The organism is uncultured Pseudophaeobacter sp. (genome assembly GCA_905479575.1).
Lineage (GTDB): Bacteria > Pseudomonadota > Alphaproteobacteria > Rhodobacterales > Rhodobacteraceae > Pseudophaeobacter.
The window spans coordinates 1-50,831 of the sequence record CAJQNB010000046.1 but is presented as its reverse complement, the minus strand read 5'-3'; the positions used below and the strand labels follow the sequence as shown (position 1 = coordinate 50,831).

Here is a 50,831-nt window from a genome sequence, read left to right as displayed (position 1 = left end):
ATCTGGTGGACAGTGGCAAAACTCTGGAACTGGTGCGGGCCATGTACCCCAAGGCGCATGTTGCCACCGTCTATGCCAAACCCAAAGGCCGCCCCATGGTGGATACCTTTATCACCGAGGTCAGCCAGGACACCTGGATCTTTTTCCCCTGGGATATGGCGCTGCAATATGTCGAGCCCTATCGCGGCACCTAAATAGACGGCGCGGATTAGACGCAAACGCCTCTCTTGAAATCATAAAACCAGCGCGCCCCTTGGGGCGCGTTTTTCTGTGCACCTCTTTTTCTGGCAAAAGGATTTTGCCCAAAACAGAGTGATTGCCATCGCCCGCCCAAGCCCCTACCAATTCTGAACCAGAAAATCCCTTGAACAGGAGCGGGCATGACCAAGTCGCGCACAGAGGCCACCTTTCTTTCGCCAATTGTCGAATCCCGTCGCTGGGTCGAAGGTGTCTCTTTCCCCAGCCAGCGCCCTTTGCTCAACGTCAGCCAGGCCGCCCCGGCGGATCCGCCGCCACTGGGTCTGCGCCAGGCGCTGGCAGAGGCGGCGCTGAACCAGGATGACGCGCATCTTTATGGGGCGGTGCTGGGGCGCGACGGGTTGCGTCAGGCGCTCGCAGACCAGATGAGCAGCCATTACGCGGCTGACATCTCCCCCGCTCAGGTTGGGATCACCTCGGGCTGCAACCAGGCCTTTGCCGCCACGATTGCATCGCTTTGCGGCGAAGGGGATGAGGTGATCATTCCGGTGCCCTGGTACTTTAACCACAAAATGTGGCTCGATCTCAGCGGCGTCACCGCCCGCCCGCTGCAGGTTGGCGATGATATGCTGCCAAATCTCGACGCCGCGCAGGCGCTGATCACAGCGCGGACCAAGGCCATCGTGCTGGTGACCCCCAACAATCCCACCGGCGTGGAATATCCCGCCGGCCTGCTGCGCGCCTATTTTGATCTGGCCAAATCCCACGGGCTTACCCTGATCGTGGACGAAACCTACCGTGACTTTGACAGCCGCTCGGGGCCACCGCACGCGCTGTTTCAGGATCCGGATTGGGAGCAGACCTTGATCCATCTGTATTCCTTCTCCAAAGCCTACCGTCTGACCGGCCACCGGGTTGGCGCCATCGCCGCAGCGCCGCAGCGCCTGTTTGAGATGGAGAAGTTTCTCGACACCGTTACCATCTGCCCGTCGCAGCTGGGACAGATCGGCGCGCAATGGGGTATTCACAACTTACAAGACTGGCTGGCTGGGGAACAGGCTGAAATCCTGGCCCGCAAACAGGCCATCATCGACCACTTCCCCAGCCTGCAAGCCCAGGGGTGGAAGCTGTTGGGATGCGGCGCCTATTTTGCCTATGTTGAACATCCCTTTGAAGCCCCCGCCGAAGAGATTGCCAAAAAACTGGTCACCGATGCCTCGGTGCTGATGTTGCCCGGCACCATGTTTATGCCGGAAGGCAGCAAACCTGCCGCGCGTCAGTTCCGCATAGCCTTTGCCAATGTGGATGCCGATGGAATAGCCGAGCTGTTCTCGCGATTGTGCAACTTCACCCCCTAGGAGGCCAAAGCAACCAGATCTGGCGGCATTTCTCCCAGCCATAGGCCCAGATCCCCGTCAAAGCGCCTTATTCAAGTGGTTGGGAGGCCGCTGGATCTTGCTCCCCTTGGGGTGGCAGCGTATGCAAGGTGCGAATTCTTTTGAAGAGGCAGCCCCCAGGCGAAAATCTCGCGGCGCCTTTCTGAACCGAAAACAACGAGGGCAGCATGGCCACAAGCATAAAAAAACTATCCAATACCTTTGTTTGGATCCTTATGGGCTTGCTGATTGTGGGCCTTGCCGGCTTTGGCGCGGTCAACTTTAGCAGCTCGATGTCCGCCATTGCCCTTGTTGGCGAGGAAGAGGTCACCGTTGACGAATACCTACGCGAGATGCAGCGCGAACAGCGTGCGCTGCAGGCCCAGGGCGGTCAGAGCCTGACCTTTGCCCAAATGGCGGCCTTTGGTCTGGACCAGGCGGTTCTGAGCCGTCTGATCTCCATCGCCTCCATTGATAACGAAGTCAAAAGCCTCGGCATTTCTGTTGGCGATGACAATCTGCGCCAAGAGCTGGCCGAAATCCCGGCCTTTCAGGACGCCAGCGGCAAATTCGACAGGCAGGCGTATAAATTTGCGCTGCAGAACGTCAACCTGACCGAAAGCGATTTTGAGGCCGATCTGCGCCGCGAATCCGCCCGGACCCTGGTGCAAGGCGCCATCGTGGTCGGTGCCAAAATGCCGAACACCATGACCAAAACCATGACCGATTACATCGGTGCGCGCCGCAGTTTCTCTTATGTGCCGTTTAGCCCGGATCAGATCGCCCTGATCCAGGTGGTGCCAGACGACGCGGAGCTCAAGGAATTTTATGACGCCAACACGGCGCAGTTCACCCTGCCCGAAACCAAACGCATCACCTATGCGCACCTCAGCCCTGATATGATCCTGGACACCGTCGAGGTCTCAGAAGAGGCCCTGCGCGCACTTTATGCCGAACGCAGCGACCAGTATCAGGTGGCCGAGCGTCGCCTGGTGGAACGTCTGGTTTTTGCCGATGAGGCCAGCGCCACCGCTGCCAAGGCACAGCTGGATGCCGCTGAGACAACCTTTGAAGCTCTGGTCGAGGCGCGCGGTCTGTCGCTGCAGGATATCGACCTTGGCGATGTAACACAGCCCGCCCTGGGCGCGGCAGGCGAAGCGGTGTTTGCCGCTGCGGTGCATGATGTCACTGGTCCGCTGCCTTCCGATCTTGGCCCTGCCCTGTACCGGATCAATGGTCGCCTTGAGGCCCAGCTCACCACCTTTGAGCAGGCCCTGCCTGATCTGCGCGACGAGCTGGCAGCGGATCGCGCCCGCCGCCTGATCGAGCAGCAGGCCGAAGACATCAACGATCTGCTTGCCGGCGGTGCAACGCTGGAAGACCTGGCAAATGAAAGCGAAATGGAAGTCGCCAGCCTGGGCTGGAGCGGCGACACCGGCGAAGGCATCACCGCCTATGAGGGATTCCGTACCGCTGCCAGTGTGGTGACCCTGGAAGATTTCCCCTCGGCCGAATTCCTCGAGGATGGCAGCCTGTTCGCGCTGCGCCTTGATGAGATCCTGCCGGAACGTCCCGAAGCCTTTGAAGAGGCCAAACCAAAGGTACTGGCCGCGTGGGAAGCCGATCGCGTTGCGACAGCGCTGCAGGCACAGGCTGATGCCCTGCTGGCGGCCACCTCTGCAACCGGCGATTTCCCCGAAGGCACCCAGGTCCAGACCGAAACCGGCCTTACCCGGACCGCTTACCTCGACAATACCCCAGCCGATATGATGAACCAGATCTTCACCATGGCACCAGGGGATCTGAAAGTGATCAAGGGCGAGGCCATCACCGTTGTGGTCCGTCTGGATGAGATCCTTGCCGCCGAGAACAACGAGGAGACGCAGCTCCTGGCCGAGGCGCTGGGCACCCAATTGGACCAGGCCGTCTCCGAGGCGCTGTTCTCTGCCTTTATCAGCGCCGCACAACTGCGTGCAGCACCGCGCGTTGATCAACAGGCGCTCAACGCCGTTATGACGAACTATCAGTAAACAAGTGAGACCCGCCCAATGGCTTTGACCCCAGATTTTGCGCGCTTTGCCACGGCCTATGAGAGCGGTGAAAACCAGGTTGTCTATACGCGGCTTGCCGCAGACCTGGACACTCCCGTTTCTTTGATGCTCAAGCTCACAGGCGCCCAGAAGGACGCCTTTATGCTGGAATCCGTAACCGGTGGTGAGGTGCGCGGACGCTACTCCATCATCGGCATGAAGCCGGATCTGGTCTGGCGCAGCCATGGGGAGGCCTCGGCGCTCAACCGCTCGGCCCGGTTTGACCCGGATGCGTTTGAGCCGCAGGAGGGTAATCCGCTCGACAATCTGCGCGCGCTGCTGGCCGAAAGCAAAATCGACCTGCCCGAGGATATGCCCCAGGCCGCTGCCGGCCTGTTTGGCTATCTGGGCTATGACATGGTGCGCCATGTGGAACATCTGCCGGATGTAAACCCCGATCCGCTAGGCCTGCCGGATGCGGTGATGATGCGCCCCTCGGTGATCGCCGTTCTGGATGGTGTCAAAGGTGAGGTCACCGTGGTGTCGCCAGCCTGGGTGAGCGAGGGCCAGACCGCCCGCGCTGCCTATGCCCAGGCAGCTGAACGGGTCATGGATGCGGTGCGCGATCTGGAACGGGCGATGCCCGCAGAAACCCGCGATCTGGGCGAGGCCCGCGAGATCGCGCCGCCGGTATCGAATTTCACCAAATCCGGCTATATGGAAGCGGTGGAAAAGGCCAAGGACTACATCCGGGCCGGCGATATCTTTCAGGTGGTTCCAGCGCAGCGCTGGAGCCAAGACTTCCCGCTGCCCCCCTTTGCGCTCTATCGCTCATTGCGGCGCACCAACCCGTCGCCTTTCATGTTCTATTTCAACTTTGGCGGCTTCCAGGTGATCGGTGCCAGCCCGGAAATCCTGGTTCGGGTGTTTGGCAATGAGGTCACCATTCGCCCCATCGCAGGCACCCGCCCCCGCGGCGAGACCGCCGAACAGGACAAGGCCAACGAGCTGGATCTATTGGCCGACAAAAAGGAGCTGGCCGAGCATCTGATGCTGCTGGATCTGGGGCGCAATGACACCGGCCGGGTTGCCAAGATCGGCACGGTCAAGCCCACTGAGCAGTTCATCATCGAACGCTACAGCCATGTGATGCATATCGTCTCCAACGTGGTGGGCGAGCTGCACGAAGACAAAGACGCCCTGGATGCGTTTTTTGCCGGCATGCCTGCGGGCACAGTTTCTGGCGCGCCCAAAGTGCGGGCGATGGAGATCATCGATGAGCTGGAACCGGAAAAACGGGGTGTCTACGGCGGCGGTGTTGGCTATTTTTCAGCCGGGGGAGACATGGATATGTGCATCGCCCTGCGGACCGCCATCGTCAAGGACCAGACCCTCTATGTGCAGGCCGGTGGTGGCGTTGTCTATGACAGCGACCCTGAGGCCGAATATATGGAAACCGTGCATAAATCCAACGCCATCCGCCGGGCTGCAGCCGATGCGGCGCGCTTTGTCGGCAATGGAAACAGCTGACCGGGACAGGCGATCCTCAGTACGGACACCATAAAAGGGCCTCCCTGTGGAGGCCCTTTTATGTTTTAGCGCCCCTGGAGTTGGCGCACTGCGCGCCTGGCCTTATGTTAGGTTCCCGCTCAGTCTGCCGCGGGAAGAGCGGCCTTGAGCCCGGCTGAAATGGGCGCCAGGCCCACCTGGCTGGCACGATCCTGCAAGCCCCACAGCAACAGCGCCGAAATGGTATCCGGGCGCAACCGGCCCAGCATGATCACAGCGCCTTCCTGACGGGCGCGAAAGGCCGCCTGGTCCAGGAACCGGCGAATGGCGCGCGGGTTTTGTCCGGCTCCGTCAAAATCACGAAACACCACGCCCGCTGGCATACCATCGCGCAGGGCCAGCTTTTGCACCGTGTTCAGCCCGCTGTTCTGGGTCACCATGCCATAGCCCGTGGCCTTCATCACCGCCACCATCTGGTCCGCAAGCGGCCGGTTGCCCTGAAACCCGGTGTCGACTCCTTCCAGGATACCAACCGCCTGGGGCAATTGCTGCATCCAGACCCCCATGGCGGTTTCAGCGTCCTGCGGGCTGGCCTCACGCGGCAGGTCGGCAAGGATAAGCACCTCAAACCCGGCGGCGCGGCGCGCCTTCATCTTTTCTGCAGCCTTTGGATCCTGAGGAGAAATTGCAAAGGTCAGCGGATAGGGGAAATCCTGCAATGCTTCGGCGCCAATTGCGGCCGCGTCATCTATCAATACGATGGACATCAAGGGTCGGTTATCCAGCGCGACAAAAGCCTCGGCGTTAATCTCAAAGGGTTGACCCTCGGCCAGAACCGCCTCTGAGGGGGCCGCGTCATCGCCGGCAATCAAAGTCGGTGTGCTGCTGCGTTCGGTCAGCGGAACCACACGGGTGCCGAGGCGTGCCCCCAGCTCCCCGCCAGAGGTTGCGCCCTCGGCAGAGGCCAATTGCTGTTCATCAGCCTCTTCGTCAGCCACCAAAGCAGCTGCGCTCTCTTGCTGGTTTGGATCCACCTCTGCTTGCGCTTCGCCGCCTTCTGGCTGCGACGGTGTCACAGCTGTAGCAGATATGCTGGGCAGGGCAGTGGCCACCGGCGCTGTCCCGATTTCTGGCCCCAGAGAACCCGACACAGAAGGAGACGCCACTACAGGAGCAGTGATACCCGGGCGCGGTTGGCTGGCATCTGCTTGGGTGGCGGCTGGTTGGGTGGCGGCTGGTTGGGTGGCGTCTGCTGTTTCCGTATCGGCGGTTTCCACTGCGGGGCTGTCTGCCCCCATGCCGGGTGCTTCCGTAATTTTTGTGCCCACCCTGACAGTCGTGGTATCGCCAGTACCGCTGGCCCCTTGCGAGGGAGCTGCTTGTTCGGACAGGGGCAATGATTCCATTGGCGCCGATTCTGTGGTCGTTTCTGTCGAGACCGGCGGTGCTGGCACTGCCGCTGTCTCGGTGGAAACAACCGGCCCCTGTTCCTGGGCCGGGGCATTGGGGGCTACGCCGCTCTCGGTCTCCGCTGTGACGGTGCTTGGCACCTGTGGCAGGCTCTGCACCCCTGCCCCTTGGCTCATATCGCCGGGGCTGGCCCCCTCCGCGGTGGCCACCACGGGCCGTGATCCGGGGTTGGTGTCAAGAACGGCAACTGGACTGGCGTCCTCGGTGCCGGAGTTTGTGGGGATGCTGGGGGCTGCTTCCACCAGATCGGCATCGCGACGTTCACTGGCCTCAGGCGCCTGTGTCGCGGCGGCTTTGGGCGGGTTGGATTGATCCGGCAGTGTTGCATCAACCTGCACACGGCTCGGCAAAGGAGACGACAGCGACACCATTGCTGCCCCGCCAACGGCCACCAGTGCACCGATACTCACGCCTCCGAGAAACCCTTTCATCGCAGTCTTGCCTCTCATCACCTGTTTCCACCCTGTCACCGGGCTGGTTTATCCTCAAAGCCACAGACAACAAACTGTGCATCTGCACCGGTTTTGCTACCTGTTTGGTCCCTTGTCAGGTCAGGCACTGCGCCAATTGACCGTCCTGCTCTTGACGCTGCCGCGCAAGCCTGAACAAGTATACCGAAACCACTATACTGCGGCGCCCCCCTCGCCCGCCACCCATAAAAGAGCCCACCAAGATGCTGCTGCTAATCGACAACTACGACTCCTTTACCTACAACCTTGTGCACTATCTGGGAGAGCTCGGCGCCGAGATGGAGGTCCATCGCAATGATGCCCTCAGCGTGCAGGAGGCCATGGCGTTAAATCCGGCAGGCATCCTGCTGTCGCCTGGCCCCAAGGCCCCGGAACAGGCCGGTATTTGCCTGGCGCTGACCCTGGCCGCCGCAGAAACCAGAACGCCGCTGCTTGGGGTTTGCCTGGGGCATCAAACCATCGGCCAGGCCTTTGGTGGCAATGTCGTCCGCTGTCACGAGATCGTGCATGGCAAGATGGGCAAGGTACAGCACAACAACTCCGGGCTATTTGCCGGGCTGCCCAGCCCGTTTGAGGCAACCCGCTATCATTCTCTGGTGGTGGATCGCGAAACCCTGCCCGAATGTCTGGACATCACCGCCGAGCTGGAAGATGGCACCATCATGGGGCTGCAGCACAAAGAGCTGCCAATGCACGGGGTTCAGTTCCACCCCGAATCCATCGCCTCCGAGCACGGCCATGCCCTGCTCAAGAACTTCCTCGATGACATGAAGGTGCCCGCATGAGCGATCTGATCAAACCGCTGATTGGTGCCGCCGCCGACCGCCCCCTGAGCCGCGATGAGGCGACCCAGGCCTTTACCCTGTTGTTTGAAGGCGAAGCCACTCCCAGCCAGATTGGCGGCATCCTGATGGCGCTGCGCACCCGTGGCGAAACCGTTGATGAATATGCCGCTGCGGCCTCGGTCATGCGGTCCAAATGTAATCCTGTGAAAGCCCCCGCCGGGGCCATGGATATTGTCGGCACCGGCGGCGACGGCAAACATACCTTGAATATCTCCACCGCCACCGCCTTTGTCACCGCAGGCGCCGGGGTTGTGGTCGCCAAACATGGCAACCGCAACCTGTCGTCACGCTCTGGCACGGCGGATGTGCAGGCGCAGATGGGCATCAATGTCATGGTACCGCCAAAGGTGGTCGAAGAGGCGCTGGACCATTGCGGCATCGCCTTCATGATGGCGCCAATGCACCACCCGGCCGTTGCACATGTGATGCCAACCCGCCAGGAGCTGGGCACAAGAACGATCTTTAACATATTGGGACCATTGACCAATCCTGCTGGTGTCAAACGTCAGCTCACCGGTGCATTTAGCCGCGAACTGATCCGCCCCATGGCGGAAACCCTGGGCCAGCTCGGGTCCGAGCGCGCCTGGCTGGTGCATGGATCCGACGGCACTGATGAGCTGACCATCACTGGGATCAGCTGGGTCTCCGCGCTGGAAGAAGACGGGTCGATCAATGATTTCGAACTGCACCCGGAACAGGCCGGCCTGCCCGTACATCCCTTTGAGGCCATCCTTGGTGGCAGCCCCGCAGACAATGCAGCGGCCTTCCGCGCCTTGTTGGACGGTGAAAAAGGCGCCTACCGTGATGCAGTTCTGTTGAACGCAGCCTCGGCACTGGTGGTGGCGAATGCGGCCAACTCTTTGAAAGAAGGTGTTGAAAAGGCTATCGAAAGCATAGATTCCGGTGCGGCCAAGAATAAGCTAGAAGCCTTGGCAAAAATCACCACGGCCGCCGCCGTATGAGTACAGCTGCTGGCTCAGCCCCAAGCGCACCCCAGTTAGGTGACTGGGGCGATCTGGCGTTTTTCTCCCAGGACTGGCCGGCAATCAAAGCGCAGCTGGATGCGGAACCTCGGGCCATTTTGCCGCCAAACTCGGTGCGCTTTGCGGCGCTTGAACTGACGCCGCTGAACAACACCCATGTGGTCATCCTGGGCCAGGATCCCTATCCTACGCCGGGTCACGCCAATGGGCTGGCCTTTTCCGTCGCGCCTGACGTGCGGCCTCTGCCACGGTCCCTTTCTAACATTTACAAAGAGTTGCATAAGGATATTGGCGCACATCCAGCCACTGGGGATTTGCAAAACTGGGCACGACAGGGCGTTTTGCTGCTCAACACCGCACTCTCGGTGCCGAGCGGAGAAGCCAATGGGCACAAAGATCTGGGCTGGGAGAAGCTGGTTCAACAGGTGCTCGCCAGGACCTCGCAAAGACCCACTGCCTATGTATTCTGGGGAAAACAGGCGCAGAGACTTGAAAAACACCTCCATCCGGGCGATCACCTTATCCTGAGGACTGCCCACCCATCTCCGCTATCTGCCCATCGCGGTTTCTTTGGGTCAGGGGTGTTTTCAAAGATCAATAGCTGGCTTGCTGCACGCGGATCACAGCCAATCGACTGGACGATCTAAGGGTAGACATGACACAACACAATGACAGGAGGCAGGACCATGGCTGAAAATGTGCTGGATAAGATCAAGGCCTATAAGCTGGAAGAAATCGCCGCTGACAAAGCCGCCAAGCCATTAGCCGAAGTCGAAGCCGAAGCCCGCGACGCCTCAGCCCCCAGGGGGTTTGCGGAAGCGCTCTCCAGTGCTGCCCGCGACGGCTATGGGCTGATTGCAGAAATCAAAAAGGCCAGCCCTTCCAAGGGGTTGATCCGGGAGGATTTTAATCCTGCCGCGTTAGCCCAGGCCTATGAACAGGGCGGCGCTGCCTGCCTGTCGGTCCTGACGGATACGCCAAGCTTTCAAGGCGCCAAATCCTTCTTGGTGGAGGCGCGCGCTGCCTGTTCCCTGCCCGCCCTGCGCAAAGATTTTATGTATGATACCTATCAGGTTGCCGAGGCCCGCGCCCTGGGTGCCGATTGCATCCTGATCATTCTCGCCTCGGTTACCGATGAACAGGCCGCCGAGCTGGAAGACTGTGCCGTGGAATGGGGCATGGATGTGCTGCTTGAGGTCCATGACGAGGCCGAACTGGAGCGTGCCAGCCTGCTGAAATCCCCGCTAATGGGGATCAACAACCGCAATCTAAAAACCTTTGAGACAACATTGGACACCACTCGCCATTTGTCGCGGTTGGTGCCCGCCGGGCGCAGTATCGTCTGCGAAAGCGGCCTTTCTACGCCGCAGGATCTGGCGGATATGGCCCGCTATGGCGCCCGCACGTTCCTGATTGGGGAATCCTTGATGCGTCAAGACGATGTGGCACTGGCCACCCGCACCCTACTGGCTGACCCTCTGACCCCCGGGGCACTGTGACATGGCGCTGACCCATTTTGACACCAAGGGCGACGCCCATATGGTAGATGTCTCCGACAAGGCGGTCACCGCGCGCGTGGCCGTGGCCGAGGGTCACATCACCATGGCCCGGGAAACCTTTGAAATCATTTCCCAAGGTAAGGCCAAAAAGGGCGATGTACTGAGCGTTGCGCGGCTGGCAGGCATCATGGGGGCGAAAAAGACGCCCGACCTGATCCCCCTGTGCCATCCGCTCGCTATTTCCAAAGTCGCTGTTGATCTGACCTTGGATCCCGACCTGCCCGGTGTCCGGGTAGAGGCCACAGTCAAAACCACCGGGCAAACCGGTGTTGAAATGGAGGCCCTGACGGCTGTATCAGTTGCCTGTCTCACCGTCTATGACATGGCCAAGGCCGTGGATAAGGAAATGCAGATCGGCGGCACCAGAGTTGTGCTAAAAGATGGCGGAAAATCAGGGCGGTACGAGGCTTAGATGATTTCAGTTTCCGAGGCCCGCGCGGCTCTTTTACAGCTCAGCTCGGTGACCGAAATAGAACAGGTTCCACTGGCCGAGGCCAATGGACGGGTCTTGGCTCAGCCGGTCAGCGCTGTGCGCGACCAGCCTCCCTTTTCCGCCTCGGCGATGGATGGCTATGCGGTCAAACGGGACGAAGTTGAGCTGCACGCCATGTTTCAGGTCATCGGTGAGGCCGCAGCCGGGCATCGCTTTGAGGGCCGCCTAAAGGCTGGTCAAGCGGTACGGATTTTCACCGGCGCGCCGGTGCCGGATGGTGCTGATTTTGTGGTTATCCAAGAGGATGTCGACCGCAAGAAAGACCTGATCACCATTCTCGATCACCCCGGTGCTTCGGACAATATCCGCCCCCGTGGCGGTGATTTCACCATCGGCCAAACCGTCAATGCGCCGCGTCTGCTGCGCCCTTCTGATGTGGCGCTTTTGGCAGCGATGAATATCCCCAAGGTACCCGTCTACCGCCGCCCGGTTGTCGCATTGATCTCTACCGGTGATGAGTTGGTGATGCCCGGCGGCACCCCTGGCCCGGATCAGATCATCGCCTCAAATACCTTTGGTCTCAAGGCGATGCTGGAAGAGTTTGGCGCAGAAGTGCGGATATTGCCCATCGCCAAAGACAGTGACACGTCGTTGAAAATGGCTTTCTCTCTGGCCCGTGACGTTGATCTGGTTGTCACCATCGGCGGCGCCTCGGTTGGCGATCACGATCTGGTCGCCAAGGTCTCCGCTGATCTTGGGATGGAGCGTAGCTTTTACAAGGTTGCCATGCGTCCTGGCAAGCCGTTGATGGCCGGGCGCATGGGCAAGGCTACCATGGTCGGATTGCCTGGAAACCCCGTTTCTGCAATGGTTTGCGGGCATATCTTCTTGCGCCCCATGATCCAAAGCATGTTAGGTTTTGAGGCTCAAGAAGAGAGCCTGCAAACCGCAACCCTTACCCATGACTTGGCTGCCAACGGGCCCAGGGAACACTACATGCGTGCGACAGTTGCCGCCGGTGAAATCACCGTTTCGCCCAGACAGGACAGCGCACTTTTGACCATTCTGGCCGATGCCAACGCCTTGCTCGTCCTGCCGCCCCATGCGCCGGCGCAGCGCTGTGGTGACACTCTGCACTACCTGCCAATTTAACCGCTCCCAAGCGTCAGGCGTAGCGGAACCCTCAGCAGTGAAAACCTCACAAAAGAGACTGCGGCGTTCTTGCGTTGTTGACACAAAACGGGAACATGACTAGAACAAAACGAAACGGATGTAATCGGAGGGACAGCAATGCTAACCAAGAAGCAATTGGATTTATTGAACTTCATACATCAGCGACTGCAAAAAGACGGCGTTCCCCCGAGCTTTGATGAAATGAAGGTTGCCCTTGATCTGCGCTCCAAATCGGGGATTCATCGGCTCATTACGGCGCTTGAAGAACGTGGTTTCATCCGCCGACTTGCGCACCGGGCACGTGCCATCGAAATTCTGCGCCTGCCAGAAAATATGACTGGCGCCGCCACAGGCGAGGACGCGCCCCGACCTGCAATCAACATCGACACGCGCCGAACGCCGCCTGCATCCGCCCCTCGGACCGCACCGTCAGAGGAAGCCGTTATTGCTTCCCTGCAAATTCCCGTGATGGGCCGCATTGCTGCCGGTGTCCCGATTGAGGCGATCAACCAGATCACCCATCAGATCGCGATCCCTCAGACCATGTTGTCCTCCAATGGTAAACACTACGCCCTCGAGGTGCGCGGCGACTCGATGATCAATGCAGGGATCAACGATGGCGACATCGTCGTGATCCGCGAATGCGACACGGCGGATGATGGCGATATCGTGGTTGCCCTTGTCGCCGATGAAGAAGCCACGCTGAAACGGCTGTTCCGCCGCAACGGCGCCATTGCGCTTGAGGCTGAAAACCCCGCCTATGAAACTCGGATCTTTTCGCAAGACCAGGTTAAGGTTCAAGGACGGCTGGTAGGTCTGATCCGCAGCTACTAAGCTTTTGGGGGCACCAGGATCGTGACGGAGCACTGAAAAAGTCAGTGCCGCGACCAGGGGCGATCTCCCGCCAGTTCGTTTGCGCTTATCAATATGCCATTCTGTGTCATTGCAATGCTGCCACTGCTCCGCAGGCGATCTGGTCCCAGAATCGCGCAGGGTCCCGTATGCTGAAGCACCGCGTTGGCGACCACCAGATCCGATGCATGGCAGCCCACAAACGCTTCAGCCCGCCGTTTGCCGGTGATATGTATAATGCGGCGTCCAGAAACCCAGATACCTCTGTCTTTCGCAAGCGCAGCCCACCGCTGCGCCGCCTCAGCTTGGGACACTGGCGTACCATCTGCGGCCAACCAGCTTTTTGCAGTGTAACCTTGGCTGGTCGCTCGGGACAACGCACGGCCTTCTGGGGTCAACACCCCGACCAAAGACCCATTGGCTGAAACGAGCAATACTGGCCTATCTGTCTGCCCCCAGATCGCCAGAGACAGCCCAACCAGGCACAAACCGCCCCAGCGCAGCCTCCCTTGCCAAAGCAGTACAACCAGCGCCCCCAGGGAAAAAAGTGGCAACACCCAAGGACCGGGCATAACCACGCCGCTTTGTGCATGGGGTAACGCGGCGACCCAATTCGCCACTCCCAATATCCACTCAAGACCTAGCTGCAGAAAGAAAACCCCGACCATCTCGGCGCCGATAGGGGCCAGGCAAAGGGATAAAACCGCAGCAGGAACAACGACTAACCCCATAATGGGAACCGCCAGCACATTGCCGAGAAGCCCATAATGGGACAGAGCATTAAAATGGGCAGCGCCAAAGGGCGCGGTTGCGATCCCGGCCACTGCCGAGGAAACAACCACCGTCAGCACCGGGTGCAACCAGACGGGGCCCGGTGCCAGCCGTTGGGTGCGGATCCAGCCAAACACCGCAACCAGCGCCGTGGTCGCAGCAAAGCTCATCTGAAACCCCGGGCTCATCAGCGTTTCTGGCCTGCGCAACAGGACAAGTGTTGCCGCAACAGCGACCGCTCTCAAGGATATGGCGCGTCGATCCAGCAAAACCGCCACAAACATTACGAGAACCATAATAAAGGCCCGTTCCGTCGAAATGCTCGCGCCAGAGATCCCGAGGTAGACTGCCCCCACCGCAAGCGCCGCCGCTGCGGAGATTTTTTTGATGTTCCACCGCAGGGCAAGTGCCGGAATTAGGCAAAGAAAAAACCGAAGCGCCGTAAACACAAACCCAGTCAGCAACCCCATGTGGAGCCCGGAAATCGCCAGCAGATGGGCCAAGTTACTTGCTCTCAAGGCCTGCAGCTCTTCTGGGGCGACGCCGCTTCTGTCTCCTGCGATGATTGCAGCCGCGAATCCTCCGGTCTTGGCCCCCAAACGATCCTGCACCGCCCGTGACAGGTGATAGCGAAACCGATGCAGATATAGCCCCTCCTGCGCGGGCTTGAGCACCACGATCGGCACCCGGGTATAGCCATTGGCGCCAATTTTCATAAACCAGGCATATCGGCGAAAATCAAACCCACCCGGCTCGCTCGGCCCCTGAGGAGGCATCAGATGTGCAGTGGTGGCCACCGTCGCCCCCACTTCCGGGCTTTCGCTTCCGGCAGCAAGGGACACCCGCACCCGTGCAGGACGCTTTGCTGGCACCACGCGCGCCAACCGCACATGATCCAGCGTCAGTCTAAGGGCACCGCGACTGCCACGATCGATGGCAATGATCCGCCCCTCTACGGGACCATAGTAGCGAAATGCCAGGACCGGCGCCTGCACCAGTGCGGTGCGCGCCACCGCAGACAAGAAACCTAGGCAAATGAGAAGGATCGCCCAGGCGATCATCGCCCGGCTATCCCGGCAGCGCGTCAGTGGCAGAGCCAGAAGGATGGTCAAGGTCAGCAAACACCAGGTTTGAAAACCCGGATCGCTGCGCAGCAGAAAGAACCAACCAATGCCAAGCCCGAGACACACCGGAACCCAGGTCAGCAACACCCCACGCTGGGCCTGCAGGGTCTGATCAAGGCGCAACAAAATCTGCAAGGTTGCTCCGGCTTCCCTGCCTCGGTACACAGACGGAAAATCCGGCTCATTTTTGGTTTCCAAAGGCAGATCACCTCATGTCAAAACCCGTCGTCACACGCTTCGCCCCTTCTCCTACAGGCTATTTGCACATTGGGGGTGCCCGCACGGCCCTGTTTAACTGGCTTTTTGCGCGCGGCCGCGGCGGCAAGTTTCTGTTGCGCATCGAAGACACAGATCGTGCACGCTCCACCCCCGAGGCAACAGCGGCCATCTTGCAGGGCATGAATTGGCTGGGGTTGGACCATGACGGCGAAATTGTCAGCCAGTTTGAAGGGGCGAAACGCCATGCGGAAGTGGCCGAACAGCTGCTGAGTGAGGGCAAGGCCTATAAGTGTTTTGCCACCCAGGAGGAGATTGCCGCCTTTCGCGAAGCCGCAAAGGCCGATGGAAAATCAACGCTGTATCGGTCTCCCTGGCGGGACGCCAGCGCCGCAAACCACCCGGACGCCCCCTATGTGATCCGCATCAAGGCGCCGCAGGACGGGGTCACGGTGATCAAGGATCAGGTGCAGGGGGATGTCACTATTCAGAACGACCAGCTGGATGACATGATTCTGCTGCGCTCGGACGGCACCCCCGTCTATATGCTGGCGGTTGTGGTTGATGATCACGATATGGGAGTGACCCATGTGATCCGGGGCGACGATCATTTGAACAACGCGGCCCGCCAGATGATGATCTATACCGCACTGGGCTGGGATATTCCGGTCTGGGCTCATATTCCATTGATCCACGGCGCAGATGGCAAAAAGCTCTCCAAACGCCATGGTGCGCTTGGTGCCCAAGAATATCAGGCCATGGGCTATAGCGCTGCGGGTATGCGCAACTATCTGGCCCGTCTGGGCTGGAGCCATGGCGATGACGAGTTTTTCACCGATGCCCAGGCGCAGGCCTGGTTCGGGCTGGAGGCCATCGGCAAAAGCCCGGCGCGTTTTGACACCAAAAAGCTGGAAAACCTCTCAGGGCAACACATTGCCGTTAGCGATGACGCTGCGCTGCGGCAGGAGATTCAAGCCTACTTGATCGCAGCTGGCAAATCACCATTGGATGACGTTAAGTCAGCAAATCTTGAACGTGCGATGTATTGCCTCAAAGATCGGGCGAAGACATTCCCAGACCTGCTTGAAAAAGCTCATTTTGTCCTGACATCCCGGCCAGTTGTGCCGGATGAAAAAGCCGCCAAGGCACTGGTAAATGTATCCGATGGTATACTGGCTCAATTGACGCCGCAGCTGCAAAGTGCTAGCTGGGCGCGTGACGATCTTGAGGCGCTTCTTAATACATTTGCCGAAGCCCATGACACCAAGTTCGGCAAACTGGCCGCCCCCTTGCGGGCCGTGTTGGCCGGTCGTGCCGCAACACCGTCGGTGTTTGACATGATGCTGATCCTGGGCCGTGAAGAAACAATGGCCCGGCTCAACGACTCCACAGGCTGACCCTGTCCTTAACCGGTCAGTAAGCCTGTTCCTATACCACCTCACCTGCGCGATCCGCGCGCAGGTTCTGCCTGCACCGTGCCCGGGATAAAATTCCGGGTATTCGTGCCTGATACAGGAAGGGACATCTATGACCGAGACACAGAAGACCGCAAAGCTCAGCCTGAACGGCCAGGATTATGAGCTTCCCATTTTCTCGCCTACCGCCGGGCCTGATGTTCTGGACATCCGCAAGCTTTACGCCCAGGCCGGGGTTTTCACCTATGATCCGGGTTTCACCTCGACCGCCAGCTGTGACAGCACCATCACCTATATTGACGGGAACGAAGGTGTGCTGCTGCACCGGGGCTACCCCATCGACCAGCTGGCGTCTAAATCGCATTATCTGGAAGTCAGCTATCTGCTGCTTTATGGTGAACTGCCAACCGCAACTCAGCTGGAAGATTTTGAAGCCCGTGTGACTCGTCACACCATGGTGCATGAACAAATGCACAACTTCTTCCGTGGCTTCCGTCGCGACGCGCATCCGATGGCGACGATGGTTGGTGTGGTTGGGGCGATGTCAGCTTTCTATCACGACTCAACCGATATTGCCGACCCTTGGCAGCGCGAAGTGGCGTCGATCCGCCTGATCGCAAAACTGCCAACAATTGCGGCCATGGCCTATAAATATTCGATCGGCCAGCCTTTCGTGTATCCGCGCAACGATCTGGATTATGCAGCCAACTTCCTGCACATGTGTTTCTCGGTTCCTGCCGAAGACTACAACGTGAACCCGATCCTGAGCCGCGCAATGGACCGGATTTTTACCCTGCACGCCGATCACGAGCAAAACGCCTCGACCTCGACCGTGCGTCTGGCGTCGTCTTCCGGGGCAAACCCCTTTGCCTGTATCGCTGCGGGTATCGCCTGCCTTTGGGGGCCTGCTCATGGTGGCGCCAACCAGGCCTGCCTGGAAATGCTCAAGGAAATTGGCACGGTTGACCGCATTCCTGAATTCATCGCCCGCGCCAAGGACAAAGACGATCCCTTCCGTCTGATGGGCTTTGGTCACCGTGTTTACAAAAACACCGACCCGCGCGCCACGGTTCTGAAACAGTCCGCCGACGAGGTGCTCGAACTGTTGGGTGTCGAAGACAACCCGCTGCTGCAGGTTGCCAAAGAGCTGGAACAGACGGCTCTGAATGACCCCTACTTTAAAGAGAAGAAGCTGTTCCCGAACGTGGATTTCTATTCCGGCATCATTCTCGAAGCGATGGGTTTCCCCACCTCGATGTTCACGCCAATCTTTGCGCTGTCGCGCACCGTTGGCTGGATCTCACAGTGGAAAGAAATGATTGCAGATCCACAGAACAAAATTGGTCGCCCACGTCAGCTGTATCTGGGTCAGACGTCACGCGACTACGTGGATATCGAAAACCGCTAAGCGCTTGCTTATTGCGACCTCCAAGCCCCGCCGTTTCGGCGGGGCTTTTTTGTTGGCCCCTTGCCCGAGCAGGTCCCAGCCAGGCGACTGTCAGATTCTGCCAGGTGAGTCGGCAAAATCAAAATCAAGCATTGTTAAGACCCAAAGTCTGCAAACCAGGTTCGCCACCGATCCACTTGTGACCTTTCAAGAGATTTGGCGCTCTGGTATGAACAATCCCCCTCAAGACTATCCATTGTGGATAATACCGGCTGATTTTCGAGTAAAGCCAGCTCTAATTTCCTTGTTCTGGGGTTCCAACCAGAGGTATTTTAAAAGAAATCTTAATCACTTTCTGGGGGACGATTAAATGATGTGGATGGCTCTTTTGGGTATCGGCCTGGTTGCCGGTATCGCGCTTATCGTCGACGACGATGACGATGCGCCTGCCAATGCCGGCGGCGGCGATGATAACGGTGGGGATACCGGGGGCGGTGATGATACCGGGGGTGGTTCGGAAATCGACCCCTTTATCGGTGCCTCAGGTGATGATGAAATCGACGGCGATGCTGAGGATAACACGCTCCTGGGCAAAAACGGCGAGGACACTCTTGACGGTGGTGAAGGTGATGACCGCGTCTTTGGCGACGGTGGCAAGGACAACGTCGAGGGCGGCGAAGGCAACGACAGCGTCTTTGGCGGCAATGGCGATGACCTGGTTCAAGGCGGCGAAGGCGACGACCTTGTGCGCGGCGGACGCGATGATGACGTTCTCATTGACGCAACCGGCACCGACAGGCTTCAGGGCGACGGCGGTGACGATCTGATCATCGCAAGCGGCACCATGGACCCGGATGCAGAAGCGGCTTTCCTGGCGGATCCAGAACCTGAAAATGGTATTGGCAATTTGCTGGACCAGCTTCAAATCGACTTTTCCGCTGACAGCGATACAGACGGCGATCAAGCCTTTGGTGGCGCTGGCGACGACACGGTAATTTTTGGCGTCAATGATACCGTTGGCGGTGGCAGCGGAGCGGATACATTTGTGACCGCCTCCTGGCTCGAGGGCGAAGGCCCTGCAACAGTGACCGATTTTGATCCAGACGAAGATCAATTGATGTATGCCTATGACCCAGCCGCTGGTGAGCCTGACCTCACGGTGGACTTGGTGGAAAACGGTGATGGCACCTCTGATGCGATTGTCTCTGCCAATGGATCTGAGGTAATTCGCGTGCAGGATCAAGATGATAGCTTTGATCTGGCGGAACACGTGCTCTTGCTCAACGGCGTACGCACGGGCTAAGAACCACACCGAACAGTCGCCCATGGCCTGCGTTGAACCTGCCAGTTCGACGCAGGCTTTTTCTTGTCACCCATAGCCTGCAGGGCAAGGTGGCAGCACTAAGCGGCAGTCCCTTGCATTTGCGCCAGCACGCTGGTCGGGCTGCTTGGCGCTTTAGTAAAGAGCGTCATGTCCACCTCATTGGCGCAACTGACGTCACCGGACAAAATACGGCTGGACATAGAGCGTTCGCTGAGACCATGAGCCTTTATGAGTTCGGCATCCTGATGCGGGCGAAACTCCCCCTGAGAGTCGGGATCAGACAGATACTTACCGATCACTTTTGGCACCCGGGTTAGCTTTAGGTTGTTGCCTTTCAATACCGACCAAAAGAACCCATCCCCCATGGACCGGATCACTTCACCGTTTTTGAAATAGGAGGGGTACCACTTGCCGATGGTATGAACGTTCCATAGCGTCGCAGGGCCAAAGGTGCCGCGCTCTCCTGTGCCGCTGCCCAAGCGCAGGTTTTCATCCAGTACCGGGGGCCAGGTGGGTTTGAAATGGGTGTAGTCAATATCTGTCAGATCAAAGGGCTCTGCCATGTCCTTTTCGTCAAAACAGATTTCCCATTCACCACAGACCAGCGCCGAGTTTGTCTCCAGCGCCGTCCCCGCCAATAGCCCCACCGCATCGCGCGCCAGGCGATCATCCATATTCAGGTTCATCACATAGGGCGTCGTCGACAAGGCGGTGCCAGCCGACCAGGCCTCATAGATGCTCAGAGGTTCGCCGAAACTGTGCCAGGGCGCATCCAGCCAATCAGGTGCCGTGTCGCCGTTGTCAAAAATGTAGCAAGGGTGAACATTCAGCGTCTGGGATTTTAGATTTTCCCAATGAGAGCGCAGCAGATCCAGCTTGTTTTTCTGTTGATGCCAAACCGCACAAAAGACTGTCACGATGGGCTGCTGGTCCTGCGAAAGGCTGGACAGATTATGGGATGTAAATTTCACGACGATGTATCCTAAAACCTCTAGTACGCCGAGAGGACGATCCACCCAACGCATAGAGTTTTAGGGATTCATGCCTAATTGACCGTTAACGGCCCTCGAATGTTGCAGGGCGTTTTTCAAGAAAGGCGGTGACACCCTCATTGAAGTCACGGCTTTTGCCACATTCCCCCTGCAGGGTCGCTTCAACCGAAAGCTGTTCTGGCAGGCTATTGCCATAGCTGGCGCGGATCGCGGTTTTGATTGCCCCAAACGCCTTGGTTGGGCCATTGGCCAAATAGGCCGCGCGCGCGCGCCAATGGGAGTCAAATTCATCATCAGGGACGGCTTCCCAGATCATGCCCCAGTCGCTGGCCTGTTTGGCAGAAATCTTATCGGCAAACAGCGCGGCGCCCATGGCTTTGGCCAGACCCATCTGGCGCGGCAGGAACCAGGTACCACCCGCATCCGGCATCAGGCCAATACGGGCAAAAGCCTGCAGGAAATAGGCGCTTTCGGTAGCAATCACCACATCCGCGGCCAGCGCCAGATTGGCGCCTGCGCCAGCGACAGGTCCGTTAATGACGGACAGGGTTGGCACCGGGCACTCATAGATCGCCTCCAGCATTGGGGTGTATTCATCCCGCAGGGTACGTTCCATATCAATATTGCCATTGCCGGAGGCATCGCTCAGATCCTGGCCCGAGCAAAACGCGCCACCTGCCCCGGTCAGGACAACCGCGCGGGCCTCGCCAGCGGCACGTTTCATGGCATGCGTGATCTCTGCGCGCATCTGGCCTGTCAGGGCGTTCATCTTGCTTGGGCGGTTCAGCGTAACAATCGCTAGACCATCCTCAAGCGTGTACAGGATTTCCTTGTAGTCCATCAAAGCCTCATATGTCTCATTGGCGGGGCGGCGATAGAGTCACCGCTTGGCGCAAGTTTATCCGCAACCGTGCCGCAAAGCAGGTAAGGCGAAAAGCCAAACCCCGCGTCACGGCAGTGAAATTGTCACTCGTCGAGAATCCGGCTCAACCGGGACTGTTCTTCATCGCTCAGCCCCTGCTCGCCCTCCTTGGACGCCCGCTCCCGCCCGCGCATATAGCCCGCAGCCACGCCCAGAGCCAATAGCAGCATCAAAGGACCAGCAGCCCAGAGCAGCCAGTTGGCGCCAGACGCGGTTGGCCGCAACAGCACGTATTCGCCATAGCGCGCAACTACAAAGTCAATCACCTCAGTGTTGCTGTCGCCCTCAACCAGGCGCTCGCGCACCAGAATGCGTAAATCGCGGGCCAGCTCTGCATTGGACTCGTCGATGTTTTCATTTCGGCAAACCAGGCAGCGCAGGTCTTTGGACAACTCCCGGGCGCGGGCCTCCAGAGCCGGGTCCGACAGGACCTCATCCGGTTGCACCGCCACAGCGGGCTGCGGCAGGGTTGCCACGGCACAAAACAAGACAAGCGCACAGGCAGAGCCCCAGGTTTTCAGGAAAGTCATTGTGCCGCCACCCCTGCTGGTTCCTTGCTGCCGCCCTGCCCTTTGGCAGCTCCGGCAGCAACGCGAAAGCGGCGGTCGCTCAGGCTGAGGAACCCACCAAGCGCCATCAACAGGCAGCCACCCCAGATCCAATTGGCCAGGGGTTTGATATAGGTGCGCACAGTCCAGCCGCCGCCTGCTTGTTGATCGCCAATGACCACATAGAGATCGCGCAGCAGTCGATAATCGATTGCTGCCTCGGTTGTGGGCATTTTGGCCACCGGATAGTTGCGCTTTTCGGGATGCATGACTGCCAGTTCGCGCCCGTCCTGGGTCACCGTGATTGTCGCCATGGTGGTAAAGTAGTTCGGCCCGCGTGTGTTCTCGACCCCGTCGAGTGTCAGCTCATATTGGCCAACGGTGAAGGGTTCACCGATCTGGGCCACGCGGATATCTTCGACATCCCAGGCGGTCAGCCCAGCAATGGCAAAGATGGTAACGCCGAGCCCGGCATGGGCGGTGGCCTTACCCCAATCCGCGCGGGGCAGACGCGTCAGCCGCCCAATGCTACCGGTGCGGCCCCATAGATCCACCAGCGCGCCAAACACCACCCAAGAGCCCAGGAACAACCCAACCGGACCAAGAGCGGACCGCCCCGACTGCATCGCCCAGGCCAACACCGCCAGGGCCACAGCCAGCACAAAGACATAGCGCAGTTTTTTGATGGTCCGGCCCAGGTTGCCGCGCTTCCACGGCAACATCGACCCGATGGGAAGGATAGCCCCCAAAAGCACCATAAATGGCGTGAAGGCGGCATTGAAGAACGGAGGGCCTACCGAGAGTTTCCGCCCAAAGGCCATTTCCGCAACGATGGGCCAAAGAGTGCCAAAGAACACCACAAAGCAGCCAACTGCCAGCAGTATGTTATTGGCCACCAACGCGCCTTCGCGGCTGACCAGTCCAAACACACCTCTGGCCTGCATGGCTTGGGCACGGGCCGCAAACAACGTCAGCGCCCCGCCGGTAAAGAAGGCCAGGATGAACAGAATGAAAATCCCGCGCTCGGCATCATTGGCAAAGGCATGCACCGAGGTCAAAAGTCCCGAGCGCACGATGAATGTCCCGACCAGCGAAAAGCCAAAGGCAAGGATTGCCAGCAGGATGGTCCAGCTTTTTAGGGACTCACGTTTTTCCACCACGATTGCCGAATGCAGCAGTGCAGCCGCCAGCAGCCAGGGCATAAAGGAGGCGTTTTCAACCGGATCCCAGAACCAGAAACCGCCCCAGCCGAGCTCGTAATAGGCCCACCAGCTGCCAAGCGCGATGCCAATGGTCAAGAAGATCCAGGCCGCCAGCGTCCAAGGGCGCACCCAGCGCGCCCAGGCAGCGTCAACGCGGCCTTCGATCAGCGCCGCGACCGCAAAGGAAAAGGCCATCGAGAGGCCCACATAGCCCAGGTACAAAAACGGCGGATGAAAGGCGAGCCCCGGATCCTGCAGCAGCGGATTCAGATCCTGGCCGTCAAAGGGCGGCACAGCGAGACGCAGGAACGGGTTGGACGTAAACAGAATAAAGGCAAAGAACGCCACTCCGATAGCAGCCTGTACTGCCAGAACGCGGGCCTTCAAGGTCTGCGGCAAGCCACCTCCGAACACCGAGGCCACCGCGCCAAACAAGGCAACAATCAGCACCCAGAGCAGCATCGAGCCCTCATGGTTGCCCCATGTTCCCGAGATTTTATACAGCATCGGTTTGGCGGAATGGCTGTTCAGCATCACCAGCCGCAACGAGAAATCCGAGGTCACAAAGGCCCAGACCAGGGCCCCAAAGGCAAAGGCGGTAAAAAAGAACTGCGCCTGTGCAGCGGGTTCGGCCACGGCCATCCAGCCGGGCCAGCGTTTATGGGCACCAATCAGTGGAACTACCATTTGAACAATGGCAACCATGAAGGCGAGGATGAGGGCGAAATGTCCGAGCTCTGTAATCATGACTATGTCTATAGTCTTTACCGCGAAGCGGGCCAATGGGAAAACCCGCGTCCAGCCGCCGCAGCCCCTTCACTTTTGGGCAGAATTCAGCCCAGCAAACAAAAGCCCCCAAAGAGCAGTGCTCTGAGGGGGCAATTTGCCAAGTTTTCAAAGGCCAGCAGATCTGCCGCAGGCTTTGGGATTCAGGTGCCTGCCTTTACGATTCAGGCACCTGATAGACCCCCTGCTCCTTCAAGGCGTCAACAACCTCTCTGGGCATGTAGGTCTCATCGTGCTTGGCCAGAATCTCAGAGGCTTCAAAGACACCATTTACGTATTTGCCAGTGCCAACCATGCCTTGATTTTCTTCAAACAGATCCGGCAACACACCGGTGAAGGTCACCGGCACCGTGGCGCCCCCATCGGTCACCGAAAAGATAACAGCCTCACCCTGGCCGCGCTTCAGGCTGCCCTCTTCAACCAGACCGCCAATACGAAAGACCTCGCTTGGCGACGGTGGGGCTTCGGTCACCTGGCTGGGCGAGCGGAAATAATTGATCCCATCCCGCATCGCATAGCCAATCAGCACAGAGGACACCACCAAAGCAAGGGCCGCAAGGGCGATGACCTGGATCCGGCGCTGTTTCTTGAGGTTCTTCATCCTATGGGCCTTTCGAAGGGGGTCACGGGAACAGAGGGGCCATCATCAGCCCTGCGGTCTCTTCTTCACCTAGCATCAGATTGGCATTCTGCAAGGCCTGGCCGCTGCTACCTTTTGTCAGGTTATCCAGCGCCGCAAAGACAATTGCACGGCCTTCGATCCGATCCGCGGCCACGCCGATATGACAGAAGTTGGAGCCGCGCACGTGATGGGTGCTGGGCGCCTCGCCAAAGGGCAGCACTTCAATGAAGGGCTCATCCTTGTAGGCGGTCACCAAGGCCTGATGGATCGCCTGGGCATCGCCTTTGACATAGACGGTGGCCAGAATGCCCCGGTTGGTGGGCACCAGATGCGGGGTGAACTGCACCTTGACCGGACGGCCCGCAAGCGCGGAAAACTCCTGGTCAAATTCCCCCAGATGCCGGTGGGTGCTACCAATGGCATAGGCGTTGTAGCCCTCGCTCAGCTCCGCATGCAGCAGGTTTTCCTTGAGCGCCCGACCGGCGCCAGAGACAGCGCATTTCAAATCAAGGATGATCTCGTCCAGATCAATCAGCCTGCCCGAAATCAGCGGACGCAGCGCAAACTGGCCCGTGGCCGCATTGCAGCCGGTGCCGGCCACCAGCCGCGCCGATTTGATCTCTTCGCGGTAAAATTCGCTGAGGCCATAGACCGCCTCTTCTTGCTGTTCCAGCGCCGCATGGGCATTGCCATACCATTTTTCATATTCTGCCGGATCCCGCAGCCTGAAATCAGCAGACAGATCCACAATCTTTAGCGTCTTTGGCAGCGCTGCGATGACTTCCTGGCTGGTTTTATGCGGCAGAGCGCAGAAACACAGATCAATATCAGAGAAATCAATTTCACTGATTTTACAAAGCACTGGCAGCGACATGTGACGCAGATGCGGGAACACCTGAGCCATGCTCAGCCCTGCCTTCCGCTCCGCCGCCAGGGCTGCGATTTCGATGTTTGGATGGTTCGCAATCAGCCGAACCAGCTCTGCGCCAGTATAGCCGCTGGCACCAAGAATTGCCACTTTATGGGTCATATCAGACCTCGCATTCTGAATGTGTATTTGGGTTTCATGCCACGGCATGAAACGGAACCTAGAAGAAAAATCGCGCACTGTCCTTGCGCCAGATCATCGGGCGATGTTGAGCCATCTCCCTGATCCGGCAGCTGTCAGGCCGCTTGAAAGCGGATTTCTCGTCGGAGAAACTGCGTCGCCCGATCACTTACACGTACCGGATCTCCGGTGGTGAAATAGCCGCCTGTGCCCGCCCCGATCATATTCGGGTGGCGCTCAAGATAATCCGCCAGACTGTCGGCCACCAGATTGCCCTGGCTAAAGACCTTGACCTCTGCACCCAGCGCGGCCTGGAACTCTTTTTCCATCAGCGGGTAATGGGTACAGCCCAAAATCGCGGCCTGCGGTTGCGGCATCTTGCGCTTCAGGGCATCCACATGGCTGCGCACCAGCGCCTCGGCCAGGATCATGTCGCCGTCTTCGATGGCATCGACAATGCCGCCGCAGGCCTGGGCCTCTACGTCGACACCGATGGCGCGAAAGGCCAGTTCCCGCTGAAAGGCGCGGCTGGACACGGTGGCAGGTGTGGCAAAAAGCGCCACATGTTTCACCGCAACCTCGCGCGGCGGGCTGTTGTCGCCCCATTGCCGCTCGGTCATGGCTTCGATCAAGGGCACAAAGACGCCCAGCACCCGCTTACCTTCAGGCAAGCCCTCTTCCTGCATCCGGCGCAGCGCAGCGGCAGAGGCGGTATTGCAGGCCAAGATCACCAGATCACAGCCCTTGGACCACATATCCGCAACAGCGGCTTTGGTCAGGTTGTAAATATCCTCAGCGTCGCGCACACCATAGGGCGCGCGGGCGCTATCCGCATAATACAGAAAATCCACATCCGGCAGACGGGATTGGGCAGCTTTCAAAACGGTGAGCCCGCCCAGACCGGAATCAAAGATACCTACAGCCATAATCTCTCTTTCAGGCCTGAGTGTCAGGCGCGATGTTTCTCCTCAAACTCAAACCCATAGTCATAGGATTTGAGCGGCTTCGGAGACAGCTCATACGTGGCTTTGCGCAGGAAATCCATCATTCCTTTTGTATCCTTTGCCAGCGGCGTCAGGATATCGCGGGTGATGGGTTCACCAATCACCACTTTGACCGGGGTATCGACGCGTTTTTTGAACTCTTTGATCAACAGCCCCATCCGCAGGGTCGAATGCAGATGGCTGGCAATCTGAAACAGCCGCGAGGTATGGCCTTCAAAAAACACCGGCACCACCACCGCGTCGGATTTGGCAATCATCCGGGCGGTAAAGCCACGCCAACCGGGATCCATCGGGTGGGAAAATGGCGTCGCTGCGGTTGAAACAGTGCCGCCGGGAAAGATGCCGATGGCCCCACCCTGCCCCAGATACTCCAGCGCCTCGCGTCGGGTTTGCAGATTGTCGCGCATGGCCTCTTTGGTGGTATCAAAGGAGACCGGCAGGATGGCTTTGTTCAGATCCTCGGCCTTGCGAAAGACCTGATGCGCCAGGATGCGGAAATCGCCGCGGGTTTCGGCCAGGATATGCCCCATCATCAAGCCATCAAGAATACCATAGGGATGATTGGCGATCAGGATAACGGGTTTGTCCGTAGGAATATTATCCAGACTGCCACGGCTCACATCCAGGGTCAGACCGTAGCGCTCCGCCATCACGCTCCAGAAATTGCGCCCCTCCGCCAGATCGCGTTCATAACCATCCGCCCGTTTGATCAGGTTCAGCCGCCCGGTGCTGTTTTCCAGCAACCGGATCATCGTCCGTCCAGGACCGGACCCGGCGGAATGGGCGTAGGAAATATCACGGGCGATATGGCGGGCAGAGGTCAAAGGGAAACTCCGAAACAGAGGTGCAGCAGTTTAGCTGGGATGTAAGACAGTCTCATAACAGGGAGATGACAAAGGAGAGAAGACACCAAAGGAGAAAGGGGGCGCAACCCAATCGGTCACGCCCCCTTTTGATGTCCCACCTTGCAAGCCCCTAAAGGCGAAGGGGCGTTTACTCGGCCGCGTCCTTTACCGGATCACCGGCCTGTTGCAGTGCAATCAGCAGCTCCTCACGGCGTTTGGCGGCCTTGGCTTCGCTTTCCAGTTTGACCGGACCAAAGCCACGGATCTGCAAGGGCAGCTCTGCCAGCGCAATCAGCGGCTCCAGGGTCGAGGCATCTGCCTTGGGCAGCCATTGCTTCATGTCACGCTCATACTGCTTGATCAGCGCCCGCTCCATTTTGCGCTCTGCGGTGTAGCCAAACACATCCAGCGGCGTGTTGCGCAGCGGTTTCATCTTGGCCAGCAGACGCAGCCAGCGGGTCATGCCAGGGCCGAATTTGCGCTTTTGCGGGCGACCATTGACCGTCTTGCCGCCAAAGATCGGCGGCGCCAGATTGTAAGAGACCTTCAGATCGCCTTCAAACTCAGCCGCCAGTTTTTCATGGCTCGACAGCAGCAGTCGGGCAACTTCGTATTCGTCCTTATAGGCCAACAGCTTGTGATAGCCCTTTGCCACCGCCTCCTTGAGCTGCTTGTCAGCAATCCCGTCCAAAAGCTTGGCGTAGCGCTTGGCCAGGCCAGTGCCCTGATAGGCCAACAGTTGATCGCTGCGGAAAGCAATGATCTCCTCGAGGGATTTTGGCATCTGCACCACATTGGCAGGTTTGGAGACCTTGGCGGCCTCGGCAGGGTCGACAATGGCCCAACGGCCGATTTCAAAGGCACGCAGATTGCGGTCTACCGCCGCGCCGTTCAGGGTAATGGCCTCGACAATCGCGGCATGGCTCACCGGGATCAGCCCCTGCTGCCAGGCAGCGCCAAAGACCATCATGTTCGAGAAGATCGAATCCCCCATGGTGGCACGGGCCAACTCGGACGCGTCAAACAGCGACAGATCATCCCGCAGCCGCGCCTGAAGCGCGACCTGCAAGCGGTCTGTTGGCAGTTGGAAATTGGTGTCGCGGGTAAAGTCACCGGTGATGATTTCATGGCTGTTAACGACGCCGCCGGTCTGGCCGGTTTTCATCAACCCAATGGTTTTGGCCCCGGCGCTCACCACCAGATCGCCGCCGATCAGCGCATGGGCCTCGCCGGTGGCGACGCGAATGGCGCTGATATCTTCGGGACGTTTGGCAAGGCGGCAATGGATATGCACCGCGCCGCCTTTTTGGGCGAGCCCGGCCATTTCCATCATGCCAGCGCCCAGGCCATCAATCTGCGCCGCCTGGGCCAGCACCGCGCCAATGGTCACAACACCAGTGCCACCAACCCCGGTGATCACCACGTTATGGGTACCGTCAATTTCGGGCAGTTTGGGCTCAGGCAGGTCAGGCAGCTGCACATCAGCGGTGGCTTCCTTGCGGATCTTGGCGCCTTCAACCGTGAGGAACGAGGGGCAAAAGCCGTTGACGCAAGAGAAATCCTTGTTGCAGGAGCTTTGATCAATCGCCCGCTTGCGGCCCAGTTCGGTCTCTTTTGGCACAATCGACACGCAGTTGGACTGAACACCACAATCGCCGCAGCCTTCGCAGACATCCGGGTTGATAAAGACCCGCTGATCGGGATCCGGGAACAGGCCGCGCTTGCGACGGCGGCGCTTTTCGGCGGCACAGGTCTGGATGTAGATGATGCCCGAGACACCCTCGACCTCTGCAAACTCCTTTTGGACCGTCATCAGCTCGGCACGTTCATACATGCGCATGCCGGCCGGGAACAGCTTGGCGTCCACATCTTCTTTGTCGTCATAAACCACCGCAATGGTCTTCATGCCCATGGCTTTCAGCTCATGTGCGATCTGATGCGCGGTCAACCCGCCTTCGGCCTGCTGGCCGCCGGTCATGGCAACCGCATCATTAAACAGAATTTTGTAAGTGATATTAGTGCCTTCAGCCAGAGCAGCCCGAATAGCCTGAACGCCTGAGTGATTGTAGGTGCCATCGCCAAGGTTCTGGAACACATGTTTGCGATTGGAAAACGGCGCTTCGCCAATCCAGTTGGCGCCTTCTGCACCCATATGGGTAAAGCCCGTGGTCTCGCGGTCCATCCACTGCACCATGAAGTGACAGCCAATGCCGGCATAGGCGCGGCTGCCTTCGGGCAGTTTGGTAGAGGAGTTATGGGGGCAGCCCGAGCAGAAATAGGGCAAACGCGCGGCGATTTCTTCGGCATTGTCGGCGCGCTTGGCATCCTCTAGCGCCGCCAGACCCGCCTTGACCGCTTCGGTGTCGCGGCCTTCCTCGATCAGAATACCGCCGAGTTTTTCAGCGATCATGATCGGATCAAGCGCGTATTTGGTTGGGAACAGTTCTTCGCGGTTGGGGGTGCCAACGCCGCCCTTGTACCAGCCATAGACACGACGCCCACGCCGATCATCAAAGATTGCCTCTTTGATCTGCACCTCGATCAGTTTGCGTTTTTCTTCAACAACCACAATCAAATCAAGACCTTCTGCCCAGGCGTTAAAGCCCCTTACATCCATCGGCCAGGTCTGCCCCACCTTGTAGGTGGTGATGCCCAGGCGTTCGGCCATGGGTTCATCAATGTTGAGCAGCGACAGGGCATGAACCAGATCAAGCCAGTTTTTACCCGCAGCTACAAAGCCGATCTTGGCGCCGGGTTTGCCCCAGACGCGTTTGTCCATCTTATTGGCATGGCTAAAGGCTTCGGCGGCAAAGCGTTTGTGGTCAATGATCCGGTCTTCCTGCTGGAAGCGATCATCCGCCAGACGTATATTCAGCCCCCCTTCGGGCATCTCAAAATCTGGCCAGACAAGCTGCACCCGATCCGGGTCGCCGTCGACAACCGAAGTCACCTCGATGGTGTCCTTCATCGTCTTCAGCCCCACCCAAAGCCCGGAAAATCGGCTCAACTCGTAGCCATAAATACCGTAATCCAGGATTTCCTGCACGCCAGCGGGGCTGACGATGGGCAGATAGCAATCCAGCAACGACCATTCGGACTGGTGCAACACGGTGGAGCTTTCGCCGGTGTGGTCATCGCCCATAGCCACCAGCACACCACCGTTTTTCGAGGTGCCGGCCATGTTGGCGTGACGGAAGGCATCACCCGAGCGGTCCACCCCAGGTCCCTTGCCGTACCACAGGCCAAAGACACCGTCATATTTGCCCTCATCACGAATTTCTGCCTGCTGTGCACCCCAAAGCGCGGTGACAGCCAGATCTTCGTTGAGACCATATTGGAAGGTCACATCAGATTCAGTGAGCTGTTTTTGCGCCCGCTCCATCTGCATGTCCACCGCCCCCAGCGGTGAGCCACGATACCCCGTCACCAGACCCGCCGTATTCAGGCCGGCCGCCGTGTCGCGGGCCTTTTGCATCATCATCAGACGGACAAGTGCCTGCGTCCCATTTAGCATAACGGGCGACTTGCTCAGGTCATATTTGTCATTCAGTGAAATCTTTTGCGTGCTCATCCGGTCCTCCCAACCAAAAACTAGCTTGCAGTGCTTGACCCAGTAATAGGTCACAATTACTGACCTGTATAGGCAGTTTTTTTACTTTTCCCTCGCGTCCCCATGGTAAATTGATAAAAAGCTATAATTTCATGTAGTCTATTAGCGACTGATCGAAAGAGACGGATATGGATTGGGATAAGCTCAGAATTTTTCATGCAGTGGCCGATGCAGGCAGCCTGACCCATGCCGGGGATAAGCTGAATCTGTCCCAGTCAGCGGTCAGCCGACAGGTGCGCGCGCTAGAAGAAAGCCTAAACGCCACCCTGTTTCACCGTCATGCGCGGGGGTTGATTCTGACCGAACAGGGGGAGCTGCTGTTTGATGCCACCAAATCCATGTCAGCACGGCTGGAGGCGGCATCGGCGCGCATTCGCGACAGCGAGGAAGAGGTCTTTGGCGAGTTGCGTGTCACCACCACCTTTGGCTTTGGCACCCTTTGGCTGGCGCCCCGCTTGACCAAGCTGTTTGAACAATACCCAAATCTGAAAATCGATCTCATGCTCGAAGAACGGGTACTGGACCTGCCAATGCGCGAGGCCGATGTTGCCATTCGCATGAAAGAGCCAAGCCAGGCCGATCTGGTACGCAAACGCCTGATGACCGTGCAAATGAAACTCTATGCCTCTCGCAAATATCTGGACCTGAATGGCGCGCCAGAAACCGCAGAAGACATCAAGGAGCATCGGCTGATCTGTCAGAATCAAAGGTCCGCCCAGGTGGGGTCAGCATCGATTTTGGTTCAGAGCCTGCTGACCCACAATCCCGGCTCCCTGCTCACCGTGAACAACTATTTTGGGGTCTTGCAGGGCGTTTTGCATGATCTCGGGATTGGGATTCTGCCAGACTACGTCACCGAGGACTTTCCTGATCTGGTGGAAGTTTTCCCCAATGAGGAAAACAATGGCGTCCCGGTCTATTTGGCCTACCCAGAAGAATTGCGCCATTCGCAGCGCGTGTCGGCCTTTCGCGACTTTGTCCAGACCGAGATCATGGCCCACCGCAAACATATGAAAGAACTGGGCAAATTATAGCGGTTTTGCAACCGGGCCGGAGCCTGCCCATAAGCCATGCAAAAAGCGCATAGCGGCAATGTCATCGGACCCGTGCGAAACATCTTGAAGGGTCAGCATCATAACCCTAAATGGAGCGCATGAAGACGAGGCGAGAGCCTCACTTCATACCTCCCTGTTGGACTTCGGCCGAGCTTAGTGCTCGGCCTTTTTTTTACCTCTACAGCTGTTACCCTCGGCTCTGGCCTGTGCAAGCGCAGAGCCCAACAAAGATCGCCGCCTCACCCAAATCGCCTGAAATTTGTGCACTACTCTTTGGGGTCCGCATAATCTCTGGGCGCCGTCATAAAGGCACAGCCCCTGGCCCATTGCCCCAGCCACCGCCCGCCAAATAGCGCCCTGAGCCATTCAGACGCGATTTCCCAATGAGATACCCCCTTCCCCATCAGGCTGGCATGCTCTAAAAGCCGCCTCAGTAGCACCATGGGGGGCCATATCGCGCCATGCAAGAACCAGCCATTACATCCGAACTGATCGCAAGCCACGGCTTGAACGCCGAAGAATACGACATGATCCTCGAGATCATCGGGCGCGAACCCAGCTTCACCGAACTTGGCATCTTCTCGGCCATGTGGAACGAGCACTGCTCTTACAAGTCTTCCAAGAAATGGCTGCGCACCCTGCCCACGGACGGCCCACAGGTCATCTGTGGCCCGGGTGAGAACGCCGGCATCGTCGATATTGGCGATGGCGACGCGGTGGTGTTCAAAATGGAAAGCCACAACCACCCCTCTTATATCGAACCCTATCAGGGGGCGGCGACGGGTGTTGGCGGTATCCTGCGCGATGTCTTTACCATGGGCGCGCGCCCCGTGGCCTCGATGAACTCGCTGTCCTTTGGCGAGCCCTCCCACCACAAGACCCGTCAGCTGGTCAACGGTGTGGTTGAGGGCATCGGCGGCTATGGCAACTGCTTTGGCGTGCCCTGCGTCGGCGGCGAAGTCCGGTTCCACCCGGCCTATAACGGCAACTGTCTGGTCAATGCCTTTGCGGCGGGCCTGGCGAAAACTGACAGTATTTTCTACTCCGCCGCGTCTGGCGTTGGCATGCCGGTGGTCTACCTCGGCGCCAAGACCGGCCGCGACGGCGTTGGCGGCGCCACCATGGCCTCTGCCGAATTTGACGACACCATTGAGGAAAAACGCCCCACCGTTCAGGTTGGCGATCCTTTCACCGAGAAACGTCTGATGGAGGCGACGCTGGAGCTGATGCAGACCGGCGCGGTGATCTCGATCCAGGATATGGGCGCTGCGGGTCTGACCTGCTCGGCGGTGGAAATGGGCGACAAGGGCAAGCTGGGGATCAAACTGAACCTCGAAGATGTGCCCCAGCGCGAAGAAAACATGACCGCCTACGAGATGATGCTCTCGGAAAGCCAGGAACGCATGTTGATGGTGCTAAAGCCTGAAAAAGAGGCCGAAGCCCGTGCGGTGTTTGAAAAATGGGACCTGGATTTTGCCATCGTCGGCGAAACCATCGCTGAGGATCGCTTCCTCATCCTGCACAATGGTGAGGTCAAGGCCGATCTGGTGCTGTCCAAACTCGCCTCCACCGCGCCTGAATATGACCGCCCCTGGGTGGCCACTCCGGCGGCAGAGCCGCTGACAGATGCGGATGTGCCCACCATTGATCCCATTGACGGGCTGAAGGCGCTGCTGACCTCGCCCAACTATGCCGGCAAACAGTGGGTCTATGAGCAATATGACACCACAGTCATGGGCGACACTGCCCGCCGCCCCGGCGTTGGCTCCGGCATTATCCGCGTGCATGGCTCCGACAAACGTCTGGCCTTCACCTCGGATGTAACCCCGCGCTACGTCAAGGCAAACCCGGTTGAGGGGGGCAAACAGGCAGTAGCCGAGGCCTATCGCAACCTCACAGCAGTTGGCGCCAAGCCATTGGCAACAACTGACAACCTGAACTTTGGCAATCCGGAAAAGCCCGAAATCATGGGCCAGTTTGTTGGTGCCATTCAGGGCATTGGTGAGGCCGTGGCAGCACTGGATATGCCCATCGTGTCGGGCAATGTCTCGCTCTATAATGAAACCGACGGTCAGGGCATCTTGCCAACGCCAACCATTGGCGCCGTTGGCCTGATTGCTGCGGGCGAAGAGGCCATCACCGGCCAAGCCCGTGACGGCCATATTGCGCTGCTAATCGGCGAAACCCAGGGTCATCTGGGCCAATCTGCCCTGCTGGCAGAGGTCTTTAACCGCGAAGATGGCGATGCCCCTGCAGTGGATCTGGAAGCGGAAAAGCGCAACGGTGAATTCATCCGTGCCAACCGCGAGCTGATCAAGGCCTGTACCGACCTCAGCGATGGCGGTCTGGCGCTGGCGGCGTTTGAGCTGGCCGAAGAAGCAGGTGTTGGCGTCCATATCGACGCAGGCGACACCCCGACCCTGTTTGGCGAAGATCAGGCGCGCTACCTGGTGGCCTGCAACTTTGACCAGGCCGAAGGGTTGATGCTGGCGGCTGGCCAGGCAGGTGTGACCCTGACCACTGTTGGCCGCTTTACTGGCGACTGCGTCAAAATTGGTGGCTCCGAAGCGCCGCTGGCTGAATTGCAAGAGGTCTTCCGGGCCGGTTTTGCCGAGGCCGTAGCCTAAGCTCCCCCTCGATAGACCTACATCCTTTCAAAGGCGCGCATATCGGCGCGCCTTTGTGCGTATATCCGACCAGCCGCCGCCTCATTTGTGCTGATCGTAGGCACCTTGAGTGCTTGCACTACACCCACGGCCACCCTAAGTTTCAAGCAAGACCAAAGCCAAGGATCCCCCCTATGCCAATGCAAGCTCAAGAAATCGAAGACCTCCTGCGCCAGACCTTCCCGGATGCGGACATCCAGGTCGCAGGCCAGGACGGCGTGCATATGTCCGCCATGGTGATTGACGAGAGCTTTCGCGGCAAAAACCGGGTGCAGCAACAACGCGCGGTCTATGCCGCGCTCAAGGGTAAAATGGATGGCTCCAACGGCGAGCTTCACGCCCTTGCGCTAACCACAAAGGCGCCTGAGTGAGCACAATCTTGATCGTCATTGCTGCTCTGGCAGTGCTGGTGGTCTGGATTTATTTTGCACTCGAGCCATATATCGAACAAGACCGCGACAGGCGGAACTGCCGAAAGGAAAAGACAGATGAGCGACGCACAGACCCGCATCGACGAAACCGTAAAAGCCAATGACGTTGTGCTCTTCATGAAGGGCAACAAGGACATGCCCCAGTGCGGGTTTTCCTCGCGCGTGGCAGGCGTGCTGAACTACATCGGCGTGGACTACACCGATGTAAACGTGCTGGCCGACGAAGAAATCCGTTCGGGTATCAAGGAATATTCCGACTGGCCCACCATTCCGCAGCTCTACATCAAGGGTGAGTTTGTCGGCGGTTGTGACATCATCACCGAGATGACGCTGTCCGGTGAGTTGGACGGTATGTTTGCCGACAATGAAATCGCCTTTGACAAAGACGCCGCAGACAAAATCCGCGAAGCCAACGGCTAAACGGCAACCCACCCGGCCCGCATGTTCCTATTTAGGGCCGGGATCTGCACAGATAGAAAAGCCCCTTCCGGCAGATACCGGAAGGGGCTTTTTGTTGGTTTCAAGACATTTCCCCTAATCACCCAGGTCCCTATTCACCCAGGCCCACACAAATTCACGGGGGCTGCCCATGTTCACCTAACGCAGCCCTGGTTTATTCGGCTGCGGTTTTTTCTTCGATCTGTTGCGCCAAAGATTCGGCGCGGGCCGCCAGTTCGGCCAGGGCTTCGGGCACTTGTGGCGGCACCACTGGCACCTCGATGCGCTCGGGCTCTGGGGCGGGGGTGTTTTTCAACGCCTCCAGTTCCGCAACACGTTCTGCCAGTTCGGCCTCAACTTCTTTAATGCGATCCTCGACGGCGGCGGTTTTATCGGCCAGCATCAGACCGGCCATCAACAACATCCGCGCCTCTGGCATGCGGCCAATCTGGTCCGACAAAACCTGGGCTTCGTCATCCAGCATCTTGGCGGCGGAATGCAGATAGCTTTCTTCGCCCAACTGGCAGGAGACTTCGAATCCACGTCCACCGATATGAATGGTTACTTCTGGCATCAGGCTTCCTCCCCTTCCGGCAGATTTTGTTCTGGCAGGGTTTGTGCGCTGGCCAACAGCGGTTCCAGCTTGGCAAGCACCGCATTCACCTGCGCCTGATCATTGGCCTGGGCCGCGCGCAGGGCGTCATTGGTGCTGCGTAGTTCATCATTGGCAAGGCGCAGCTCATCCAGCTGAGCCTGAAATTCATGTTCCTTGGGCACCACAGCTGCCGCGGCCTGGGCTTCGGCCAGCTGTGCTTTCAGCGCGATCATTTCCGCCGCAAGCGCCGCGTGATCCACCACGTCCCCCAGATCACCGGCGGCCTCCCCAGAGCCCTGCTCAAGCTGGGACATCAGCTGTTGATTGGCTGCTTTCAAGTCCGAGAGTTCGGTCTCCAGCGCTTCTTTTTCTGCGGCCAGACCGTTGCCTGTGCTTTCCAGCTCCCCCTTCAATCGGGTGATCTCCAGCTTCAAGGCATCCTTTTCATCGGTATTCCCGACCTCATTGCGGAGCAGTTCCAGCTCTGCCTGCAGCGCTTCCATGTCACCATTGTCGGCAGCCGGAGAAGCCTGCTCTGCCTCTTTGAGGCGGCTGTGCAGGATTTTCACCCGTTCCTCAAGCTGGGAATTGGCGGTTTTTTCTTCCTCCAGGGCCTGCTCCAGATCGGAATTATCCGCAGCGACCCGGGCGTCTTCTGTGGCCTTGGCGCGGGCCTGTTCCAGTTGTTCAACCCCGGCGCCGATCCGCGCCATGGCGGCCTGAATTCTACCCTGCAACTCTTCGATCTGCGTCATGCCTGTCCCTCACCCCTCATCACTTCTGCTGGTGTCTGCCTCTGTGTCCTGTGCGACGTCCTGTGCCACACCCGCTACCTGCCCGCGCGAATCGCTTTACGCGCGTCACATTGCCAACAGCTTAACGAAGTCAGGAGTAAAACACCCCCTCTTTGCTTTCAAGCACTTGCAGTCATGACTTCGCCTACATGGCGGGGAATGGCGCAGAAAGCTTGATCTTTGGGCTGTCACTGCTATTGAGCGGCTAACCAGCCTGGTAACCCAAAGGAAAACTTCAGTGGATCTGACAGCCCTGCGCACCGCCAACCCCGACCATTGGAACAAGGCCGCCGCCATTCGCGCGCTCGCCCTTGACGCCGTCGCCGCCGCCAACTCTGGCCACACAGGCATGCCCATCGGCATGGCCGATGTCGCCACCGTGCTGTTTGAAAAGCACCTGAAATTTGATGTCGCAGCCCCCCAGTGGCCAGACCGTGATCGCTTCATCCTTTCTGCCGGCCACGGCTCGATGCTGATCTACTCGCTTTTGTACCTCTGCGGTGACAAACAGGTGACACTGGACCAGATCAAGAATTTCCGCCAGATGGGCGCGCTGACGGCCGGCCATCCGGAAAACTTCCTGCTCGACGCAGTTGAAACCACCACTGGCCCCCTGGGTCAGGGTATTTCCAATGCCGTAGGCTTTGCCATGGCCGAAGAAATGCAGCGCGCCCAATATGGCCGCAAGATCGTTGATCACCACACCTATGTCATCGCCGGCGACGGCTGCCTGATGGAAGGCATCAGCCAAGAGGCCATCGGCCTGGCTGGCCGTCATTCGCTGGGTAAGCTGATTGTTCTGTGGGACAACAACAACATCACCATCGACGGCACGGTTGAGCTGTCGGATCGCACCAACCAGGTGCAGCGCTTCCGCGCCTCTGGCTGGCAGGTGATCGAGATCGACGGCCATGACCCTGTTGCCATCGACGAGGCGCTGACAGCGGCGAAGAAATCGAAGAAACCTTCGATGATCGCCTGCAAAACCCATATCGCCCTGGGCCATGCGGCACAGGATACCTCCAAGGGCCACGGCGCGCTCACCGACGCCGATCAGATGGCTGCCGCCAAGGCGGCCTATGGCTGGACAACCGGCCCGTTTGAGGTTCCTGCTGATATCAAATCCCAATGGGAAGCCATCGGCGCCCGTGGCGCGACAGAACGTGCCGCTTGGGACGCCCGCTTTGCCGAGGTGTCGCAGCAGAAACAGGACCGGTTCAACCGCGCCTATGCGCTGGACGCCCCCAAGAAGCTGTCGGCCACCATCAAGGCGCTGAAAAAGCAGGTGTCGGAACAGCAGCCAAAGGTTGCCACACGCAAGGCCTCTGAAATGGCGCTGGAAGTGATCAACCCGATCATGCACGAAACCGTTGGTGGCTCGGCTGATCTGACCGGATCCAACAATACCAAAACCGGCGATCTGGGCGTCTTTGACACCGATAACCGCAAGGGTCGCTATGTCTATTGGGGCATCCGCGAGCACGGCATGGCCGCCGCAATGAACGGCATGGTGCTGCACGGCGGTATCCGCGCTTATGGCGGCACCTTCTTCTGCTTCACCGACTATGCTCGCCCCGCCATGCGTCTGGCGGCGCTGTCCAAGATCCCGACAGTGTTTGTGATGACCCACGACAGCATCGGCGTTGGCGAAGATGGCCCAACCCACCAGCCGGTTGAGCATCTGGCAATCTGCCGCGCCACACCAAACACCTATGTGTTCCGCCCCGCGGACGCGGTTGAGGCGGCTGAGGCCTGGGAAGTGGCCCTCACCGAGAAGGACACCCCTTCGGTGATGACCCTGACCCGTCAGAACCTGCCGACCCTGCGGACCGAGCACAAGCTGAGCAACCTCACCTCCAAAGGCGCCTATGTGCTGGCCGAAGCGGAAGGCAAGCGTCAGGCGATCCTCATCGCCACCGGCTCTGAGGTGTCATTGGCGATGGAAGCCAAGGCCAAGCTGGAAGCGGAAGGCATCGGCACCCGCGTTGTATCCATGCCCTGCATGGAGCTGTTCGCCGCCCAGGATGAAGCCTACCGCCGCAAAGTGCTGCCCGCAGGCCCGGTACGGGTCGGCATCGAGGCCGCAATGCGTGCCGGCGGCTGGGATCGCTGGCTGATGGGCGAACGCGGCCAGGACAAAAAGGCTGGCTTTATCGGTATGGACCGCTTTGGCGCCTCTGCCCCAGCTGGTGAGTTGTTCGAAAAATTCGGCATCACCGCCGAGGCCACCGTCGCCAAGGTAAAAGAACTGCTGGGCTAAAGTTCAGCCATAATTGAAATAGAAAAGGGCACCTACCTGGGTGCCCTTTTTTCTTAAAGGTGGACGCAATACAGGCCGTGTTTTCAAGAAACTACCGTTTCTGAACAAAAGGATAGGAAGCGAAGCATCCGCCCCGTCGGGTGGTTTCCCCCCTGCCTAAGCCGTGCTTTGGCCATTGGCGAACCGCTCAATAATCGGTGATTTAGGGCCGCAAACACTCTCTCAACCAAGCCAAGATCACCGCATGCTTTAGGACCTCACCCTACCCGACCTGACGCCCCGATTTCGCGGCACCAGCGGCAAAATAAGAGAAATTCAATGTATTTGTGCGAACTTTGCCTCTGCATTTCCTAGGACAACGACAATGGCGACAATCAACGGTGGTAGCGGCGACGACACTCTAAACGGGACGTCCGGCAACGACACGATTACTGGTGGCCAAGGTGCTGATTCGATCAACGCCGGTGCCGGTAATGATGTCGTACACGGTGATGATGCCCTCGGTTCTGCCGATGGCGGTGACACTATTGATGGAGGCGACGGCGCAGATACGATTTATGCTGCTGCAGGTGACGATGAAATTCGGGGCGGTGCGGGGGCCGACAGCCTGCATGGTGGCGATGGCGATGATTTTGTTGATGGCGGTGATGGCAATGACACGATCTATGCCAATCAGGGAAATGACACGCTAGACGGGGGCGACGGTGACGACCTGATCTACGGCAGTGATGGCGACAACGAAATTCGCGGCGGCGCGGGCGATGACACAATCTACGGCTTCGCTGGCGCGGATACTTTCGTCATCACGACGGGCAGCAGCATTGACACGATCGAAGACTACAACGCCGCCGATGGCGATATCCTTTCCGTCGACTACCCGGGAATTACAACCTACGCCGAACTTGAGCCTTACTTAAGTGACGATGGAAATTGGGGGACTCTGATCACTCTTCCCGACGGCTCGGTGACCCAAGTCAAATGGTTGAACTATGCGTCTCAGTCAGCGTCGGATTTCACCTTTCAGTCGGGGCCGGTGTGTTTTCTGAAGGGCACCCTGATTGATACGGCAACAGGCCCGACACCCGTCGAGGCGTTGCGTCTCGGCGATTTGGTCGAAACCCTAGACAACGGACTGCAGCCGGTGAGGTTCATTTCTTGTAGATGCTACAAGTTCAAAAATGGCCCTCACAAAATGAAACCTATTCGGTTTCGGCCCAATGCGCTCGGGCCGAAGGTTCCGAACCGTGAGCTTCTCGTCTCGCCGCAACACAGGATTGCTCTGCCGCAGAACAATCCCACCTATATCGTCGCGGCCAATAAGCTTCTTCAGCTACCCGGTGTAACGGAACGGCCGTCTTGCAAAATTGCACGATACTACCACATCTTGCTTGATCACCATCAACTGGTCCGCGCGAATGGCGCGTGGGCAGAGACACTCTTGCTGACAAAATACAGCAGTGACCACGCACGGCTGCCAAGCGCGCTACAGCGGACTAAGATGACGCCCATTCGCAAAATCGAAAAGGTTTTGCGGCCTCCGGCATTTACCGTTTTCTAGAGGCTATCAAGCACTCTCACCCATACCGATCCGCTTCACATTAAAAGGCTCCCTGCGAGGAAGACCGGACATTCAAGAACCGCGCAGGATACATTTGGGCTCGAAGCGGACTATTCGGTCTTGGTGAGGCAGTGAACTCAGTGACTTTCTTTCTCACCACCAAACATCCCCATCACTGGCCCGATCACCTTGGTCGCCACCGGGATCAGCACCAATCCCCAGGCGACGCCAAAGACGCCGTCCATGGTGGCCTTGGCGCTCCACTCGGTAAATCCGGTCCAGGCTGCGGGTACCGCGTGGCCTGCTGCATAGGCCAGATCGTGGATGTGATGGCCGAGCCAGCCAAAGCCCAGAACCTCCAGCCCATGGATGATGATGGATCCACCAACCCAAAGCATTGCGGCGGTTCCCACAACTGACAACAACCACATCAGCACCGGCATGAATTTCACCAATCCACGCCCCAGACCACGTCCGACGGGGGTCGGTGCCCTGTTAGCCAGGAACAGGCCCACATCGTCCATCTTGACGATCAGCGCCACCGACCCATAGACCGCCAGCGTCACACCGATGGCCACCACCGCAAGGGTTGCCGCTTGAATCCAGACATTTGGCGCCTCAATTGCGGCAAGTGCGATGGTCATGATTTCTGCCGATAGGATAAAATCGGTCTTGATGGCACCTTTGATCTTTGCCTCTTCCAGATGACCGGGATCTTTGATGGTCATATCCTGCGCGATTTCATGGCTGGCGTGGGGGAACAGCACGTGAAAGATCTTTTCCGCGCCCTCAAAACACAGATAGCTACCGCCCAGCATCAACAAAGGCGTGATCGCCCAGGGCGCAAAATTTGCCAAGAGCATCGCCACTGGCATCAGCAGAATCAGCTTGTTGAACAGGGATCCGCGGGTAATGCGCCAGATGATTGGCAATTCGCGCGCCGGGGCAAAACCTTGCAGGTACTTTGGCGTCACCGCCGCGTCATCAATAATCACGCCCGCCGTTTTGGCCCCGGCCTTGCCGGCCGCAGCCGCCACATCGTCAACCGAGGTCGCCGCCACCTTGGCGATCGCTGCCACATCATCCAGCAAAGCCAGCAAACCGCTCATGTCACAAACCCTTATCTGTACCGCACATTTTCTTGCAACCTACCCTATCTGTGGCGGGTGACAAGCGTTAGCGCAACCGATCTGCGCCCGCTGATTTCCGTTAACGCCACCGGGTAAAACCGTTAACGCCACCAGCCAGGTTTTGCGCTAACATACTGTGTTTTCGCTATATTTGCCCCTTTAGCAGGAAACCAATGACGTCTATACGCGACACCAAGATTTGCTCGCCTGGAGATATGCACATGACCATCAAAGTCGGGATCAACGGTTTTGGCCGTATTGGCCGCTGCACCCTGTCACACATTGCCGCCTCTGGCCGTGACGACATTGAAGTGATCAAAGTCAACGCAACCGGCCCGCTGGACACGGCTGCCCATCTGATCAAATACGACTCCGTGCACGGTCGCTTCCCGGGCGAGGTCTCCATCGGTGAAGGCACCATGAACCTGGGCCGCGGCGACATGCAGATGTTCTCGACCTACAACATGGATGAGCTGGACTGGTCCGGCTGTGACGTGGTTCTGGAATGCACCGGCAAATTCAATGACGGTGAAAAAGCCAAGGCTCACCTGGCGCGTGGGGCCAAAAAGGTGCTGCTGTCGGCCCCCGGCAAAAATGTCGACAAGACCATCGTTTTTGGCGTCAACGACAGTGAGCTCACAGCCTCTGACACCATGATTTCCAATGGCTCCTGCACCACCAACTGTCTGGCACCCATTGCCAAGGTGCTGGATGACTCCTTTGGCATCGAACATGGCATCATGACCACCATCCACGCCTATACCGGTGATCAGCCAACCCTGGACCGTCGCCACTCGGATCTCTATCGCGCCCGCGCCGCGGCTATGTCGATGATCCCCACCTCCACTGGTGCTGCCAAGGCCCTGGGCGAGGTTCTGCCCAACCTGAAAGGCCGTCTGGACGGCTCTGCCATTCGGGTGCCCACGCCAAATGTATCGGCTGTGGATCTGACCTTCCGCGCCAGCCGCGATGTCACCGTCGAGCAGATCAACGCCGCGATGCAGGAAGCTGCCGCCGGTCCGATGAAGGGCGTTCTGGGCTATGAGCCCGCGCCGCTGGTGTCGATTGATTTTAACCACTCCTCCGAGAGCTCGATCTTTGCACCGGATCAGACCCGCGTGGTCGAGGACCGCATGGTGCGGGTTCTGTCCTGGTATGACAACGAATGGGGCTTCTCTGTTCGTATGGCCGATGTTGCCGTCGCCATGGGACGTTTGGTTTAAACCATCCCCGGATTTGAACGCAGAGCGCGCTAATGGCGTGTCGCTCTTGAGATTTCGCGCCCGCTCAGGCATATCTGAGCGGGCGTTATTCATTCTGGCGGAGCCTCATGACAAATAAGATTGCCATATGGCTTGGCCTGTTCCTGGTGCTGGCAGTGGTCGCTGACCTTTTGCTGTTTGGTGGGGACAATTTGCTGTTTCTGGCGAAAAAGCTGTTCGAGCTGCTCGACTGGGTCGCCTTCTGGCGCTGAGCTCCCCTGCCCGTCCTGCTGAGGTCAGCCAAACCGATGCTGACCAAAACACCTCTGCCAAAACCACTCGGGCGCAAAAACGACAAAGGCGCAGCCCTGTTTCAGGCCGCGCCAAGCGTTGTTTTTCATAATTATGTCGTGGAGTTCTCTCCAAAGGCTGATGGCCGTTAGTCCGGATGACACCGGGCCGGCTGCCCTTGCCTAGCTCTCACCTAGATCTTGCCTAGCCGTTTTCGCAGCTCATCAAAGACCAGTGGCGTGACAAACTTGGAAACATCCCCATCCAGGCGGGCGATTTCCTTGACCAGCTTGGAGGCAATTGCCTGATGCCGGGCCTCAGCCATCAAGAACACCGTCTCAACCGAGCTATCCAATACGCGGTTCATGCCAACCATTTGATATTCATATTCAAAGTCAGCAACAGCCCGAAGCCCCCGGACGATGATTTGGGCGCCGACATCGTGGGCACAATCAATCAACAGGTTTTCAAAGGGATGCACCACGATTTCAGTGCCGGTCTGCTCGCTCAGCTTTGCGCATTCTGCCTCAATCATGGTCACGCGCTCTTCCAGCGAGAACAAAGGCCCCTTGTCGCGGTTGATCGCAACCCCGATAACCAGCTTGTCCACCAGCGCACTGGCCCGGCGGATGATGTCGATATGACCCAATGTGATGGGATCAAACGTCCCTGGATACAAGCCGATGCGCATTGGCCTCTCCTGTCATGGTACTGTTTCGGTCTAAGCTCTTGCGCAGACCAAACATCTTAACCCCTGAGGACGCAAGAGGGGGAAAATACCCAAAGCGATATTCCCGCGCGTCATCTGGTCGCGACCCAACGTTTATCCGGGAATACGCCTGACCAGAAACCCGCAGCGGCCATCGCCGCTGCACGACAGGCGCCAGCGGAGCGTGACATCAATCTTGGGTGTCAGTGCCCCATGATCATGCCTTCCAGGGCATTTTTCTCCATGGCGATTTCGGCCAGCTGCGCCTTAACAACATCCCCCAAAGAGACCAGGCCCACCATTTCCCCGTCTTCAACCACTGGCATATGGCGGAAACGGCCCGTTGTCATCTGCTGCAGGATATCTTCGACGTTGGACTGGCGCGAGCAGGTTACCAGCTTTGTCGTCATATACGCGCTGACAGGTTTGCCCAGGCAGCCTGAGCCGCTTTTGCCAAGCTCGCGGACAATATCACGCTCTGACAAGATGCCTTCAGCTGTTTTGCCATCAGAAGAGACCACCACCGTGCCGATCCCCTTGTCCGAAAGCAGAGCTGCTGCATCGGCAACGGACGCATTGGGGGCCACTGTCACAACTGCGGCGCCCGCCTTGGACTTCAGAATCAATTGAACCAGCATATGCGCTCCTTTGGTAATTTTATTGCGTATTACCAAGCGTTGCCGCAACGCCGCGTCAAGTCAAGGCCTCCAGCCGGGCCACCTCCTCGCGGATGCCTTTGGTCAAGGCACGCGCAAAGCGGTTCAACCGCTCGCTGCGCTGGTCACCTTGGTGGCGTACCAGGTAGAAACTGCGGGTGAGACTGATCTTATCGGTGAGAACCTTGCGCAGCATACGATGGGCCGGCAGGGAAAAATCATGCGCCACACAAAGCGCCGTGCCCTGGGCCGCCAGCTTGATCTGTACTGACACCGAATTGGAGGCCAGCGCCACCCGTTCGACGCCGAGATTGCTGATGTAATCCAGTTCCTGATCAAAAATCATGTCGGGAATATAGCCGATCATTTTGTGACCTTTGAGATCTTCGAGCTTTTTGATCGGCGGGTGTTTGCGCAAATAATGGTGTGAGCCCACCATATGCAGTTTATAATCCGTCAGCTTTTGCACCAGGAGCTGCCCCGCTGTGGGCGCACTCACCGTGACCGCCATATCCGCCTCGCGACGGCTCAGGTTGATCACCCGAGGCAAGGCGACGATTTGGATATCCAGATCCGGGTGTTCCTCACAGATCTGGGCACAGACCTGCGGCAGGATGTAATTGGCGCTGCCATCCGGCGCACCGATGCGGATCTGCCCTGACAGGGTGTCGCTTGGCCCGGTGAGCGCCTCAGCCCCGGCGCGCATCGCCTGTTCTGCGGCCTCGGCATGAACCAAGAGACGATCCCCCGAGGCGCTGAGCGCGTAGCCCTGAGGGGATTTGACAAAAAGAGGGGTTTCCAATGCAGCTTCAAAACGTGCAATGCGACGGCCTACCGTGGCAGGATCCATTTTCAAGATACGCCCGGCACCAGACAGGCTGGCCTCTCGGGCAACCGCCAAAAACACTTTCATATCATCCCATTGAGCATCCATCTGCGCGATCCCCTCAGTTTGATCGAGGCCAGACTACCCCGTTAACCATTTGCGTTCCTGCAAATCCTATTTGAAATCTTTCCTCTTTTCCGTTGTTTTTTGCAAGCCTAAGCTCGCCTCAAGTCATCCATGAGGAGGTTTTTCTGATGCAAGAGCTCACCCACTACATCAACGGTGAACACGTCAAAGGCACGTCGGGCCGTTTTTCTGACGTCTTCAACCCCGCCACCGGCGAAGTGCAGGCCAAATGCCCACTGGCCAGCAAAGAAGAGATGGCGCAGGCCGTCGCGGTTGCCGCTGCTGCTCAGCCTGCTTGGGAAAAAGTGAACCCCCAGCGCCGCGCCCGCGTAATGATGAAATTTGTCGACCTGCTGAACCGCGATATGGACAAGCTGGCCGAAACCCTGTCGCGCGAGCACGGCAAAACCTTCCCCGACGCCAAAGGCGACATCCAGCGTGGTCTGGAAGTTGTAGAATACTGCATCGGTGCGCCACAGCTGCTGAAGGGTGAATTCACCGACAGCGCCGGCCCTGGCATCGACATGTATTCCATGCGTCAGGCCCTTGGCGTGACTGCGGGTATCACCCCGTTCAACTTCCCAGCGATGATCCCCATGTGGATGTTTGCCCCGGCCATCGCCTGCGGCAATGCCTTCATCCTGAAACCATCCGAGCGTGACCCATCGGTGCCTTTGATGCTGGCGGAACTGCTGGAAGAAGCAGGCCTGCCCAAAGGCATCATTCAGGTTGTGAACGGCGACAAAGAAGCCGTGGATGCGATCCTTTATGATGACACCATCCAGTCGGTTGGTTTTGTCGGCTCGACCCCAATCGCCGAATACATCTACGGCACCGGCTGTGCCCAGGGTAAGCGCGTTCAGTGCTTTGGCGGCGCCAAGAACCACATGATCATCATGCCCGATGCTGACCTTGATCAGGCGGCTGACGCCCTGATCGGCGCCGGTTACGGTGCTGCTGGCGAACGCTGCATGGCGATTTCGGTTGCGGTTCCTGTTGGTAAAGAGACCGCTGATCGGCTGATCGAAAAGCTGATCCCCCGTGTCGAGACCCTCAAGGTTGGCCCCTACACCGCTGGCGACGATGTCGATTACGGCCCGGTTGTGACCGCAGCTGCCAAAGCCAATATCGAGCGTCTGGTTCAAACTGGTGTTGATCAGGGCGCCGATCTGGTTGTCGATGGCCGTGACTTTAGCCTGCAGGGCTATGAGGATGGCTTCTTTGTTGGCCCCAGCCTGTTTGACAATGTCACCACCGATATGGACATCTACAAGCAGGAAATCTTTGGCCCGGTTCTGTCCACCGTGCGCGCCGAAACCTATGAAGAAGCGCTGTCCTACGCGATGGATCACGAATACGGCAACGGCACCGCGATCTACACCCGCGATGGCGACACCGCCCGTGACTTTGCCAACCGGATCAACATCGGCATGATCGGCATCAACGTGCCAATTCCTGTGCCACTGGCCTACCACACCTTTGGTGGCTGGAAAAAATCCGCCTTTGGCGATTTGAACCAGCACGGTCCGGATGCGTTCAAATTCTACACGCGCACCAAAACCATCACCTCGCGCTGGCCCTCGGGCATCCGTGAAGGCGGCGAGTTCAACTTTAAAGCAATGGACTAAACCCCTAGCTTAAATGAACAAAAAGAAGGAGCCTCGATGCATTTCGGGGCTCTTTTTTGTTCCCCCCGCCCAATACAGATGCAATAATTCGAATTAATACGAAAAAGTGATCTGCGCGGGGCTTTTCACCTCTGCGCAACATCCCATATGGGTACAGTAACCATAAAACAGCGAGCAGTGTGACCAACCCATGTCTTCAAAACCTATCCATCGCCGCGCTGCCCTTCTGGGGCTTGGTGCATCTCTGGCCACTCCGGCATTGCTGCGGGCGCAGTCCAGCGACGCATTTCCGCAAAATGAAGATCCGATTTCAGATCAGCACACGGTTCAGCGCAATATTTCCTCGTTCCAGCAACAAAACTGGCAGGATCATTTTGACGAACTTGGAATTGGGTGCCTGCTGGCGGATGTCACATCGCGGGCAGTACACTACTGGGGCGGTGATGGCGAAACCTATCGGCTTTATCCTTCCTCGGTGCCTATGTCAGAAGAGCTGACCAAGCGCGGCTATACCAAGGTAATCCGCAAGGCCGAAAACCCCAGCTGGACGCCGACCGCAAATATGCGGGAACGTGACCCGACGCTGCCACTGCGCATGGAAGGTGGCCCCGGCAACCCGCTTGGCACCCGCGCCATGTACCTGAGCTGGCCGGCCTATCTGGTGCACGGCACCCATGACACCCGCAAAATCGGACGGCAGAGCTCCTCCGGCTGTATTGGTCTGTACAATCAGCATGTTGAGCAGCTCTACCCGCTGGTTAAGGTCGGCACTCAGGTGCGTATTCTGTAATCCTCAGTGGCAACCTTCTGCAGCTGGACCTGCCTGGCACCAGGCCCAGCTGTAACACACCGCCTATCGGGCTTTTTTCTTTGGCGAAGTAGGCTCTTCCCCCAAGAACAGATGTTTCGGCGCCTGTCCTGATCGCTGTCGTGTAACGGCTTTTTCCATCAGATCCTGGAAATCCTGAAGATAGGATTCTGAATCATAAAGCGGCGTGGTCCAGAGATTATCCTTCAGACGCTGTTTGATTTGCCCCAGAGCATCTGGATCTTGGGCCAGTTTGAGCGCCAGATCAAAATAGTCTTCAGCGCTTTGAGTGATCAAATCCTCGCAGCCGATCGCGGTAAGCAGGCTGGCCGCGACACGCGAGGCAAACTGCTCCCCTGGTTTTGTGATCAAGGGCACCCCAGACCACAGGGTCTCGCTGGCCGTGGTATGGGCACAACAATTGAACGTATCCAAAAACAGATCCGCCTGAGGCAATCGTGCAAGATGTGCCTTGATGCTTACCCGACCTGCAAAAACCAAACGCTCCGGTCCAATGCCCCTGGCTGCTGCTTCATCGGTGAGGTTCTTTTTCTGGTGCTCGCTGGGCGCCAGTATCCACAGCACACTATCGGGCACCGCATGCAAAAGCCGCATCCAGATATCATACTCAACCGGTGTGACCTTATTGGGGTTGTTCAAGCTGCAAAAGATGAATTTGTCCTCTGGCAACCCAAGCTCTGCTTTGGATGGAATCACATCCGGGTGCGGGCGCAGATTGTCGTTCGCCTGGTAACAGTTTGGCATATAAATGATTTTTTCGTTGAAAAACCGACGATTCTTAGCCGGGACCGTCACTGGATCCCCAACGAAATAGTCCATGTTCGATATGCCGCTGGTGCCTGGATAGCCGAGATATGAAACCTGAGTAGGAGCGACCCGCTGGGAAAAGATCAGTGGGCGGCAGCCTTTGGTATAGACTTTCATATCAACGGCAATATCCAATCCATCAGCGCGGGCCCGTTCTGCGGCTTGCGTATCAGTCATGCCCACCAAAGAGACATAGGATTGTGCGTTAGATCTAATTTGGCGACCAAAATCGGTATCAACCAACTCCTGCAAGTCATAGAGAAAGACTTCAAAGCGATCCAGGTCATGGTTTTCAAAGAATTTCCCCAGCAGGAACATCGTGGCGTGGTTATGGAAATCCGAAGAAAAATATCCAATCCGAATTTTCTCACCAGGTGGCACTTGCGGTTTGAACTTATCGTTTTTCAGTACATTCTTTTGCAGTGAGCGGTCGCGGTGCATCAGATGGCTTTTGTGCAATCCCGGCGCATCAGTCAGCGACAAGATGTTAAAGGGATTGCCCAAAGTATTCGCCTGCTCCAGGACTTTCAGCATGTCCGGGAGGTTTGGAAAAAAACTCCAGTCACTTTCCGCCAAACTTAAGTTGAACAAATTGGAGATCGCCGGAACATTGGCAGGGTCGACAGCCAGAGCCGCCTGAAAGAACCCTTTGGCATCATGGGGCTTTCCCCAGCCCTCCAGTGTATTCCCAATAGTGACAAGTATCTCTGAATTCTGCGGCTCAAGAGCCAAACCCTGAGTGAGATGCTTCAAAGCCTCAAGATAGTTCCCGCTTTGTGAGAAAGATTTTGCCAGGTACAGGTAAAAGCGGGCCTCTGTCGGGAATTGTTCCACGCCTTGCTGCGAAAGTTGACCAACTTTGGTGTATTCGTTGTTCACCCTTGCCAGCAAAATATCCTTGTACAACAGATGCGATTCCAGTTGCCCAGCAGCCTTCTGATCGACCACGGAATTTTTGCTGTGCTTACGCCCTGAACGACCTGATGTCGGCGCGCCCTTGCGGCCTAGAAATCTCTGAGACTCAACCAAAGCCGTTTTGCTACCCGCATTTTTACCAAGATCTAAAGAGAAAGTGTTCTTGTCCAACTTTTGCCCCATGTGTGATGTCCGCTGCGGATTTGCGTCTGTAGTGACTTGGGGCAACCTTAGGACAAACCTGGTTAATTCCATGTTACTGTCCCTATGCGTGCACGGGGCGCAGAGAATGCCTCTTCTGGACTGCAGGCGGATTGTCGGAGGAGCCTCGCGGCGGTTCTCACATGGTCTCTATAGTCTTCAACCCAGAGAGCCCCACAGTGGGCGTCACCCCGAACACGATACCTGCTGTTCGCGCCAGATGTGCAGCGTCTGCAAAGCCTGCTTCTATTCCAGCATGGCCAATTCTCTCACCCGCGTGTGCACTGCGCGTTGCGGCAACAAGGGCGGCCCAAATCTTGAACCGTCGAAAGGTTTGTCCGGTGGTTGCTTTGAAGTGTCTCAGCGCTTGGGTACGTTCAAGACCAAGCGCTGAGGCCAGATCCGTCTGCGACAAACGGGTGAACGGCGCCAGATAAAGCTCTTTCACGATCTCCATGACGCTTTGGTCAGGGGGCAAACGGTCCTGCTCAAGCCTGTTACGAAAGGTATTGAGGGCGGCATAATCCTGGAGGTCGAAGGCACGCGCCAGCCCGCGCCATTCAGATGTGAGCGGCATAAACGGCGGGCGATCCGTGCCAAGGCGGACGCCATCCAGGTAAATGATGTCAGCGCCGCCTTTGGGCACGGCCACACGGTGCGAAACATCGGCTTTGATACAGATAATCTGCGCTGTAACCAGATCACAGCCATCTGAGACGACCACAGGGTGCTGGTTCCCGATGATGACGCAGGTCATCAGGTTTTTGTGACCTGCAAGTTCACCTTCCTCAAAGGAGAAGCGGTGATTGTGGAAACTGTGAACTGGCATCGGCATTAACCGCTCTTACTGGTCATCGCTGGGGGTTGTGTCTCGAATCTGGTGGAAATTCTCTGGCGGCGTTCTCCGAGCATGTGGATTTGGGCCTGATCAGGCCGCGAGGTCAAGTCTGATCGGGGCGATGGGCTGAGCCAAGGTTTCCCAGCCATCGACCTTTCGCAT

Annotated in this window: 42 protein-coding genes and 1 pseudogene; 24 read left to right on the top strand and 19 right to left on the bottom strand. The window is 58.0% G+C overall.

Features of this window, described 5'->3' with window-relative positions; translation table 11 throughout:
- From QZ268_RS13455 to trpE, 4 genes and pseudogenes are all read left to right on the top strand, one after another.
- Window positions 1-194, top strand: a pseudogene (locus QZ268_RS13455) (xanthine phosphoribosyltransferase); the annotation flags it as partial.
- Between the two features lie 186 nt (window positions 195-380).
- Window positions 381-1,556, top strand: coding sequence for an aminotransferase (locus QZ268_RS13450; protein ID WP_295453522.1), 1,176 nt, complete (start codon window positions 381-383; stop codon window positions 1,554-1,556).
- Between the two features lie 206 nt (window positions 1,557-1,762).
- Window positions 1,763-3,604: a peptidylprolyl isomerase gene (locus tag QZ268_RS13445; RefSeq protein ID WP_295453520.1), complete on the top strand. Its 1,842-nt coding sequence runs from the start codon at window positions 1,763-1,765 to the stop codon at window positions 3,602-3,604.
- Window positions 3,605-3,622: 18 nt separating this feature from the next.
- Window positions 3,623-5,134, top strand: coding sequence for an anthranilate synthase component I (trpE, locus tag QZ268_RS13440; RefSeq protein WP_295453517.1), 1,512 nt, complete (start codon window positions 3,623-3,625; stop codon window positions 5,132-5,134).
- Window positions 5,135-5,253: 119 nt separating this feature from the next.
- On the opposite strand, the gene QZ268_RS13435 is transcribed toward trpE, so the two are convergent.
- Window positions 5,254-7,032 carry a divergent polysaccharide deacetylase family protein gene (locus QZ268_RS13435; protein WP_295453514.1) on the bottom strand — a complete coding sequence of 593 codons (1,779 nt, stop codon included), beginning with the start codon at window positions 7,030-7,032 and terminating at the stop codon, window positions 5,254-5,256.
- Between the two features lie 224 nt (window positions 7,033-7,256).
- Here QZ268_RS13435 and QZ268_RS13430 point away from each other — a divergent pair, with 224 nt between their 5' ends.
- From QZ268_RS13430 to lexA, 7 genes are all read left to right on the top strand, one after another.
- Entirely contained in the window at window positions 7,257-7,838 is a 582-nt protein-coding gene (locus tag QZ268_RS13430; protein ID WP_295453512.1) for an aminodeoxychorismate/anthranilate synthase component II, read from the top strand.
- Window positions 7,835-8,860 carry an anthranilate phosphoribosyltransferase gene (trpD, locus tag QZ268_RS13425; protein ID WP_295453510.1) on the top strand — a complete coding sequence of 342 codons (1,026 nt, stop codon included), beginning with the start codon at window positions 7,835-7,837 and terminating at the stop codon, window positions 8,858-8,860. Before QZ268_RS13430 ends, trpD begins: the two co-directional genes overlap by 4 nt.
- On the top strand, window positions 8,857-9,528 hold the full coding sequence (locus QZ268_RS13420; RefSeq protein WP_295453508.1) for a uracil-DNA glycosylase: 672 nt from the start codon (window positions 8,857-8,859) through the stop codon (window positions 9,526-9,528). The genes trpD and QZ268_RS13420 overlap by 4 nt, the downstream gene beginning before the upstream one ends.
- Window positions 9,529-9,567: 39 nt before the next feature.
- Window positions 9,568-10,380 (top strand): indole-3-glycerol phosphate synthase TrpC, encoded by an 813-nt coding sequence (gene trpC, locus QZ268_RS13415; RefSeq protein ID WP_295453505.1) that lies wholly within the window; start codon window positions 9,568-9,570, stop codon window positions 10,378-10,380.
- A gap of 1 nt (window position 10,381) precedes the next feature.
- On the top strand, window positions 10,382-10,852 hold the full coding sequence (gene moaC / locus QZ268_RS13410; protein WP_295453502.1) for a cyclic pyranopterin monophosphate synthase MoaC: 471 nt from the start codon (window positions 10,382-10,384) through the stop codon (window positions 10,850-10,852).
- Complete coding sequence (gene glp, locus QZ268_RS13405) at window positions 10,853-12,025, top strand: gephyrin-like molybdotransferase Glp (protein WP_295453500.1); 1,173 nt, start codon at window positions 10,853-10,855, stop codon at window positions 12,023-12,025.
- 138 nt (window positions 12,026-12,163) lie between these two features.
- Window positions 12,164-12,880: a transcriptional repressor LexA gene (gene lexA / locus QZ268_RS13400; RefSeq protein WP_295453497.1), complete on the top strand. Its 717-nt coding sequence runs from the start codon at window positions 12,164-12,166 to the stop codon at window positions 12,878-12,880.
- Window positions 12,881-12,921: 41 nt separating this feature from the next.
- Here lexA and QZ268_RS13395 read toward each other — a convergent pair whose 3' ends face one another.
- The gene (locus tag QZ268_RS13395) at window positions 12,922-14,928 is read right to left on the bottom strand and encodes a ComEC/Rec2 family competence protein (protein ID WP_295453494.1); all 2,007 of its coding nucleotides are present in this window, start codon (window positions 14,926-14,928) and stop codon (window positions 12,922-12,924) included.
- Between the two features lie 77 nt (window positions 14,929-15,005).
- Here QZ268_RS13395 and gltX point away from each other — a divergent pair, with 77 nt between their 5' ends.
- The 3 genes from gltX (at window position 15,006) to QZ268_RS13380 (ending at window position 19,114) form a co-directional block, all read left to right on the top strand.
- Window positions 15,006-16,406 (top strand): glutamate--tRNA ligase, encoded by a 1,401-nt coding sequence (gltX, locus tag QZ268_RS13390; protein WP_295453492.1) that lies wholly within the window; start codon window positions 15,006-15,008, stop codon window positions 16,404-16,406.
- Window positions 16,407-16,536: 130 nt separating this feature from the next.
- A complete protein-coding gene (locus QZ268_RS13385; RefSeq protein ID WP_295453490.1) occupies window positions 16,537-17,832 on the top strand; it encodes a citrate synthase in 1,296 nt (431 codons plus the stop codon).
- A gap of 349 nt (window positions 17,833-18,181) precedes the next feature.
- Window positions 18,182-19,114 carry a calcium-binding protein gene (locus QZ268_RS13380; RefSeq protein WP_295453487.1) on the top strand — a complete coding sequence of 311 codons (933 nt, stop codon included), beginning with the start codon at window positions 18,182-18,184 and terminating at the stop codon, window positions 19,112-19,114.
- 98 nt (window positions 19,115-19,212) lie between these two features.
- Here QZ268_RS13380 and QZ268_RS13375 read toward each other — a convergent pair whose 3' ends face one another.
- The 9 genes from QZ268_RS13375 to QZ268_RS13335 form a co-directional block, all read right to left on the bottom strand.
- On the bottom strand, window positions 19,213-20,106 hold the full coding sequence (locus tag QZ268_RS13375; protein ID WP_295453485.1) for a glycosyltransferase family 2 protein: 894 nt from the start codon (window positions 20,104-20,106) through the stop codon (window positions 19,213-19,215).
- A gap of 85 nt (window positions 20,107-20,191) precedes the next feature.
- Entirely contained in the window at window positions 20,192-20,968 is a 777-nt protein-coding gene (locus QZ268_RS13370; RefSeq protein ID WP_295453482.1) for an enoyl-CoA hydratase-related protein, read from the bottom strand.
- Window positions 20,969-21,093: 125 nt separating this feature from the next.
- The gene (locus QZ268_RS13365; protein ID WP_295453479.1) at window positions 21,094-21,579 is read right to left on the bottom strand and encodes a cytochrome c-type biogenesis protein; all 486 of its coding nucleotides are present in this window, start codon (window positions 21,577-21,579) and stop codon (window positions 21,094-21,096) included.
- Window positions 21,576-23,546 (bottom strand): heme lyase CcmF/NrfE family subunit, encoded by a 1,971-nt coding sequence (locus QZ268_RS13360; protein WP_295453476.1) that lies wholly within the window; start codon window positions 23,544-23,546, stop codon window positions 21,576-21,578. Before QZ268_RS13360 ends, QZ268_RS13365 begins: the two co-directional genes overlap by 4 nt.
- A 196-nt stretch (window positions 23,547-23,742) precedes the next feature.
- Entirely contained in the window at window positions 23,743-24,186 is a 444-nt protein-coding gene (gene ccmE / locus QZ268_RS13355; protein WP_295453473.1) for a cytochrome c maturation protein CcmE, read from the bottom strand.
- A 22-nt stretch (window positions 24,187-24,208) separates the two neighbouring features.
- Window positions 24,209-25,237, bottom strand: a complete 1,029-nt coding sequence (gene argC / locus QZ268_RS13350; protein ID WP_295453471.1) for an N-acetyl-gamma-glutamyl-phosphate reductase — start codon at window positions 25,235-25,237, stop codon at window positions 24,209-24,211.
- A gap of 134 nt (window positions 25,238-25,371) precedes the next feature.
- Entirely contained in the window at window positions 25,372-26,181 is an 810-nt protein-coding gene (locus QZ268_RS13345) for an aspartate/glutamate racemase family protein (protein ID WP_295453468.1), read from the bottom strand.
- A 23-nt stretch (window positions 26,182-26,204) separates the two neighbouring features.
- Window positions 26,205-27,083: a lysophospholipid acyltransferase family protein gene (locus QZ268_RS13340; protein WP_295453466.1), complete on the bottom strand. Its 879-nt coding sequence runs from the start codon at window positions 27,081-27,083 to the stop codon at window positions 26,205-26,207.
- Between the two features lie 169 nt (window positions 27,084-27,252).
- Window positions 27,253-30,675 carry an indolepyruvate ferredoxin oxidoreductase family protein gene (locus tag QZ268_RS13335; RefSeq protein ID WP_295453463.1) on the bottom strand — a complete coding sequence of 1,141 codons (3,423 nt, stop codon included), beginning with the start codon at window positions 30,673-30,675 and terminating at the stop codon, window positions 27,253-27,255.
- A 167-nt stretch (window positions 30,676-30,842) separates the two neighbouring features.
- On the opposite strand from QZ268_RS13335, the gene QZ268_RS13330 reads away from it, so the two are divergent.
- From QZ268_RS13330 to grxD, 4 genes are all read left to right on the top strand, one after another.
- Window positions 30,843-31,748, top strand: a complete 906-nt coding sequence (locus tag QZ268_RS13330; protein ID WP_295453461.1) for a LysR family transcriptional regulator — start codon at window positions 30,843-30,845, stop codon at window positions 31,746-31,748.
- Between the two features lie 482 nt (window positions 31,749-32,230).
- Window positions 32,231-34,396, top strand: coding sequence for a phosphoribosylformylglycinamidine synthase subunit PurL (gene purL, locus QZ268_RS13325; RefSeq protein WP_295453458.1), 2,166 nt, complete (start codon window positions 32,231-32,233; stop codon window positions 34,394-34,396).
- Window positions 34,397-34,569: 173 nt separating this feature from the next.
- Entirely contained in the window at window positions 34,570-34,806 is a 237-nt protein-coding gene (locus QZ268_RS13320) for a BolA/IbaG family iron-sulfur metabolism protein (RefSeq protein WP_295453455.1), read from the top strand.
- Between the two features lie 117 nt (window positions 34,807-34,923).
- Window positions 34,924-35,286 carry a Grx4 family monothiol glutaredoxin gene (grxD, locus tag QZ268_RS13315; protein ID WP_295453453.1) on the top strand — a complete coding sequence of 121 codons (363 nt, stop codon included), beginning with the start codon at window positions 34,924-34,926 and terminating at the stop codon, window positions 35,284-35,286.
- A 193-nt stretch (window positions 35,287-35,479) separates the two neighbouring features.
- On the opposite strand, the gene QZ268_RS13310 is transcribed toward grxD, so the two are convergent.
- Complete coding sequence (locus QZ268_RS13310) at window positions 35,480-35,878, bottom strand: cell division protein ZapA (protein ID WP_295453451.1); 399 nt, start codon at window positions 35,876-35,878, stop codon at window positions 35,480-35,482.
- Entirely contained in the window at window positions 35,878-36,654 is a 777-nt protein-coding gene (locus QZ268_RS13305; RefSeq protein ID WP_295453448.1) for a colicin transporter, read from the bottom strand. Before QZ268_RS13305 ends, QZ268_RS13310 begins: the two co-directional genes overlap by 1 nt.
- A 277-nt stretch (window positions 36,655-36,931) precedes the next feature.
- Here QZ268_RS13305 and tkt point away from each other — a divergent pair, with 277 nt between their 5' ends.
- Window positions 36,932-38,953 carry a transketolase gene (gene tkt, locus QZ268_RS13300; protein ID WP_295453446.1) on the top strand — a complete coding sequence of 674 codons (2,022 nt, stop codon included), beginning with the start codon at window positions 36,932-36,934 and terminating at the stop codon, window positions 38,951-38,953.
- Between the two features lie 364 nt (window positions 38,954-39,317).
- Window positions 39,318-40,511: a Hint domain-containing protein gene (locus QZ268_RS13295; protein WP_295453443.1), complete on the top strand. Its 1,194-nt coding sequence runs from the start codon at window positions 39,318-39,320 to the stop codon at window positions 40,509-40,511.
- Window positions 40,512-40,648: 137 nt separating this feature from the next.
- On the opposite strand, the gene QZ268_RS13290 is transcribed toward QZ268_RS13295, so the two are convergent.
- The gene (locus QZ268_RS13290) at window positions 40,649-41,620 is read right to left on the bottom strand and encodes a DUF808 domain-containing protein (RefSeq protein ID WP_295453441.1); all 972 of its coding nucleotides are present in this window, start codon (window positions 41,618-41,620) and stop codon (window positions 40,649-40,651) included.
- Between the two features lie 242 nt (window positions 41,621-41,862).
- Here QZ268_RS13290 and gap point away from each other — a divergent pair, with 242 nt between their 5' ends.
- Together gap and QZ268_RS13280 are read left to right on the top strand one after the other, a co-directional pair.
- A complete protein-coding gene (gap, locus tag QZ268_RS13285) occupies window positions 41,863-42,864 on the top strand; it encodes a type I glyceraldehyde-3-phosphate dehydrogenase (protein WP_295453438.1) in 1,002 nt (333 codons plus the stop codon).
- A gap of 107 nt (window positions 42,865-42,971) precedes the next feature.
- Window positions 42,972-43,115, top strand: coding sequence for a glyceraldehyde-3-phosphate dehydrogenase (locus QZ268_RS13280; RefSeq protein WP_295453435.1), 144 nt, complete (start codon window positions 42,972-42,974; stop codon window positions 43,113-43,115).
- A gap of 212 nt (window positions 43,116-43,327) precedes the next feature.
- On the opposite strand, the gene coaD is transcribed toward QZ268_RS13280, so the two are convergent.
- The 3 genes from coaD to QZ268_RS13265 all read right to left on the bottom strand — a co-directional run bounded on the left by coaD (window position 43,328) and on the right by QZ268_RS13265 (window position 45,433).
- Window positions 43,328-43,825, bottom strand: coding sequence for a pantetheine-phosphate adenylyltransferase (gene coaD / locus QZ268_RS13275; protein ID WP_295453433.1), 498 nt, complete (start codon window positions 43,823-43,825; stop codon window positions 43,328-43,330).
- Between the two features lie 221 nt (window positions 43,826-44,046).
- Complete coding sequence (locus QZ268_RS13270; protein ID WP_295453430.1) at window positions 44,047-44,481, bottom strand: CBS domain-containing protein; 435 nt, start codon at window positions 44,479-44,481, stop codon at window positions 44,047-44,049.
- Between the two features lie 55 nt (window positions 44,482-44,536).
- Window positions 44,537-45,433, bottom strand: coding sequence for a LysR family transcriptional regulator (locus tag QZ268_RS13265; protein WP_295453426.1), 897 nt, complete (start codon window positions 45,431-45,433; stop codon window positions 44,537-44,539).
- A 146-nt stretch (window positions 45,434-45,579) separates the two neighbouring features.
- Here QZ268_RS13265 and QZ268_RS13260 point away from each other — a divergent pair, with 146 nt between their 5' ends.
- Together QZ268_RS13260 and QZ268_RS13255 are read left to right on the top strand one after the other, a co-directional pair.
- Entirely contained in the window at window positions 45,580-47,079 is a 1,500-nt protein-coding gene (locus QZ268_RS13260; RefSeq protein ID WP_295453423.1) for a CoA-acylating methylmalonate-semialdehyde dehydrogenase, read from the top strand.
- A gap of 190 nt (window positions 47,080-47,269) precedes the next feature.
- Window positions 47,270-47,869, top strand: coding sequence for a L,D-transpeptidase (locus QZ268_RS13255; RefSeq protein WP_295453421.1), 600 nt, complete (start codon window positions 47,270-47,272; stop codon window positions 47,867-47,869).
- A 63-nt stretch (window positions 47,870-47,932) separates the two neighbouring features.
- Here QZ268_RS13255 and QZ268_RS13250 read toward each other — a convergent pair whose 3' ends face one another.
- Together QZ268_RS13250 and QZ268_RS13245 are read right to left on the bottom strand one after the other, a co-directional pair.
- Window positions 47,933-49,813: a UDP-N-acetylglucosamine-peptide N-acetylglucosaminyltransferase gene (locus QZ268_RS13250; protein WP_295453418.1), complete on the bottom strand. Its 1,881-nt coding sequence runs from the start codon at window positions 49,811-49,813 to the stop codon at window positions 47,933-47,935.
- A gap of 157 nt (window positions 49,814-49,970) precedes the next feature.
- Entirely contained in the window at window positions 49,971-50,666 is a 696-nt protein-coding gene (locus tag QZ268_RS13245) for an AraC family transcriptional regulator (protein ID WP_295453415.1), read from the bottom strand.
- Between the last annotated feature and the right edge of the window lie 165 nt (window positions 50,667-50,831).

Bases quoted from the DNA above. Each gene is read 5' to 3' on its own strand.
- trpE (WP_295453517.1), top strand. From the start codon at position 3,623: ATGGCTTTGACCCCAGATTTTGCGCGCTTTGCCACGGCCTATGAGAGC.
- QZ268_RS13320 (WP_295453455.1), top strand. From the start codon at position 34,570: ATGCCAATGCAAGCTCAAGAAATCGAAGACCTCCTGCGCCAGACCTTC.
- QZ268_RS13430 (WP_295453512.1), top strand. From the start codon at position 7,257: ATGCTGCTGCTAATCGACAACTACGACTCCTTTACCTACAACCTTGTG.
- QZ268_RS13385 (WP_295453490.1), top strand. From the start codon at position 16,537: ATGACCGAGACACAGAAGACCGCAAAGCTCAGCCTGAACGGCCAGGAT.
- grxD (WP_295453453.1), top strand. From the start codon at position 34,924: ATGAGCGACGCACAGACCCGCATCGACGAAACCGTAAAAGCCAATGAC.
- gap (WP_295453438.1), top strand. From the start codon at position 41,863: ATGACCATCAAAGTCGGGATCAACGGTTTTGGCCGTATTGGCCGCTGC.
- QZ268_RS13280 (WP_295453435.1), top strand. From the start codon at position 42,972: ATGACAAATAAGATTGCCATATGGCTTGGCCTGTTCCTGGTGCTGGCA.
- QZ268_RS13255 (WP_295453421.1), top strand. From the start codon at position 47,270: ATGTCTTCAAAACCTATCCATCGCCGCGCTGCCCTTCTGGGGCTTGGT.
- QZ268_RS13420 (WP_295453508.1), top strand. From the start codon at position 8,857: ATGAGTACAGCTGCTGGCTCAGCCCCAAGCGCACCCCAGTTAGGTGAC.
- QZ268_RS13260 (WP_295453423.1), top strand. From the start codon at position 45,580: ATGCAAGAGCTCACCCACTACATCAACGGTGAACACGTCAAAGGCACG.
- QZ268_RS13330 (WP_295453461.1), top strand. From the start codon at position 30,843: ATGGATTGGGATAAGCTCAGAATTTTTCATGCAGTGGCCGATGCAGGC.
- QZ268_RS13345 (WP_295453468.1), bottom strand. From the start codon at position 26,181: ATGGCTGTAGGTATCTTTGATTCCGGTCTGGGCGGGCTCACCGTTTTG.
- QZ268_RS13265 (WP_295453426.1), bottom strand. From the start codon at position 45,433: ATGGATGCTCAATGGGATGATATGAAAGTGTTTTTGGCGGTTGCCCGA.
- QZ268_RS13360 (WP_295453476.1), bottom strand. From the start codon at position 23,546: ATGATTACAGAGCTCGGACATTTCGCCCTCATCCTCGCCTTCATGGTT.
- QZ268_RS13295 (WP_295453443.1), top strand. From the start codon at position 39,318: ATGGCGACAATCAACGGTGGTAGCGGCGACGACACTCTAAACGGGACG.
- QZ268_RS13305 (WP_295453448.1), bottom strand. From the start codon at position 36,654: ATGACGCAGATCGAAGAGTTGCAGGGTAGAATTCAGGCCGCCATGGCG.
- purL (WP_295453458.1), top strand. From the start codon at position 32,231: ATGCAAGAACCAGCCATTACATCCGAACTGATCGCAAGCCACGGCTTG.
- QZ268_RS13365 (WP_295453479.1), bottom strand. From the start codon at position 21,579: ATGACTTTCCTGAAAACCTGGGGCTCTGCCTGTGCGCTTGTCTTGTTT.
- lexA (WP_295453497.1), top strand. From the start codon at position 12,164: ATGCTAACCAAGAAGCAATTGGATTTATTGAACTTCATACATCAGCGA.
- ccmE (WP_295453473.1), bottom strand. From the start codon at position 24,186: ATGAAGAACCTCAAGAAACAGCGCCGGATCCAGGTCATCGCCCTTGCG.
- QZ268_RS13445 (WP_295453520.1), top strand. From the start codon at position 1,763: ATGGCCACAAGCATAAAAAAACTATCCAATACCTTTGTTTGGATCCTT.
- argC (WP_295453471.1), bottom strand. From the start codon at position 25,237: ATGACCCATAAAGTGGCAATTCTTGGTGCCAGCGGCTATACTGGCGCA.
- QZ268_RS13370 (WP_295453482.1), bottom strand. From the start codon at position 20,968: ATGGACTACAAGGAAATCCTGTACACGCTTGAGGATGGTCTAGCGATT.
- QZ268_RS13310 (WP_295453451.1), bottom strand. From the start codon at position 35,878: ATGCCAGAAGTAACCATTCATATCGGTGGACGTGGATTCGAAGTCTCC.
- QZ268_RS13435 (WP_295453514.1), bottom strand. From the start codon at position 7,032: ATGAGAGGCAAGACTGCGATGAAAGGGTTTCTCGGAGGCGTGAGTATC.
- QZ268_RS13380 (WP_295453487.1), top strand. From the start codon at position 18,182: ATGATGTGGATGGCTCTTTTGGGTATCGGCCTGGTTGCCGGTATCGCG.
- QZ268_RS13450 (WP_295453522.1), top strand. From the start codon at position 381: ATGACCAAGTCGCGCACAGAGGCCACCTTTCTTTCGCCAATTGTCGAA.
- trpD (WP_295453510.1), top strand. From the start codon at position 7,835: ATGAGCGATCTGATCAAACCGCTGATTGGTGCCGCCGCCGACCGCCCC.
- QZ268_RS13250 (WP_295453418.1), bottom strand. From the start codon at position 49,813: ATGGGGCAAAAGTTGGACAAGAACACTTTCTCTTTAGATCTTGGTAAA.
- QZ268_RS13290 (WP_295453441.1), bottom strand. From the start codon at position 41,620: ATGAGCGGTTTGCTGGCTTTGCTGGATGATGTGGCAGCGATCGCCAAG.
- QZ268_RS13270 (WP_295453430.1), bottom strand. From the start codon at position 44,481: ATGCTGGTTCAATTGATTCTGAAGTCCAAGGCGGGCGCCGCAGTTGTG.
- QZ268_RS13335 (WP_295453463.1), bottom strand. From the start codon at position 30,675: ATGAGCACGCAAAAGATTTCACTGAATGACAAATATGACCTGAGCAAG.
- trpC (WP_295453505.1), top strand. From the start codon at position 9,568: ATGGCTGAAAATGTGCTGGATAAGATCAAGGCCTATAAGCTGGAAGAA.
- moaC (WP_295453502.1), top strand. From the start codon at position 10,382: ATGGCGCTGACCCATTTTGACACCAAGGGCGACGCCCATATGGTAGAT.
- QZ268_RS13245 (WP_295453415.1), bottom strand. From the start codon at position 50,666: ATGCCGATGCCAGTTCACAGTTTCCACAATCACCGCTTCTCCTTTGAG.
- gltX (WP_295453492.1), top strand. From the start codon at position 15,006: ATGTCAAAACCCGTCGTCACACGCTTCGCCCCTTCTCCTACAGGCTAT.
- coaD (WP_295453433.1), bottom strand. From the start codon at position 43,825: ATGCGCATCGGCTTGTATCCAGGGACGTTTGATCCCATCACATTGGGT.
- glp (WP_295453500.1), top strand. From the start codon at position 10,853: ATGATTTCAGTTTCCGAGGCCCGCGCGGCTCTTTTACAGCTCAGCTCG.